This window comes from Micromonospora sp. NPDC005806, assembly GCF_042871425.1.
GTDB lineage: Bacteria > Actinomycetota > Actinomycetes > Mycobacteriales > Micromonosporaceae > Micromonospora.
This window is the reverse complement of record NZ_JBIAIL010000037.1, coordinates 1-54,114: the sequence shown is the minus strand read 5'-3', so window position 1 is coordinate 54,114 and position 54,114 is coordinate 1. Positions and strand designations below refer to the sequence as shown.

Here is a 54,114-nt window from a genome sequence, read left to right as displayed (position 1 = left end):
AGGAAGTAGCGGACCACGTCCAGCTTGGTCAGCCCGCGCTCCGGGAAGTACGGCTTGTCGGGGCTGGAGACGCGGACCAGCCGCTTCCCCACCTGGATCTCCTCGGCCGCCGTCGCCACGCCTCACACCGTACGACGGGGTGGGCCGGATCGCGGGGACGTCAGACGAGCAGGACGCCGGCGACGATCAGCGGCACCCCGACGAAGAGGAAGATGCCGACCCCGGTGAGCACCCGTCCGCCGCCGGCCCCCTCCCGTTCCGGCGGGAGCCCGAACACCGTGCGGGCGGGCATCGTCTCCAGCCGGCTCAGGGTCAGATCACCGGTCATGCCGATCAGCGCGCCGACGACCATGCAGGCCACGCCGAGCCGGTGCGGGAAGTCTCCGCCGTCGACCGCGACCCACAGCCCCACCACGACCGCGATCAGCACCACCGCGATGAGGAAGAGCACCAGCGCCTCCCGTAGACCCCTGACGACCGTCATCGGTGGCTCCATCCCGTCGTTCCGGACGGGACATTGTGCTCCGTCGACGGGTCGGGCCGCTGCCCCGTACGGGACAGCGGTCGGTCTGGCCGGTGACGGCCCGAACAGCGTCGCGGCCGAGGCGGCCGGGACCGGGCGCGACCAGCAGAGTCCGTCCGGTCCCGGCGGTGCCGTTGCTCAGCGTCCTTCCTGCTGAATCCGTGTCATGAGCATCTGCTTGCCCTGGTCACCGGCCTTGCGATTGTTCTCCTGGACCTTGCGGAACCAGTTGGCGAGTTCCGTGTCGCCGCGCTGGTCGGCGTCGGAGATGTACGTGTCCAGCCGGTAGATGTTCTCCAACGACATCTGCAGCATGTGGATCAGGTCGTAGTTCTTGTCCCGTACCGGGCTCATCTGTTCCTTGGTCATGGTCGTGGCCACGACATACCTCCCCGTGTCTCGGCTTCCGGTTGCCAGCGCTTACCCGGCTACGGCCGATTCACGCCCCCCCGGCCGAGGCCACCCGACGACGCACGGTTACCGCCCGCCGGGCTCGGGTACCGGAGGCCGCATGGCGGAGCTGGCGGCGCTGTGGATCGTGCGGCACGGCGAGAGCACAGCGAACGTCGCCGCGACCAGGGCGGAGGCGTCGGGGGCCGAGCTGGTCGGCCTCAACCACCGCGACGCGGACGTGCGGCTGTCGCCGACCGGAGAAGAGCAGGCCCGGGCGACTGGCCGCTGGCTGGCCGGGCTACCCGAGGCGCGCCGGCCGGACGTGGCCGTGACATCGCCGTACCTGCGGGCGGTGCAGACGGCCGAGCTGGCGCTGACCGGCAGCGGCATCCCGGTGAGTCGGGACGAGCGGCTGCGCGACCGGGAGTTGGGCGCCCTCGACGGGCTCACCGAGCACGGGGTGCGGCAGCGGTTTCCGGCGGAGGCGGAGCGTCGAACCCGCCTCGGCAAGTTCTACTACCGACCGCCGGGGGGTGAGTCCTGGCCCGACGTGGCACTGCGGCTGCGGGCGCTCCTCGGTGACCTGCGCCGGGACCACGAAGGCCAGCGAGTGCTGCTCTTCGGCCACGACGCCCTGGTCTTCGTGCTCCGCTATCTGGTGGAGGGGCTCACCGAGGCCGAACTGCTGGCATTGACCCGGACACACTCGATCGCCAACTGTTCGGTCACCGGCTGGTCGATCGACGCCGAAGGTCGGCTGGTCCCGGACATGTTCAACGACGTCACCCACCTTCAGCGCCGCGGCGGACCGCCGACCGGAAAGGACGAGGTCCGGGCCGAACCGCTCTGATGGGATCACCTCCGCGCCGTCGCGGGACTGGGCGGTGCCCGTGCCGTCCGGTGGCAAGGAAGAGATTCCCTACCCGTTGGCCACCGTCTGACGGTTGTTGTTCGTCCGTTCGGGTGTGTGTAACACCACACTCGCTCCCTACGCTGGTCCATCGAAGGCGAGCAACCTGCTCGTTTTCCGCCGGCCCGCTTCCCGCCAGGGAGTGGGGCTCGGCCGGATCGGCCCCCTGGGAGTCTGTGTGAAGAACCTTCGTCGCAAGACACTGGCCGCCGCGTCCGCCATGACGCTCGGCGCCGGCCTCGCCGTCACCGGCGGGCTGGCTCCGGCGGCGGCCGCCGGACCGGACACCTCGTATCTGGTCCTCGCCCCGCAGGGCGCCAACACCATCCAGGCCGCCGCCCGCGTGGCGGCCGCCAACGGCACCGTCGTGGCCAACTACAGCCAGATCGGCGTGCTCGTCGTCCGCTCGACCAACCCGAACTTCGCCACCCAGGTGGCGGGCGCGGGCGTCGAGTCGGTCGCGTCCACCGCCGGCCTGGGCACCGCCCTCGACGAGGGCGAGACCGTGGAGGTCTCCGCGGCCGACGTCGCCAACGCCACCGGCGACCCGACCAAGGAGCCGCTCTACGGGCAGCAGTGGGACATGAACATGATCCACGTCCCGCAGGCCCACGCCGTCAACAGCGGCAGCTCGAACGTCGTCGTCGGCGTGCTGGACAGCGGTATCTCCAGCACCCACCCGGACCTGGCGACCCAGATCGCCAAGGACAAGAGCACGTCCTGCCTGGGCGGTGTCGTCGACACCACCGAGGCGGCGTGGAACCCGACCACCAGCGACCACGGCACCCACGTGGCCGGCACCATCGCCGCCGCCGTCAACGGCGTCGGGGTGACCGGCATCGCGCCGGGCGTCAAGGTCGCCGCCGTCAAGGTGGTCAACGACGACGGGTTCATCTTCCCGGAGGCCGCAGTCTGCGGGTTCATGTGGGCCGCCGACCACGGGATGCAGCTGACGAACAACAGCTACTACATCGACCCGTGGGAGCTGAACTGCCGCAACGACGCACGCCAGCGTCCGGTGTGGCAGGCCGTGCAGCGGGCCATCCGCTACTCGCAGTCCAAGGGCGTGCTCAACGTGGCGTCCGCGGGCAACTCCAACTACGACCTCGCGCACAAGCTCACCGACACCGGCAGCCCGGACAACGGGACGCCGGAGGTGCGCGAGAACCTCACCAACGCCTGCCTCGACCTGCCGGCCGAGGCGCCGGGCGTGGTGACCGTCGGCGCGGTGGGCCCGACCGGTGCGAAGAGCTACTACTCCTCGTACGGCCAGGGCGTCATCGACGTGACGGCGCCGGGCGGGGACACCCGGTACCGGACGCAGGGCGTGCGCTCGACCATCACCGACGCCGTCCTGTCGACGACCTTCAACACCGCCACCAAGACCAACGGGTGGGGGTACAAGCAGGGCACCTCGATGTCCGGCCCGCACGCGACCGGCGTCGCGGCGCTGGCCTTGTCGGCGCACCCGGGGATGACCCCGGGCCAGCTGACGGCGTTCCTGGAGCGCACGTCGGTGGCGCAGTCCTGCCCGGAGGGTGTCTTCAACCAGGTACCGCTGATCTCGGCGACGAACCCGCACCTGTACGACGCGACCTGCTCTGGCGGCGCGCGTAACGGGTTCTACGGCGCCGGCATGGTCGATGCGTACAACGTGGTGAGGTGAAGTAGCGGTAGCACCATCTGTGGTGGGGCCCGGCGACCTGTCGCCGGGCCCCACCCGTTTTCCCAGCTCACCACCGGGGTAGTGGATCACCGTCGACAGCCACGTACGAGGAGGTGCCGGTGTCCACCGATGCGATCGTCCTGCTCAAAGAGGAGCTGGTGAACCAGATCCTCGAGGCGCTCACCGTGCACACGTACCTCGAGAACGAGGTGATCGCGATGCGTCCCGAGGCGCCGCGCAGCCCGAAGGACCCGAAGGCGATCAAGAGCGCCCGCGACGCGGCCACCGCCTGAGTCGACCCGTACCCGACCTGGGCCCGACCTCTCCGGTCGGGCCCGGACGGACCCGGTAGGATCGGCGCGGGCCGTGACTGGCGCGTGGGGATGGCGAACCATCGGGAAGCGGTCCCGTCATGAGGACGCACGCCGAGCGCCTGGGCCTTCCGCACGTCACCAGGAGGTCGCATGTCGCTGAACGCCGAATCCACCGCCTTCCGCAGCGCGCTGGAGGTCATCCGCGCCGTCGAGCCGCGGGTGGCGGACGCCATCGGGCAGGAGCTGGCCGACCAGCGCGAGTCGCTCAAGCTCATCGCCAGCGAGAACTACGCCTCCCCGGCCACCCTGCTGGCCATGGGCAACTGGTTCAGCGACAAGTACGCCGAGGGCACCGTCGGCCGCCGCTTCTACGCCGGCTGCCAGAACGTCGACACCGTCGAGGCGCTCGCCGCGGAGCACGCCCGGGAGCTGTTCGGCGCCGCTCACGCGTACGTGCAGCCACACTCCGGCATCGACGCCAACCTGGTCGCCTTCTGGGCGATCCTGGCCGACCGGGTGGAGTCCCCGGCCCTGAAGAAGGCCCAGGTACGCCAGGTCAACGAGCTCACCGAGGCGGACTGGTTCGCGCTGCGTCGCGAGCTGGGCAACCAGCGGATGCTCGGCATGTCGCTGGACGCCGGCGGCCACCTCACCCACGGCTTCCGCCCGAACATCTCCGGCAAGATGTTCGACCAGCGCAGCTACGGCACCGACCCGGCCACCGGCCTGATCGACTACGACAAGGTGGCCGAGGCGGCCCGCGAGTTCAAGCCGCTGATCCTGGTCGCCGGCTACTCGGCGTACCCGCGGAAGGTCAACTTCCGGATCATGCGGGAGATCGCCGACTCGGTCGGCGCCACCTTCATGGTCGACATGGCGCACTTCGCCGGCCTGGTCGCGGGCAAGGTCTTCACCGGCGACTTCGACCCGGTGCCGCACGCGCACATCGTCACCACCACCACCCACAAGTCGCTGCGCGGCCCGCGCGGCGGCCTGGTGCTCTGCGGCCCCGAGCTGGCCGACCAGGTCGACCGGGGCTGCCCGATGGTGCTCGGTGGCCCGCTGCCGCACGTGATGGCGGCCAAGGCGGTGGCCCTCGCGGAGGCCCGTCGCCCCGACTTCGCCGACTACGCGCAGCGCATCGTCACCAATGCCCAGGCGCTCGCCGACGGGCTGGTGCGCCGGGGCGCGCAGCTGGTCACCGGCGGCACCGACAACCACCTGGTGCTGATCGACGTCTCCGGGTACGGCCTGACCGGCCGGCAGGCCGAGCAGGCGCTGCTCGATTCCGGCATCGTGACCAACCGCAACGCCGTCCCGCAGGACCCGAACGGCGCCTGGTACACCTCGGGCATCCGGATCGGCACCCCGGCGCTCACCAGCCGGGGCCTCGGCACCGCCGAGATGGACGCCACCGCCGAGCTGATCCACACCGTGCTCAGCCAGACGAAGCCCGGCGCGAACCCGGACGGCACCCCGTCCAAGGCCAAGTACGTCCTCGACCCGGCGCTGGCCGACAAGGTGAGCAAGCAGGCCAGCGAGCTGCTGACCGGCTTCCCCCTCTACCCCGCCGTCGACCTCGGCTGACCGCCGCTGATCAGGGAGGTGTGGTGGGTCGCGCCACACCCCCTGATCGGTCGGGTCAGCCCCGCACCTGCGGGTTGGCGCAGCAGCGGAGCGGCTCGCCGCGCAGATACCGGCCCACCTCTCCGGCGACGATGCGGGCGGCGTTCGCGGCGGTCTCCTTGCTGGCCCCCGCCAGGTGCGGGGTCAGCACGATGTTCGGCGTGGTGAGCAGTCGGGAACCGGCCGGGATCGGCTCCTCCGGAAAGACGTCAAAGGCCGCGCCGAACAGGTGCCCCGCGTCGAGGGCGTCGCACACGGCGTCGTAGTCGAGCAGCGCGCCCCGGGCGCAGTTGACGATGACCGAACCGGCTGGCATCGCGGCCAGTTGCGCGGCACCGATCATCCCGGTGGTCTCGGGGGTGAGGCGGGCGTGCAGGGAGACGACCCGGGACCGCGACAGCAGGTCGTCCAGGGGGGTCAACTCGGCGATCCCGGCGACCTGGTCGGCGGTGACGTACGGGTCGTGCACCAGGATCCGCGCGCCGAACGCGTGGAGGATGCGGGCGACCCGGCTACCGATGGCGCCGAACCCGATCAGCCCGACCGTGCTGCCGCCCAGCTCCGGCCCGACGCTGTCGTAGCGGTAGTAGTCGCCACGCCAGACCCCGTTCAGGAGATCCTGGTGGGTCGGCGCGATCCGGCGGACGGCCGCGAGGATCATGGCGATGGTGTGTTCCGCCGTGGCGGCCGCGTTGCGGCCCGGCGCGGAGCAGACGGCCACGCCCCGCTCGGTCGCCGCGTCGAGGTTCACGTTCACCGGGCCGCCGCGGCTGACGCAGACCAGCTCGAGATCCGGTGCGGCCTCGAGCACCTTCCGCGTGATCGGTGCCATCTGCGTCACGCAGACCCGCACCCCGCGCAGCGCCTCGATCAACTCGTCCTCGGTGCCGGACGCCTCGTGCACCTCCGCCACCGGTCCGAACGGCTCGACCGGCCAGGGCAGCGTCAGCTCGCTGATGTCGAGACCGTCGGGGACCTCGGCGCGCACGGCGTCGACGAGCAGACGGTTGAGGACGAAATGGTCGCCAGCGGCGAGCAGGCGGACGCTCATCAGAGGATCTCCCAGGGGTTGTCGCGGGTTCGGCGGACGGGACCGGGCCTCAGCCCATCGGCCGGGCGATCGGGGCGTTGAACTCGAGGACGGCGACGCGGTCGTCGTCCAGCCGGATCTCGGTGAGGGCGCAGTTGCGGACGAACGGGAACAGCCGGCGATACTCCCGGAGCGGCACCCCGAGCAGCTGGCACAGGGCCAGCCGGATGGCGGTCGTGTGCGCGACCACGAGAACCCGGCCGTCGGGGTGCTGGGCGCCGATGTCGCGCAGGCACGCGGTGAACCGATGCGCGGCGTGGGCCGGGTCCTCCCCGCCGGGCAGGTGGTCCGCGACCGGATCGGCGTGGAAGGCGTCCAACGCCTGCGGGAACTGCTCCCGCATCTCCGCGCGGGTCAGCCCCTCGCCGTCACCGAAGTCGAGCTCCCGCAGGCGTTCGTCGACCCGCAGCGGGGTGCCGGCCGCCTCGGCGCAGGGCGCGGCGGTGAGCTGGGCGCGGCTCAGGGTGGAGGTCCAGACAGCGGAGAGCCCGGCCGTCGCAGCCCAGGCCGCCAGTTGCCCGGCCTGCTCGTGCCCGCGGGCGGTGAGCGAGATGTCGCTGACACCGGCGTACCGATTCTCCGCGTGCCAGACGGTCTCCCCGTGGCGGACGAGGACGAGGGTGGTCATTGGGCTGTCCTTTCCCGTGCGTGTGCGGCCGCAGCCGGTGCCAGCCAGCCCCGTTGCTCGAGCACCTCGACCAGCTGCAGATATCCCGGCGCGAACCGGCTGGGCGAGCCCGCGCGCGGCTCGACGATCGCCCGTACCCGCACCATGGCCGCCGCCATCTCGACCGGGTCCCCGTCGACCGCCGCGGCGAGGATCGCCATGCCGAGCGCGGGCTCGGCGTTCTCCGGCAGCACCACCGGCCGACCGAGGATGTCCGCGCGCAGCTGGTTCCAGTACCCGCTGCGGGTGGCGCCGCCGGTCAGCACCAGCTCGCCGTCCAACGGGGCACCGAGCAGGTGCAGGTAGTCGAAGCAGAGCCGCTCGAGGTACCCGACGCCCTGCAGCACCGCCGCAAACCGATCGCCCTCCCCGGCCGGCTCGCCGAGCAGGAAACCGCGCGCCTCGGGGGCGACGAACGGGAAGCGTTCGCCGGTGGCGACCAGCGGATAGCAGAGGGCGGTGGCGGGCTCGTGGGACGCCGCCGCGCGGTTGAGGGCGTCGAGATCGGCGTCCGGGAAGTCCCGCGAGACCGCTCCCGCCCCGGTGCTGGACGCGCCACCGGGCAGCCAGGTGTCGTTCGGGCCGCGGTGCGAGTAGACCGCTCCGGCCGGGTCGTGAACCGGCTCGCGGGCGACTCCCTTGAGCACCAGGGTGGTGCCGAGCACGGAGTTCCAACTGCCGACCCGCAGCGCGCCGGACCCGAGCTGCGCCGCACACCCGTCGGTCATGCCGGCGATCACGGGGGTGCCGACGGGGACGCCGGTCTGCTCGGCGGCGTCGGCGCAGACCGTGCCGAGGCGGGTGCCGGATCGGACCAGCGGCGGCAGCAGCTCACCGGGCACGCCGAGCGCGTCGAGGACGGCGACCGGCCAGTCGCCGTCGACGAGGTGGGCGCCGGTCTTGAGCGCGTTGCTCAGGTCGGTCGGCACCTCGTGCCCGACCAGGCGGCGGTTGATCACGTCGCTCTGGTGCGCCAGCCGGTGCGCGTCCGCCACGCCGGGGTGGTGCCGCAGCAGCCACAGCAGTTTCGGCAGCGCCCAGGCGGGCTGCATGCGCTGATAGCCCAGCGCCGCCCAGGTGGCCGCGCCGACCTCGTTCACCCGCTCGGCCTCGGCGGCCGCGCGGGTGTCGTCGTACATGACGCCCGGGGTCACCGGCTCGCCGGTCCGGTCCATCAGGAGCACCGTGCCGGAGGTGGCGTCGACGGCGACTCCCCGGACGCTGGCCGGTGGCACGTCAACCATCGCCGCGCGCGCCGCGGCCGACACCGCGGCCCACCACTGTCGCGGATCCTGCTCGTGCCGGTTGCCGTCGCGGCTGCTGGTCAGCGGCGCGCTGCCCATGCCGACGGCGGCACCCCGGCCGGTGACTGCCAGGGCCCGCACGCTCTGCGTGCCGAGATCGAGTCCGATCCAGACGCCGTCGTCCGCCGGCTGCCTCACCGGTCCCCCTCTCCGCGCAGGGCCGCCAGTCGCGGCCACGTCGTCGCCGCGTGCCGGCGCAGGCGGACGAACTCTTCGAGCAGTTCGGCGTAGCGCCGCGTCCGCACCGGGTCCGGTGCGAACGAGTCCCGGACCAGCACGTGCGCGGCGACCGCCTCCTCCACCGTGGCCGCGGCCCCGGTGGCGAGCTTGCCGACGACGAACGCGCCGCGGGCGCCGACCTCGGCGTCGGCGGTGCGCCGCACGGGTACGCCGACCACGTCGGCGATGAGCTGCGCCCAGACCCCGTTCGCCGCGCCGCCGCCGCAGATCCCCAGCTCCGTCGGCGTGACCTGCGAGGCGGCCAGGCAGTCGCGGATGACCAGGGTGAGCGCCTCGACAATGGCACGGGCGATGTGCTCCCGCCCGTGTTCGACGGAGAGACCGAACAGCATCCCCCTCGCCTGCGGGTCGACGAACGGCACCCGTTCGCCGGCCGGGGACAGGTAGGGCAGGAACATCAGGCCGTCGGCGCCCACCGGCGCCTGGCCCGCCAGGTCGATCAGGTCTCCGGGGTGGTCCAGGCCGAGCAGCCCGCACGCCCAGGTCAACACCTCGGTGCCGGTCAGCGTGGGCATGGCCCGCAGGTGCCGGCCCGGCACACCGAGGGCGACGGTCGCCCCGAGCGGTTCGGCGCCGAGCGACACCTCGTCGGTCACCACCTCGGTGCAGAGCGTGGTGCCGAGGATGCTGCACGCCTGGCCGGGGCGGACCGCGCCCGCGCCGATCGCGGTGGCCGCGATGTCGTAGGGGGCGACCACGACCGGGGTGCCCGCGGGAACGCCGAGGTCGGCGGCGGCGTCGGCCTGCAGCGGGGCGACCCGCCGCGCGCCGCGCGCCACCGGTGGCAGCAGCCGCTCCGCCCACGCCAGGTCGAACAGGTCGAGCAGGCGAGGGTCGTACCGGCCGGTGCGCAGCTCCACGAACGGCGCCGAGGCGTCCGACTCCTCCATCACGACCGCGCCGGTGAGCTGGGCGAAGAGCCAGCCACCGCAGGTCAGGACAGCCGCCGAGCGCGCCAACCGGTCCGGGTCGTGGGTATGCAGCCAGCTGAGGATCGCGTTGGGCAGGCCGGGGAAGGTGACCGAGCCATTGCGGCGGAACGCCTCGGAGAGGAGGCCGGCCTCGGCCCAGCCGCGCACCACCGACGCGGCCCGGCCGTCGTTCCACAGCACCGCCGGACCGGTCGGCGCGCCAGCCGCGTCGATCAGCCAACAGCCATCGCCCTGCGCGGTGAGCGCGAGGAAGTCGATCTCACCGGGCAACCGGGCGCGGACGGCACGGATCGCGCGGAACACCGCATCCCGGACCTGACCCATGTCCTGCTCGACCCAGCCGGACCTCGGCCGCTGGACGAGCGCCGGCTCCCGGACCACGACCGCCTCCCGGCCGTTCTCGTCGTAACCGACCGCCTTGATCATCGTCGTGCCGGCGTCGACGCAGATGGCTGTCACGATCCTCCCTCCGACGGACCCGCGCTCAGCCCCGGCCGTGCGACGCCCGGGACCGGCGCGCCACCGAATCCAGCGCCACGGCGAGCAGCAGGACGGCACCGGTGACCATGAACCGGAACGAGGAGTCCAGGTTCAGCAGGGTCAGGCCACTGGAAATCGACTGGATCACCACGATGCCGAGCAGCGCGGCGAAGGCGCTGCCCCGGCCGCCGAAGAGGCTGGTGCCGCCGATGACGGCGGCCGCGATGGCGTTCAGGTTGACGTCGCCACCGCCGCTGCTCTGGTTGGCCGCGGCGAGCCGGGCGGCGGCCAGGACGCCACCGACGGCGGCCAGCGTGGTGCAGAGCATGAAGACGGAGGTGTAGACGGCCTTGACGTTGATGCCGGCGCGCCGGGCCGCCTCGACGTTGCCGCCGATCGCGTACACCGCCTTGCCGTACTTCGTCCGGCGAAGCGCGTAGTGCGCGGCCAGGACGAGGGCGAGGAAGAGCACGAACATCCAGCCGACGCCCCGGGTCTGCTGCAGGTAGGAGACGACCACGCCGAGCCCGACGGCGAGCGCGAGGCTGCGGACGGCGAGGTACTGCACCGACGCGGCGGACAGCTGCGCCCGTCGCCGGTTGCGGGCGTGCAGGTAGCCGCTCGCGAACCAGCCCACGGCGCCCAGCCCGACGAGGGTGTACGACAGCCACGCCGGCAGGAAGGCCAACTGCGCGAACGTCACCAGACCGGAGTCGAAGGGCAGGTTGATCGAGCCCTTGGCGCCGAGCACCCACAGTTGGAGCCCGAGGAAACCAAGCAGGCCGCCCAGGGTGATGACGAAGCTGGGGACGCCCAACCGGTTGAACAGTTGCCCGTAGACCCAACCCAGCGCGGCTCCCATGACGACGGCTGCGCCGACCGCGACCCAGGCGGGCAGCCCGCGGTCGACGAAGAGCACCGCCATGACCGCGGCGGACAAGCCACTGATCGAGCCGACCGACAGGTCGATCTGGCCGACCAGGAGCATGAACGCGACACCGAGCGCGATCACGCCGACCGGTACGCACTCCAGGGTGAGGTTCACCAGGTTGGCGCTGGACAGGAAGATCGGGTTGAGCGACTGCAGCACGGTCCAGATGACGACGAGCCCGGCCACCACGGGCAGCACCCCGAGGTCACCGCTGCGCACCCGGTCGATGAAGGCGGCCACGGCCCCAGCCACGCCGACCTGGTGCCGCAGCCGCTCGTCGTGCAGGTCGGACGGGCCGGACGGGGCCGCCGCGGCGGTATGAACGTCGGTCACGGCTGGCTCCTCCCTTCGAGGGTGGTGATCGGCTGGGCGCGCCGCGCGCTACGTCGAGCGACGACGTTGTCGGTGGCGCCGGTGATCGCGGCGATGATGTCCTCGGGTGAGACCTCGTCCACCGCGAAGACCCCGTTGTTGCGGCCCAGCCGCAGCACGGCCACGGTGTCGGCGACGGCCTTCACGTCCGCCATGTTGTGGCTGATCATGATCACGCCGTGGCCGCGTTCGCGGAGCCGCTCGATGAGGTTGAGCACCTCGGCCGTCTGTGCCACGCCGAGGGCGGCGGTGGGCTCGTCCAGGATCACGATCTTGGGGTCGCCCAGCAGTGACCGGGCGATGGCGACCGTCTGGCGCTGCCCGCCGGAGAGCGAGGCGACGGGGATCCGGACCGTCGGGATCTTGGCGGAGAGCTGCCGCAGCAGCTCCCACGAGCGGACCTCCATGGCCACGTCGTCGAGGCGCAGGCCGCGCAGCTCGTGTCCGAGAAAGAGGTTCTCGATCACGTTGAGGTTCTCGCACAGCGCGAGATCCTGGAAGACCGTGGCGATGCCGAGCTGGTGGGCGGCGGCCGGGTTCGGGATGCTGACCTCGTCGCCCTCGAACCTGATGGTCCCGGCGTCCGGGGCGTGCACACCGGAGAGGATCTTCACGAGGGTGGACTTGCCGGCGCCGTTGTCGCCGACGATCGCCACCACCTGGCCGGCGGCCACGTCGAGGTCGATGTCGGTCAGTGCGGCGACGGCGCCGAAGGTCTTGCTGATACCGCGGAGCGACAGGACGGTGTCGGCCACGGGTTCCGGAAGTTGGCTGGTCGGCGTAGGCGACATGGCGGTCCTTCGGGGCTGGTGGGACGGTGGCTCCGCGGGGCGGGGCGGTGACGCGGGAGGTCCGCCCCTCGTCACCCCGTGGTGACGAGGGGCGGACCGGCCTACTTGATGCCGAGCTTGTCGCAGGCGGCCTTGTACTCCGCGGTGCAGACGTCCGCCGCCTTCAGCGCGCCGTCCGGACCGAACATCACCTCGGCGACGTTCTGCTGCGTCACGACCGTCGGGGTGAACAGCTTCGACGGCGTGTCGAAGAGAGTGGTCTCGCCCGCCGGCGCGTTGCCCTGGACGAACTTGTACGCGATCTCCGCAGCCGCCTCGGCCACGATCTTGATGGGCTTCGAGATCGTGTTGTACTGGTCACCGGCGATGATCCGCTGGATCGCCGCCGCCTCCGCGTCATTGCCGGTCACCGGCGGGACCTTCGCGCCGGCGGCCTTGAACGCGGCGATCGCGCCACCTCCGGTGCCGTCGTTGGCGGCCACCACGCCGGCGACCTGGCCCGGGAACTGGGTGATCTGTCCGCTCACCCACTCCTGCGCCTTGCTCGGCTGCCAGCCCGGGGTGTCGTACTCGGCGAGCAGCTTGAACCCGCTCGGGTCGACGGCGGAGTGGATGCCCTTCTTGATCAGCCCGGCGGCGGCGTCGGTGGGCGAGCCGTTGACCTCGAGGATCCCGCCCTGCGCGTTGGACTGCTTGAGGTGGTCCACCAGGGACTGGGCGATCAGCGAGCCGATCTTCTCGTTGTCGAAGGAGACGTAGTAGTCGGCCTTCGCGCCCGGAATGGGCCGGTCGTAGGCGATGACGGCGACCTTCTGGGCCTGCGCCGACTTCACGATCGTGGCGGCGGCGGCCGAGTCGACCGGGTCGAGCACGATCGCCTTGACGCCCTGGGCGAGGACCGAGTTGGCCTGCTGCTGCTGCTTCGACGCGTCAGCTCCGGCGTTCTGGTAGAGCACCTCGCACTTCGGGCAGAGCTCCTTCATCTTGGCCTTGAACAGCGGAGCGTCGTACTGCTCGTAGCGGGTGGAGGCGATGTCCGGCATCAGGAACGCGATCTTCGCGTTCTCCGCGCCCTTGCCGGAACCACCGCCGGCGTCGTCGGTGGAGGCACAGGCGGCGAGGGACGGGGCGGCGAGCAGCGTCGCGGCGACGGCGACGAGTGCCCGCAGGGGGATTCTCTTCATGACGCACTCCTCAGGTGTTCCGGCCGCACCCGGGTCGATCGGGGGTGGTGGGTGCGGCCGGCGTCGGCTGCCGTCCCGAACGGTCCGACAAGACCGTCGGGCAGTCCGTGACGACGAGGGTCGCTCGTGTTACGAACCAAACACCAGGGACCATTGTGATGTCAAGAGTCTGAAATAAAACACAACTCGCCTGTGACGCACGCCAGCCAAAACAGGCCTCAGTACAGCGCAACCGGGCGTTTCCCGGCCCCCGACCGCGTGTTATCTTCTCAGCAACATCACATGATGATGTGAGCAGAGCGTCGCCCGAAGCGGCGGATCCGGACGCGGTAGGTTGCGGCATGCGCGCGCCGGAGCGGACCGGACCCCGCACCTCCGGACCCGGCCGCTCAGCACCCACGACAGGAGGCAGCCCGGTGGCCAACGATGTCGCCAGCGTGAACACGGTGCCCGAGGCGGCCCCGCCCAGCCCACGCGAGCGGCGCGAGCAGATTCGTCGGCGGGTCATCGACGAGGGCTTCGTCAAGATCGAAGACCTCGCCGAGGCGCAGGGCGTGAGCCTGATGACCATCCATCGCGATCTCGACGTGCTGCAGAGCGAGGGCTGGCTACGCAAGGTGCGCGGCGGCGCCACCGCACAACCCTCGGCCGTCCACCACGGCGACGTACGCCACCGGGTGCAGGCGATGGCCGCCGAGAAGCGGGACCTCGCCCTCGCGGCGGTGGAACTCGTCACGCCGGGCGCCGCCATCATGATCGATGAGAGCACCACCGGGTTGGCGGTCGCGGAACTGCTGCCGGCCCGCGGCCCGCTGACCGTCATCAGCAACTTCCTGGCCGTGCTGAAGCTGCTCGCCGGTGAGCCGGGAGTCGACCTCATCGGTCTCGGCGGCGCCTACTACCCGGCGTACGACGCGTTCCTCGGCATGCAGACCACCGACGCCATCCGGTCCCTGCGGGCCGACGTCCTGTTCATGTCGACGACTGCGGTCACCGACGGACACTGCTACCACCAGTCACAGGAGACGGTGGCCGTCAAACGGGCGCTCATGGAGGCCGCCAACCGGCGCGTCCTGCTCATCGACCACAGCAAGTTCACCAAGAACGGGCTGCACCAGCTCGCGCCGCTCACCGCCTTCGACCTGGTCATCGTGGATGCGGGCGCGGACGAGTCCCAGCTCGCCCCACTCCGGGCGCAGGGCGTTCCCCTCAGGATCGCCGGTCGAGCCGCCTGACCCGGACCGGCCGAGGGGGAGCGACGCGCGCCCGCGGGTCAGCGCAGCGGCCGCTTGAGGTGGTAGCGGTGCACCTCGGTGCTGCCCTGGACGTTGTTCACGTCCTCGGCGGCGGAGACCAGCTCCCAGCCCTCCCGGCCGACCCGGTTGAGGTGCGCGATCGCCGTGTCGCCGTACGCGGTCACGTCGGTGCGCGACCCGTCCGGGGCGTACCAGACGAACGAGACGTGGAAATTGCGGCCCTGCCCCTGATAGCGGCGGACCAGCAACGCGTACTCCCAGGCAACCATCCGTCCATTATCAACGGGCGGCGGGCGGCCCCGGAACGCGGCGGGCGGAACGCCGACAGTGCGGTGTCACGCCGGGGCGGGCAGGGCGGCCAACTCGGCCCGGGTGGGCGGGTCGGCGCCCCGTCGGGCGCAGGTCAGCGCGGCCACCCGCGCGGCGTTGTCGAGCACGGTGGCGAGCGTCTCCGGGCCGGCGGCCCGCAGCGCGGCGCGCCGGTCGGCGCCGAGCAGTCGGTGTTCCTGCAGCGCGGCCAGCAGTCCCGCGGTGAACGCGTCACCGGCGCCCACGGTGTCCACCACCGTCACCGGTCGGGCGGTCACCCGCCACGCCACCTGCCGGGTGACCGCCAGCGCTCCTTCGGCGCCGAGGGTGACCACGACGAGGCCGGCGCCCAGCTCCAGCCACCGCCGCGCCACCCGGTCCGGCGGCTGTCCCGGGTGCAGCCAGTCCAGGTCCTCGCGGCTGACCTTGACCAGGTCCGAGACGGCGACCAGGTCCTCGACCCGGTGCCGGGCCCGAACCCGGTCACCGGTGAGCGACGGGCGGCAGTTCGGGTCGAAGCTGATCGTCGTGGTGGCCCGGCGGTCGTGGACCAGCGCCACCACGTCGCCGGCGCCCGGGTCGAGGACGGTGGCGAGCGATCCGGTGTGCAGGCAGTCGCTTCCGGCGCCCACCCCGGTGAGGGTGCCGGCCGGGAAGGCCGGCCAGTCGATCGCGAAGTCGTACCGGGCCTGCCCGTCCGCGCCCACCCGGGTCCGGGCCACGCTGGTATGCGGCAGATCCGACACCGAGGCCGGATCCAGCCGTACGCCGCTGCCGGCCAGGTGGGCACGGACCAGCCGCCCGTACGCGTCGTCGCCGAGCTGGGAGAGCAGCGTGGTGGGCTGGCCGAGGCGGGCGAGCGCGACCGCGACGTTCGCCGGGCTACCGCCCGGGTACGCGGTCGCCCCACCCGCCGCCTCCTCGATCAGGTCGACCAGGCTCTCGCCGACAACGGTGATCACCTCAGCCCGCCTGCCGGCCCGGGGTCTGCTCGAGCGTGGTCGCGCCGGTCATGATGGCCACCGCCTCGGGCATGGTGTGCGACGTGGCCGTCACCACCCCCGCGCACCGGCCCAACCGCTGGATGTGGATCCGGTCGGCCACCTCGAACACGTGCGGCATGTTGTGGCTGATCAGGATGACCGGCAGGCCGCGGGAGCGGAGCTCCTCGATCATCCGGAGCACCTGGTTGGACTCCCGCACGCCGAGCGCCGCGGTGGGCTCGTCGAGCACGATAACCTTGCTGCCGAAGGCGGCGGCCCGGGCCACCGAGACCGCTTGGCGCTGGCCTCCGGAGAGCGTCTCGACCGGCTGCGCCACGTTCTGCAGCGTGCCGATCCCGAGGTCCTCGAGGGCCTGCTCGGCGTCGCGGCGCATCCCCTTCTGGTCGAGCATCCGGAACACCGAGCCGAGGATCCCGCGCCGGCGCTTCTCCCGGCCGAGGAAGAGGTTGCTCGCGATGTCCAGCGCCGGCGCCACGGCCAGGGTCTGGTAGACGGTCTCGATGCCGGCGTCCCGGGCGTCCTGGGGGCGCTTGAAGTGCACCGGCTTCCCCTCCAGGAACAGCCCGCCGGCGTCCGGGATCAGCGCCCCGGTCAGACACTTGATCAGGGTGGACTTCCCGGCACCGTTGTCCCCGATGACGGCGAGCACCTCGCCCGGGTACAGGTCCAGGTCCACCCCGTCCAGGCCGACGACCTTGCCGAAGGTCTTCACCAACCCGCGGGCGGAGAGCACCGGCGTACGCTGGCCGTCCGCGGTCGCGCCGGGACTGTCGAGTGGGGTGGGTGCGGTGGCGGCGGTCATGACCTCACCTTTCTGATCCACTGGTCCACGGCGACGGCGAGAATCACCAGCACGCCGACGGCGAGTACGCGGTACTGGTCGTCCACGCCGGCCAGCGAGAGGCCACTGCGGAAGAACCCGACGATCAGCGCGCCGAGCAGCGTGCCGAGCACGGCACCGCGGCCGCCGAAGAGGCTGGCGCCGCCGATGACGACGGCGGTGATGCTCTCCAGGTTGGCGTCGGTGATGGCGTTCGGGCTGGCCGCGCCGGCTCGTCCGATGAGGATCCACGCGGTGAGCCCGTAGATCGCCCCGGCGATGACGTAGACGCTCACCAGCACCCGGTCGACCCGGATGCCGGCGAGCCGGGCGGCCTCCTTGTCGTCCCCGACCGCGTAGACGTGCCGGCCCCAGGCGGTCTTGGCGAGCGCGAAGCCGACGGCGAGGTAGAGCAGGAGCACCACGATCACGCCGACGGTGATCCGGAACCGGCCCACCGGGAAGGACTCGCCGGTCCAGCTCAGCAGGGCGGGCAGGTTGGTGGCCTGCACGCTGCGCCCCTCGGAGTAGAGGAGCCCCACGGCGGTGAAGACGCTGAGCGTGCCGAGGGTGACGATGAAGGGCGGCAGCTTGAGCCGGGTCACCAGCCCGCCGTTGAGTGCGCCGGCGGCGGCGCCGACCGCGACGGCCAGCAGGACGGCGAGGACGGCCGGCAGCCCGTTCTCGGCGGCCAGCTTGGCCGCCAGCATCATCGCCAGGATGGTGACGGCGCCGACCGACAGGTCGATGCCCGCGGTCAGGATGATCAGCGTCTGCCCGACGGCGAGCGCGCCGATGACGGCCACCTGCTGCAGCACGAGCGACAGCGAGTTGGGCGAGGCGAAGCGCGGGTTGAGGGTGGAGAAGACGACGAACGAGATGAGCAGGACCAGGAACGGGCTGATCGCGGGGTGCGCGTGCAGCAGGTGCTGCAGCCGTTGCAGCGGCGAGTGCTGGCGCTGCGCGAACTCCTGCGCTGCGGTGGTCGGTGGCGTGGCGGTGGTCATCATGGGCTCCTGCCGGTGGCGGCGGTGGCGGACGAACCGCCGGGTCGGGGGGCACGGGATGCGCCGACCCCTCGACCCGGCGGTGGTGGCTCAGCCCCAGCAGCGCTGGGCGCCGTCGGCGCTGGTGATGCTCTCGACTCCGCTGGCGGTCTTGTCGGTGACCAGCGCGACGCCGGTGTCGAAGAAGTCCAGGCCGTCGCTGACCTTCGGCTTCTCCCCGCCGCTCGCGATCTTCTTGATCGCCTGCACGCCCAGCTCGGCCATCTTCAGCGGGTACTGCTGCGAGGTGGCGCCGATGACGCCGTCCTTGACCTGCTTCACGCCGTCGCAGCCGCCGTCGACCGAGACGATCAGGACGCCCTGGGTCTTGCCGGCCGCCTGGAGCGCCTTGTGCGCGCCGACCGCGGCCGGCTCGTTGATGGTGTAGACCACGTTGATGCCGGGGTTCTTGGTGAGGCAGTTCTCCATCGCCGTCCGGCCGCCGTCCTCGGCGCCGTTGGTCGGCTCGTTGCAGGCGATCGTGTAGCTGCCACCGGAGTAGCTGCCGGTCTTCGCCTCGTCGCCGTTCTTCTTCTTGTCGGCGGTGTCGATGCCCATGCCGGTCAGGAAGCCCTGGTCCCGGTTGTAGTCAACGGAGACCACCTTGTCGTTGAACAGGTCCAGCAGCGCGATGGTCGCCGGCTTGCCGGCGAGCTGGTTCGCCGTCCACTTGCCGATCAGCTCACCGGCTTTGAAGTTGTCGGTGGCGAAGGTGATGTCGACGGTGTTCGCCGGGTCCGGCGGGGTGTCCAGGGCGATGACGTACAGCCCGGCGTCCCGCGCCTTCTTGATCGCGGGGTTGACGCCGGGGCCGGTCGGCGTGATGAGGATGCCGGCGTCGCCGCGGGCGATGGCATTCTCGATCGCCTGCACCTGGCCGGCCTCGTCGCCGTCCTCCTTGCCGGCGGCCACGGTCAGCTTGATGCCCTCGGCGTCGGCGGCCTTCTTGGCGCCGTTCTGCATGGCGACGAAGAACGGGTTGGTGGAGTTCTTGGTGATCAGGGAGACGGCGATGGTCTTGCCGCCGGAACCGCCGTCGCTGGAGCTGTCGCCGCAGCCGCTGACCACGATGGACGTCGCCGCTGCGGCGGCGACCAGCAGGGCGGCGCGGCGGCGGCCGATGCGCTGGATCATGTGTACTCCCTCGGGGGGACCACGGCGGGCCGTGGCGGAGGATGACAACGATGTCAGCGCAGTTTCCGCGCCGTGTATGACCGATGTCAATGCAATGTCCAAGGGTTTTCACGACCAGCACGCAACCCACCGGTCACTCTTGACATCGATGTCAGACACCGGGACGATGCCCGTTACGTACCGGCCGGAGGCGCCCGGCCAGCGCGACGGCCGATCACCGGCGGCCGGCGGCGGGGACCGCCGACGGTCACCGCACCAGCCCCCGTCCGGTAGGAGCGACCATGGACAGTGCCGCCTCCGCCCCACCGACCGCCGCCCGGGCCCGGCCCACGCTCCGGGACGTCGCGCAGCTCGCCGGCGTGAGTCCGAAGACGGTGTCCCGCGTGGTCAACGGCGAGGCCGGCGTCTCCGCGCCGAAGACGGCCGCGGTGCGGCGGGCGATCGCCCAGCTGGACTACCGGCCGAACTTCACCGCGAGCAGCCTGCGGCGGTCCAGCGGTCGCAGCGCGGCCATCGCCGCCGTCCTGGAGGACCTGGCCAACCCGTTCTCCGCCGCCCTGCACCGGGCGCTCGAGGACGCCGCCCGGGAGCGAGGGGTGCTCATCTTCGCCGGCAGCGTCGACGAGAACCCGGACCGGGAACGGGAGCTCATCCACGCCTTCACCAGGCGCCAGGCCGACGCCCTGGTCGTCGCCCCGGCCAGCGACGACCAGCGCTACCTCGCCGGGGAGGTCAGCGCCGGCACCCCGGTGGTGTTCGTCGACCGGCCACCGGTCGGCCTGCCGGTCGACGCCGTCCTCGCCGACAACCGCCAGGGCGCCGCGTCCGCCGTCCACCACCTCGTCGCGCACGGGCACCGGGCCGTCGCGTACCTGGGTGACCTGCAGACGATAGCCACCGCCCGGCAGCGCTTCCAGGGCTTCCGCGAAGGCCTGGCCGACCACGGCCTCCGGCCGGTCGCCGCCGTGCACGACCTGCACACCGAAGCCGAGACGGCGGAGGCGGTCCGTCGGCTGTTCGCTGCGGACACCCCACCCACCGCGCTCTTCACCTCGCAGAACCTGGTCACCATCGGCGTCATCCGGGCCCTGCAAGAGCTCCGCCGGCAGGATCAGGTCGCGCTGGTGGGCTTCGACGACTTTCCCCTCGCCGACCTCCTCCAGCCGGCGGTCACGGTGATCGCGCAGGACCCGGCCGAGATGGGCCGCCTCGCCGCGTCACTGATCTTCCGCCGGCTGGACGGCGAGCAGTGGCCGCCCCGCACCCACCTGGTGGCGACCCGGCTGATCCCCCGGGGTTCGGGCGAGCTCAGGGGGCCGTACCCGGGATGACCAGCGCGCCCGCGCCGGCCATGCGTCCGGTGATCAGCGCGGCGAGCCGGTCCCGGCCCAGGTCGATCGTGGCGAGCTGGTCGGCGAGCGGCCCCACGGTCCGAGCCCGCACCCGCTGGTCCGCCAGGACGTAGCCGACCCGGGCAGCTCTGCCGGCTCCGCGTCAGCCTACGATCAGGGTGCGCAGCTGCCGGGCCGCGGCCGGGTCAGCGCAGCCGGACAGGGTGAGCGCGTCGCGCAGCTCGGCCGCGAGCAGGGCCAGCGCCGCCTCGGCGCCGGCCCGTCCGCCAGCGGCCAGGGCCCAGAGCATCGGCCGGCCGATCAGCACGCCGGCGGCGCCGAGGGCGAGCGCGCGCAGCACGTCGGTGCCGCTCCGTACGCCGCTGTCCAGCAGCACCGCGCAGCGCTCTCCCACCGCCGCGACCACCTCGGGCAGCACGGTGGCGGTCGCCGGGGCGCCGTCCAGCTGCCGTCCACCGTGGTTGGAGACCACCACGGCGTCCACCCCGGTCTCCGCCGCGCGGACTGCGTCGCGCGGGTCGAGGATGCCCTTGACCAGCAGCGGCAACGGCGTACGCTCGCGCAGCCAGGCCAGGTCCGCCCAGCTCAGCGCCGGGGCGAAGACCGCGCCGGTGTGTGCCGCGACCGCGGACACCCCGGGGATACCCTGGTGGGCCAGGTCGTTCCGGCCACCCGGCAGGTTCGCCGCGGTGACGTGTGGGGGCAGCGTGAAGCCGTTGCGCACGTCGCGCAGCCGCCGGCCGAGGACCGGCACGTCGACGGTGACCATCAGCGCGGTGCAGCCGGCCGTGTGCGCCCGGTCCAGCAGATCGGCGACCATGCCCCGGTCGCGCAGCCAGTAGAGCTGGAACCAGATCGGGCCGCCAACCCCGGCGACCTCCTCGATCGGCGTGCTGCCCAGGGTGCTCGCCACGTAGGGCACGCCGGCTGCGCGGGCGGCGGCCGCGAGGGCAACCTCGCCGTCCGGGTGCAGCAGTTTCTGATACGCCATCGGCGCGACCGCCACCGGCATGGCGTAGCTGCCGCCGGGCAGGGCCGCCTCGGTGCGCGGGGCGTCCACGCCGGTCAGCACCCGGGGCAGCACCGCCACCCGGTCCAGGGCGGCACGGTTGGCGGCGAGGGTGATCTCCCTGCCGCTGCCGCCGTTGACGTACTCCCACACCTCCCGTGGCAGCACCGCCCGGGCCAGCTCGGCGAAGTCGGCCAGGCTGGCGGGCGGCCGGAATCCCGCTGCGGCGTCACCGTCGGGCGGCGCCGACCCTTCCGCGCCGACGGGAGCGTCCGACATGGACGCCGGGCTCGCCGCCGGGTCGATGGCGTGACCGGTCGGGACCGGCGTCGGAACGGTCGGCCGGGCGTCCAGCGCCGGCCCGTCGGTCACCGCCGGCTCAGTCAACTGGGTGGGGACGCCGGCGTCACGCATCCGCGCAGCATACCGCTCCTCCCGTCGTGCAGCGGGTCTACGAGCCGGTGCCGGAGTCGTGACCTGCCATCGCGCGGCCGGGTGCTCCCGGCCGCGCCCCGGGTCAGCGGTAGTGCAGCAGCACCACCCCGTTGCCGAACCGCCGGCTCTCCGCCAGCTCCAGGTCGAGGCGGGTGCCGGCGGGGAACAGCCGCTTGCCGCCGCCGACCACGACCGGGTGGAGGTAGATCTGCCACTCGTCGACCAGACCCAGGCGGCGGAAGGCGGCGGCCAGGTCGGCGCCGCCGACCACCAGGTCGCCGCCGGGCTGCTCCTTGAGCGCCCGAACCTCCTCGGGGACGACCTCCCGGACCACGGTGGCGTTCCAGTCGGCGCGGTCCAGGGTGCGCGAGTAGACAACCTTCGGCATGTCCCGCCAGATCCCGGCGAACTCCCGGGTCGGCGCGCTGGCCCCCGGGTCCTGGTCGGCCGTCGGCCAGTAGGCGGCCATCAGCTCGTAGGTGCGGCGGCCGTCCAGGAAGGCGCCCTTGGTCCGCAGCTCGTCGTTGAAGTGCTGGTGGAGCTCGTCGTCGACGCGGTGCCAGTCCAGCTCCCCGCCCGGGCCCTCGATGAAGCCGTCCAAGGAGATCGACATCCACACGATGACCTTGCGCATGAGCGTCCTTTCCGTTGGCGGGCCGGACCGCCAGTCTGGCAGGCTGCCGGCGTGCACGGGGACCAGGTGATCGCGCTGCTGGACCAGTTCGCCGCGGCCGGGCTGCGGGTCTGGGTGGCCGGCGGCTGGGCGGTGGACGCCGTGGTGGGCCGGCGGACCCGGCCGCACGGCGACCTCGACCTGGCCTTCGACGCGACCCAGCAGGTGCCACTGCTCGCGCTGCTCGACCGGCTCGGCTTCGTGACCACCGTGGACTGGCTGCCGGTCCGCGCCGAGCTCACCGCCCCCGACGGGCGGAAGGTCGACCTGCACCCGGTGGCCTTCCGGCCGGACGGCAGCGGCGTCCAGGCCGGGCTCGACGGGGCGTCGTTCCGCTACGCCCCGGACGGCTTCGCCGCCGGGAGCATCGCCGGCCGGCCGGTGCCCTGCCTGTCGGTGGCCCAGCAGCTGCGCTTTCGCGAGGGGTATCCGCCCCGGGCGGTGGACCACCACGACATCGCCCTGCTCCGGCAGGTCAGCCCCGTCGACTGACCGTCACCCGGCCGGCCGCTCCACCCCGAGCCGGTCCAGGTGGCGGTCGACCCCGGCGGTCATCCGGGCGAACTCGGCCGCCAGGTCCACGCCGTACCGGTCGGCGAGGACCAGCACCGACCAGAGGCAGTCGGCCAACTCGTGGCCGAGTCGCTCGCGGGCGTCCGGCAGCTCCCGCCGCCCCTCCACGGCCAGCACCAGCTTGGCCAGGTCACCGACGTCGCCGACGAAGCCGAGCGTCAGGTCCTCGGTGCGCCACGGGGTCCGGCCCGCCGCCTCGTGGTGCCGGTCGTAGCGGTCGGCGACGACCCGCGCCCGGGCCTGCAACTCGGCGAGATCCATGCCGGCAATCTAGTCGGTAGGTCGGCGTATGGTCGGCCCATGGCGACCTGGGACGACGTACGCCGGATCGCGCTCGCGCTGCCCGAGACGAGCGAGCGGGGCAGCCACGACGACCTGCCCGCGTGGCGGGTGCGCGACAAGCTCTTCGTCTGGGACCGGCCGCTGCGCCCGGCCGACCGGGCGGCCCTGGGCGACGCCGCCCCGGACGGCCCGGTCCTCGGCGCGCGCGTACCCGACCTGGGCGCGAAGGAGGCGCTGCTGGCCGACGACCCGGCGGTCTACTTCACCACCCCGCACTTCGACGGTTATCCGGCGGTGCTGGTCCACCTCGACCGGATCGACGTCGCCGAACTGACCGAGCTGATCACCGAGGCGTGGTACGCCCGCGCCCCGAAGCGGCTCGCCGCCGCGCACCGGGCGGAGACGCGGTGAGTCCTCCCCCACGCCGGGCCGCGCCGGACGCGATCGTCTTCGACATGGACGGCACCCTGATCGAGTCGCACACGGTGGTGCCCGCGGCCTACCGCGCGGCCGTCGTGGACGGCGGCGGGCCGGTGCGCTCCGACGATGAGATCATCGCCGGCTATCCGCTCGGCCCGCCGTCCGCGCTGCTCACCCACCTGCTCCGGCGTCCGGCCAGCGCAGCGGACCTGGCCAGTTACCACGCCCACCTGGCCGCGCTCGCGGGGCAGGTCACCGCCTATCCGGGTGTGGGCGACATGGTGGCCGAGGTCGCGGCCCGGATGCCGGTCGGCCTGTTCACCGGTGCCAGCCACCGCGCGGCCGAGATCCTGCTAGACCGGGCCGGCCTGCTGGGGCACTTCCGCGTCGTCCTCGGCGGCGACGAGGTGGCCCGTCCCAAGCCGGCCCCGGACGGCGTCGAGCTGGCCTGCCGGCTGCTGGGGGTGGTACCCGGCCGGGCCGCGTACGTCGGTGACTCGCCGCTCGACCTGCGGGCCGCCCGCAGCAGCGGCGCGGTGGCGGTGGCCGCCGGCTGGGGTCACCAGTACGACCCGGCCGAGCCGGCGGACCTGGCCGCCGCCGCCCCCGAGGATCTGCTGTCCCTGCTCGGCTGACCGGTGGCCGGTCACCCCGGCTCACCCAGAGCGACGCGGACGGCCTCCTCGGGGGTGTCGACGTGCACCGGGCCCGGCACCGGGGAGCCGTGGGCGTCGACGATCCGCCAGCCGCCGAGCACCACCACCGGGATACCACCGCGCCGCATCGCCAGGGCCACCTCACTGAGGGTGCCCCAGGAGCCGCCCACGGCGATCACCGCGTCCGCGCTCCACACCAGGATCGCGTTGCGGGCCTGCCCCATGTTGGTGACCAGGTGTGCGGACAGCTCGGCGGGACCGGGATCGGTGCCGTCGTCGGGGCGTACCCCGATCACCAGGCCGCCGCGGGAGCGGGCGCCTACGGCCACGGCGGCCATCACCCCGCCACCGGCGCCGCAGAGGACGGTGACGCCTCGCCCCGCCAGCAGCTCCCCCACCCGCCGAGCGTGCGCCACCTCGGCCGGCGTCGCCTGCCCCGGCCCGCACACCGCCACCTGCATCCGCCCCACCCCTCGTCCGGGCCGTCAACCTCACTGTCAGGCGGGGGTGAGCACGGCCTCCCTGAGCAGGCGGCGGGCCAGGACCAGGCGGTCCGCGTCGTCGTCCAGGCCGGGCAGGTCGCCGACCCGGGTGACGTCGCCGGTGAGCACGGCCCGCAGCGCCGGCTCGCAGGTGCCGGGCAGGGTGATGGTGCGGTCGAACAAGCGCAGCGCCACCTTCCCGTCTCCGGTGGGGGTGAGCTGCCAGCGCAGGGCGGCACGGACCGCGACCTGGCTGTCCGGGTCCAGCGCGGCCAGCGCGGCGGCCTGGGCGAGGGGCCGGATCGGTGCCGGCCGGGCGGCCGGCCAGGCCCGCTCCCGAAGCCGGGCGGCCACCGCGGCCGGGTCGGCGCCCAGCAGCCAGTCGCGCAGCGCCTCCACCGTCTCGGTCAGCTCCGGCTCGATGGCGTCCGGGTCGGCGACGTCGACGCCGAACGGCAGCCCGACGCGCAGCCGGGGCTCCTCAGCGGCGAGCGCCAGCAACTCCTCGACCAGGGCGTACCGGGTCAGCGCGCGGATGCCCACGGTCAGGTGCAGCGAGCTGGACTCCTGCGCCTGCGCGCTGTGCAGCCAGCCGCGCGGCAGGTAGAGCGCGTCGCCGGGTTCGAGCACCACGTCCAGCGCGGGCCGCCCCTCGGCGGTGGCGGAGACCTCGTCCGCGCGCCCACCCCAGGTCTGCTTCTCCAACGGGTCGGGCAGCACCGGCGGGTGGATCCGCCAGTGCTTACGGCCGTCGACCTGGAGCACGAAGACGTCGTGGGTGTCGTAGTGGGTGGCGAAGCCCTGACTCCCGGCCGGAGTCAGGTAGGCGTTGACCTGCAACGGCTGGGCCAGGGCGGCGCCCAGGTCCCGGGCGAAGTCGACCAGCGCCGGCCAGGTCCGGTGCAGGCCCTGCAGGACCAGGGTCGCGCCGTCGGCGTACAGCTGGAGGATCTTCTCGTCGAGGACCTGGTCGCCGATCTCGGCGCCCGCGCCGCCACCGCCCGTGTAGCCCGCCGCCGGCACCAGCTGGCCGTCCTTCGCGACGCGCAGGAACGGGGTACGCAGGCCGCGCCGGCTGAGCAGCTCGTCGGCGTCGGTGGGACTGAGCAGGTCGGTGAAGCCGGCCGGGTTGGGCAGCTCGGCGGCGCGGGACAGCAGCGGGCTGCGCCCCCAGTGGTCGGCGGCGAACTTGGCCGGGTCCACCGCCACGCAGCGGGCCAGGACGTCGGTCACGGAAGACGGAACCGCCGGGCGGCCGCGGCCGCCCGGCGGGTCGAGGTGCGTCATGGTCATCCGTCAGCCGGCGCTGCCGTCGGCGCCGCCGTCGCGCTGGCCGGGGGTCGCGCCACCGTCGGCCGGGCCCTCGGCACCGCCGTCGGCGCCACCGTCCTGCATGCCCGGGGTCGCGCCGCCGTCGGCGGGACCCTCCGCGCCACGGTCGGCACCGAGGTCCGCGCCGCGCTCCGCGCCCCGGTCCGCGCCGCCGTCGGCGCCACCGTCCTGCTGGCCCGGGTTCGCGCCACCGTCGGCCAGGCCCTCCGGGCCGCCGCCGGTGGTCTGCATGTCGTCGTCGTTGAGTGGCATGGGTGCTCCCTCGGGTGTGCCGCCCCGTCGTCCGCCGGGGTCCGTCGTGGAGCGGGTGGTACCCCACGTGCGATCTTCTCTAACCACACGGTAGACGCCGGGGCCCGGCGGGAGGGACGGTTCGCCGGGCCCCGGCGGACGTCACCCGGCCCGCGTGCCGGGCGGGCGCCGACGGTCGGTGTCAGCATGACGGTGAGGGCCGGTCGGACAGGAGGTGGCCATGGGGCAGCGGCCAGCGATGATCCTGGTCGGCACCTCCGGGTGGCAGTACCGCGACTGGCGGAAGCGCTTCTACCCGGCGAAGCTGCCGCAGCGGCTCTAGCTGGAGCACTTCGCGGCGCGGTTCGCAAGCGGCTGAGGGAGCCGGCCGAGCCGGTTGCCCGCTTCCTCGGCCGGGCCACCGGGCTGGGCGACCGGCTCGGGCCGGTGCTGGTGCAGCTCCCGCCGAACCTGCGCGCCGACCCCGACGCGCTGGACGCGACGCTGCGGCTCTTCCCGGGTGACCCGGACGCCAATGGCCCGCCCCACCGGCGAGGTGGAGCGGGCCGGAACGCCACCGGTCAGGGAATCATCTGAACCAGGTCCTTCGGCATCGTGGACTTGACGCCCTCCCACTCGCCCTGGTTGACGTGCCGGCGCAGGGTGTCCAGCACCACCTGTACCACCTGCTCCGTGCCGCCCTGCACGTCGTACGGGAAGCCCTGCCGGACCTCGTAGAGGAAGTCGTCGCGGTTCAGCTTGATCGGCACGTTCTCCGGCTGCCAGCCGTCGAAGTAGACGCCCCGCAGCAGCACCGGCAACTGCTGAGCGAACTCGACGCTCTGCGCCACCGGCATCCGGTCCCGCAGCAGGTGCAGCACGGTACGCAACGCCGCGTAGGACTGGTTGCGCTGCTCCTTCGGCCAGCCGTACGCCGACTCGATCTCCTTGAGCATCACGTTCGTCTTGTCCAGCGAGGACTCGAACGCGGAAATCATCTGCTCAGCCATCTGCCCACCCCCGTGCGTCGGTTTCCCAGCGTCGGTCGTCGGTGCGGCGCGGCGGCCCGCTGGGCCCCCGCCAGAGCCGGGTCGGGCTGAACCGACCGGGCCGCTCGCTGCGCCGGGGAGAGTCGGACTGCCCGACCACGTGCAGCACCCCGCCGCGGCGTCGATCCGCTACGACCCGCACCGTCATGGCCCACCTCCTGTCGGCCTCGCGGTCGCGTCGGTCGACGGACCGCACACACGGTCCATGCTGCGGGTCGACTGGGTGAGGGCACCTCACCCCGTCTGGGTGAACCCGTCCTCAGTGCCGGCCGACCCACTGCCACGCCAGTCCGGTCAGCAGCAGGACCGCCAGCAGGACGGTGAGGCAGCCCCATAGCCGCAGCTCCCCGACGAACATCAGGCGCGTGAGGTCGCTGGACTGCCGCGGCCCGCCCATGATCCGAGCCCACTCGTCCTCGTGGTCGTCCACCGGTCAGTCCTTCGCGCCGAGGAAGTCTCGCAGCCGCTGGCCGTTGCGCTGCGCGTAGTCGCGGTAGCAATTGTTCATGAGCACGTGCGTCTGCGCCGCCTCGCCGGCCAGCTCGCGCAGCTTGGGCGCCCAATCCCGCAACTCCCGGTCGGAGTAGTCGTAGCCGAACTTCTCGTGGATGTCCTTGCTCGTCCACTTGTCGCTGTGCCCGTGGAAGCGGACCACCGTGAGGTCCGCGGTGGCCGCCAGCACCGGCGGTACGGAGGACTTGTAGCCCTGCGGCATGTCGACGCAGACGAACGGCAGCTCGTGCTTGCGCAGGAAACCCAGCGTCTCCTCGGCGTTGTCGCCGTCGAACCAGGAGGCGTGGCGGAGCTCGAAGGCCGCGCGCAGCGGGGCGCACCGCTTCGCCACCTCGAGCAGGTACTGCTTGTTGCTCCGCTTGATGGTGAACCAGGGCGGGAACTGGAACAGGATCGCGCCCAGCTTGTCCGCGTCGACCAGCGGGTCCAGAGCGGACAGGAACCGGCTCCAGACCTCCTCGTACGCCTGCGGCGGCAGGTCGTCCGGGTAGAGGCTCTTCTTCTCCGTCTCCGGGCGCAGGTCCTTGTAGAGCGCCCCGACCCGGGTCGGGTGTCCGGTCAGCAGGCTGAACGCCTTGACGTTGAAGGTGAAACCAGGTGGAGTGCGATCCGCCCACAGCCGCGCTGTCAGCTCGGCGGGCGGCGAGTAGTAGGTGGCGTCCACCTCGACCAGCGGGAACTGCCGGGCGTAGTAGGCCAGGCGCTTTTCCGGGGTGTCCGCGGTCTGCGGGTACCAGCCGGAGTCGAGCAGGGTCCGGTCGGTCCACGAGGCGGTGCCCACCCTGATCTCACCCATGTGACGAGTCCACCGCGGACGGGACCGACCGGCAACCCGGGCGACGCTCAGGCCGCCCGTCGCTCCCGGGTCTGCTTGCAGGCCACGCACGACGTGGCGGACGGGAAGATCTCCAGCCGCTCCACCGGGATCGGCGCGGAGCAGCCCTCGCAGAAGCCGTATGTGCCCTCTTCGAGGCGGGTGAGCGCGTGCTCGAACTGGGCACGCCGGTCCAGGACGGTGCGCAGCAGGGACTGCGCGGTGTCCCGCTCGGCGGTCTTGGTGCCGCTGTCGGCCTGGTCGTCGCCGGCGGTGTCCCCGATCTCGACCAGCCGCAGCACCTGGCTCTGCTGCACGGCCTGCTCGTACTCCGCGGTCAGCTCGTCGTACCGCGACTGCAGGGACTGCCGGATCCGGTCGACCTCCGCCTGGGAGCGGCCCGTGGCTACCGTGTCGTGGACGAGCATCGCTGCCTGCCTTTCCTGGGGCCTCATGCCGGTCCGGGGCGCGAACGCCCCGGACGTGGTCCGATGGAATGCCCGGGTGAGATCACCCGTGCTCTGTGAGCCGGGCGATTACCCACCCCGTCTGCGGACCAAACCGGAGACTTCCGCGTTCTTTCCCGCCGTTCGTGCCCGCCTGTACCGTCCGGTCCGTGCCGGTGCGTCCCGACCAGCGGCCGAACGCCCGGAAACCGACCGCGCGGGCGCGGGGCGGTCAGGCGGCCTCGACCAGGGCCGGGTGGCGCGGGTCGTCGACGCGCACCACCACGTCCGCGAAGGAGGACGGGGCGACCTCCTCGGCGTACCGGGCGAACGCCGGCAGCGTCCAGCGCAGGTCCGGGTCGGTGCGCCGGCCCAGGGCCGCCGGCGAGAGCACGAGGTGCACGGTGACGTCGAACGGTAGGCCGCCGCCGAGCAGCAGCGGGCCGCTGACCAGCACAACCCCACCGGGCGGCAGCTCGACGTACCCGACGCGGCTGGCCCGGTCGGTGGCGGCGTCCCAGAGCGACGGTAGCAATCGACCCGAACCGTCGGAGCCGGCCGGTTCGAGCACCTCCCGGCGCAGCCCGGCCTCGTCGATCCAGCCCTCGTAGTAGGCGTCCGGGTTGGTCCGGCCGTGTTCCAGGCGGACCGAGGCGGGGCGGAGGAAGTCCACCGCGCGGATATGCAGCACCGGGCGGCCGGCGGCGCGCAGCGGGTCGACCAGGGCCTCGGCCAGGGCGTCCGGCCCTGCCGCCGGCGGCCCGTCGACGGCGACCCGCAGCCGGCCCGGCACGGCGGTACGGGCGAGCCGGTCGGCTAGTTCGGTGACGAGTAGCTCGGGGGTGATCGGACGGACGCGCATCCGACCATCCTGCCCGGCGGCCGGTGGGAGCCACCACGCGATCGGCCGGGCGGTCGGGGCTCCGTCCGGACAGGCGTGGGCGCGGTGGCCGGATCCGGCGTCAGCCGGTGCGGTCGATGGTCACGCGGGCGTCGTCGGCGAGCCGGTAGCCCACGCCGTAGACGGTGGTGACCAGCGGGACGTCCACCCCGACCTTGCCGCGCAGCCGGCGGACGTGCACATCGACGGTGCGGACGCCGGCGTGCTCGTACCCCCAGACCGCGTTGAGCAGTTGCAGCCGGGTGAACACCCGGCGGGGGTGGGCGACCAGGTGCAGCAGCAGGTCGAACTCGAGCCGGGTGAGCGGCAGCGGCTCGCCGTCGCGGAGCACCGACCGGGAGGCGGCCAGGATGTGCAGGCTGGGGATGGTCGGCGCGAGCGGCCGGCCCGGGGACCGCCCGGCCGGCACCGGGTCGGGGCGACGCTCGGCCGGGCCGGGGCTGCTGGAGATCACCGCGTCGCCGCGTTCCAGCAGCTCGCGCGCGGCCTCCAGCAGCCGGCGGGCGGGCGGGGTCAGCGACTCCTCGCAGGCGAGCGGGATGTTGAGGGTCACCGTGAGCACGGGTGCGGCCGTGTTCGCGGGGCGTCGCTGGCCGCCGGGGGGCCGACCGGGGACCGCGGGCTGGGACGTATGCCATCCGGCGCGCGACGAGGCGGGGCTGACCGACATGGTCCTCCTTGGCTGGTCCGGGTATCTCCCCACGGCCCGGGACGCCGCTTCATCGATGCTTCCCGGCGCCTGTGCGAGGGTCAAGGGGCGGCTACGTTGCATGAATGTGACAATTGACGAACACATCGGAGCCGAATGCTCGCTCTGCGTACGAGGCCAGATGATTACAGCAGAGTGGCGAGATGACCCGTTACGGGGGGTCCCCGCCCGGTTCACAGTGGCCGGTGTGGGCCCTGCGGGCACCGGAAACACGAGCGCGGCGCACCTGGCGACCAGGTACGCCGCGCCAGCGCCGGCGCCCGCTCAGCGCTCGCGGTCGACCACGATCCTCGCCTCGTCGGCGAGCCGGTAGCCCACGCCGTAGACGGTGGTCACCAGCGGCGTGCCGATGCCGAGCTTGGCTCGCAACCGGCGCACGTGGACGTCCACGGTGCGCGCCACCGCGTGTTCGTAGCCCCAGACGTTGGCGAGCAACTGGAGCCGGGTGAACACCTGCCGGGGGTGCTCGGCGAGAAAGAGCAGCAGGTCGTACTCGATCCGGGTCAGCGGAATCTCCCGGCCGCCCTGGCGGACCACCCGGACGCCGGTGCGGATCCGTACCGTGTCGGGTTCGTCGGCCGCCCCGGCTGGCGCGGGCGGCGCGGCGGCGCGCCGCAGGTCGATCACCGCCCGGGCCACCTCGTGCTCCTCGGGCCGGAGCACCCCCTCCCCGGAGGCGGCGAGTTCGTCGAGCAGGTCGACCAGCCGGGCCAGGCCGGGCGTCAGTGGGCCGACGCCGAGGTCGAGGGTGATGGTCAGGGTCGGTGCGGTGCGCGGTCGGCCCGGTCCGGCCCGGTCGGGGCGGCCGGGCCGGTGCGGACGCGGGGCGATGGCGACGACGGACATGGGGCCTCCTGAGCTGGCGGTCGCGGCCGCCACGCCGGATGCGGCATGGCGGTCAGCGGTACGCCCGGCCGGCGGTGACCGGGGGCGCGGCGGACGAGGGTCGGAGCGGCGGGGTGGGGCCGAGGGCGGGCAGCCCGGCGATGCGCCAGGCGGCGAACCCGCCGACCACGTCGGTGGCCCGGTGCAGGCCGACGTCCTGGAGCGCGGCGGCGGCCAGCGAGGAGGTGTAACCCTCCTGGCAGAGGATCACCACCGGCACGTCGTAGTCGACGGCCTGTGGCAGCCGGGTGGCACAGCGCGGGTCGAACCGCCACTCCAGGACGTTGCGTTCGACGGCGAGCGCGCCCGGGACGGTGCCGTGCGCCGCGCGCTGCCCGGCGGGGCGGATGTCGACCAGCAGCGCCCCGCCCCGGTACGCGAGGTGGGCATGCTCCGGGTCGAGCCGGCGCAGCCGGGCGCGGGCGGCGGCGAGGATCTCATCGACGCCCCTGGAGCCGGGCGGCGGGACCGGACAGCTCTCGGTACGGGTGTGGGTGGGCGGCATCGTCGCGTCCTTCCGTGCGGTGCGGGTCAGGGGTGGGACTGCGGGGCGCGGGCCGGCCGGGTCACCAGGCGACCCCGGCCTCGGCCACCTCGGCGACCAGGAGTTGTCCGGCGACGAGGCGGTAGCGGGTCATCCGGCTCAGCCCCGGCCGGTAGACGTGCACGCTGACCGCCGGCTGGTCGTCCCGGTTGGTGACGACGTGCACGTGGCGCGCGCCGAAGCGCCGTCCGGCGCCGGCGGCGAGCCGGTGCGGGCGCAGCCGGCCGCCGCTGACCGCCTCCTCGGTGAGGGTGCCGGCGACGACCAGGAAAGCTCCGGCGGAGCCGCCGTGGTCGTGCAGATCGGTGCCCTGCCCGGGCAGCCAGCTAAGGGCCCACACCTCGTGCTCGGCGTCGGCGGCGAGGCGCGCGTACCACCGCTCGGCGCGGTCGAAGCGCAGCGGGACCGGCCACCCGGCCGGGTCGGCCCAGCGGGCGGCGGCGGCGAGCAGGTCGGACGGGTCGGTGCGGGTCATCGGCGGGTCGTCCTCCCGGGTACGGAGCGGCGCATGTCCCGTCACCCTAGCCGATAAACCCTATAGACTTAGTAGGTTATATCGGATGGTGGGACGATGCCCCGGGGTTCGCGTCCGGTCAGCGCAGGACGGGCGGGTCCACCCGGTAGCCGGGGACCGAGGGCCAGCGGACCGTCAACACCACCGACTCCCGCTCCGCGTACCAGGAGTGGTCCACGCCCCGACCCCACACCACGTAGTCGCCCGGTTCGCGCAACACCACCGTGCGGTCCGCCAGTTCGACCCGGAACGCGCCGCTGATCAGCACCAGCAGGGCGGTACGCCGCTCGCCGGTCGCCCACCGGGAGCGGATCTCCCCCGCCGGATGCACCCCCCACTTCACCTCGACCTCGGTGCTGTGCCGGACGTCCCCGGGCGGCTTGAAGTGGCCGAGCAGCCAGCCGGCGTCGGTCGCCCCGTCCACCGCGGCCCTGCCCACGTACACCCGATCGCGCATCCGTCCCCTCTCGTGCCGGCTGCGCAAGCTACGTCGACGCCGGCCTGCCGGTCAACACGACCAACGACAAGGGCCACCCTGGCCCAGGGACGCGGATCCCGGATCCGATTCCGTCCGGGTCGACCGCTCGGTATCCAGGATCTGACCCCGACAGCCACCGGGCCCGCGGGCGGGCGGTATACAGAGGCGGTGGAGGATCCCGTACCCGAGCAGATGCGCGCGGCGGCCGGTGCGTTGCTGACGGCGCTCGACGAGCCGTCCCGGCAGCGGGCCCGGCACGACTTCGACGACGAGGCGGCCCGGCGGTGGCTGGAGTACCGGCCACTGCCCCGGCCCGGGGTCAGCCTCGCCGACCTGGACGTCACCGCCCGCAAGGCCGCCCACCGACTGCTCGCCACCGCACTCAGCCCCGCCGCGTACGCCCAGGCGATGGCCGTGGTCGCGCTGGAGGAGGTGCTCGACCGGGCGGAGGGGTGGCGGCGCGGCCGGCACAGCGGCGACTACTGGGTGGCCGTCTTCGGCGACCCGGCCCGCGACGACCGGTGGGCCTGGCGGTTCGAGGGGCACCACCTCTCGGTCAGCATGACCGTGGTCGCCGACCAGGTTTCCCCCGCCCCGCTCTTCCTCGGTGCCAACCCGGCGACCGTCCGGTACGCCGGCCGCCCGGTCTCCCGGCCGCTCGGCCCGGAGGAGGACCTGGCCCGGGAGCTCCTCGACGCGCTCGGCCCCGCCGGGCGGGCCGCGGCCGTCGTGGCCGACGAGGCGCCGGGCGACATCATCAGCGCCACCCGGCCCACCGCTCCCGGCCGGATCGACCCGCTCGGGATGTCCCGGGGCCGGCTCAGCCCGACCGGCCGCGCCCTGCTCGACCAACTGGTCGCGCTCTACCTGGACCGGCTACCGCCCGAGCTGGCCGCCCGCGAAGCCGGCCGCCTGGACGGCGGGGAGCTGCACTTCGCCTGGGCCGGCGCGACCCGTCCCGGGCAGCGGCACTACTACCGGATCCAGGGCGACGACCTGCTGATCGAATACGACAACACCACCGAGGACGGCAACCACGCGCATACCGTGCTGCGCCGTCCGGCCAGCGACTTCGGCGCCGACGTCCTCGCCGCCCACCACGCCACCGCCCACTGACCGGCCGCTCCGCCGAACTGCGGAGGGTGGTCGCGAGAACGGGTGGGGGCACGGCACATACCGTCAGGCCGGCGGGCGCATGATCTCCACGGTGGAGGCCGGGATGTCGCCGAGCGCCTCGAAGCCGCTCGGCTCGGCGGCCCGGCGCCGTTCGAACTGGCGCATCAGCCGGGCGCCCAGCCACACCCCGACCGAGCCCACCGCCAGTGCGAGCAGCTCGGTGGCCAGCTCGGCGCCGGTCGCCCCGCGCTGCGGCGCGTGGGCCCGCATCAGGCAGGTCAGCAGGAACAGCGCCGCCATGGCGGCGTTGACGAGGTTGAACGTGACGGCGGTGTGGCGGGTCCGCCCGGCGCGGACATCCCACAGGTCGACCATCCCGGCGACGGTGGTGAGTGCGGCGGCGACCAGGGCGGCGACGGCCGTCCAGTAGCCCACCTCGCCGAGGAAGGCGGGACCGCCGGCGACGTCGGCCAGGTCGAAGACGGCGGCGCTGACGAAGAGTCCGAACGGGAACGTCACCAGCATCGGTTGGATGGGGTGGCCCTGCACCCGCAGTCGGCTCTCCATCGGTTTCTCCCCAGGTCGGATCGGCTCACCAATCCAGGGTGCTACCCGAGGCCCACCTGGGTGAAACGAGTGTCGCTCAGTTGTCCCGGGGCCGGGAGACCGTGAGCAACAGCCGCTCGGCCACCTCGCGCAGCGGTATGTCCAACGAGGAGGCGGCGCTGCGGAGCACGTCCAGGGCCTCCGGCGCCGGACAGCCGCGCTGGGTCATGATCACACCGACGGCCTGGCCGACGACTCCCTCCTCCAGCAGCGCCGAGTCGAGCTGGCCGGCCTGGGCGGCCTGCCGCTCCCGGTCCCGGACCGCGGCCAGCAGAAGCCCGGCGTGCTCGGCGAGGAGCATCGCGGTGAGCTGGTGGCGGGTGGTGAGCGCATCGGCGGACTCGGCGTACAGGTTGATCGCGCCGATCACCTGCTCGTCCACGTCGACCGGCGCCGAGATCACCCCGTGCACCCCGAGCCCGCGGGCTCGACCGGTCCAGCCGGGCCAGCGCGACTCCTGGTCGAGGTCCTGGGCGATGATCATCTCGCGCCGCCGGATGGCGGCCAGCGCTGGCATGTCCGGCCCGTGCCGGAGGTCGTCCAGCTCGGCCCGGGCCGGGTCGGAGGCGGCGACACCGGCCGGCTCACCGGCGCGCAGCGCGGTGAAGCCGCAGCAGTCCACCTCGGGTACGGCGTCCCGGGCGACGCAGACCAGCCGCTTCAGCGCCTCGTCGAAGTCGGTGACCGCGATCAGGCCGGCGGTCAGCTCGCGCAGCAGCGCGGCGATCTCCAGCACTCCGAGCGTGTCGATCATGGATTCCCGCGTGTCGAGGTTCACCGGGCCACGGCCTCCGCCACCCCCGCGTACGGCCACGCGGTGTCCCCGTCCGGCGCCATTGCCTGTCGCATCCGCTCTTCTCTCCCTGACTCGAAGCCCCGGCCTACTACCCTCGCAAACCAGGTTCGAAACCGCGCAAAGGGGTCCCTTCCGGCGCGATACGCGCCGGAAGGGACCCCTCGCGGCGGGTCAGCGGGACCCGGAGATGAGCCGCCGCCCCACCGAGGCGATCAGCCGGTCCAGCTCCGAGCCGAACGGGTTGTCGTGCACCAGGTACGTCCAGGTGGCGCTCGGCCGGACCAGCTTCGCGGCGTCCGGCTCCCAGCCGTCGGTGAACTCGGTCTCCTCGAAGGTGGCGATGGTGCGCGCCTCGATCTCGGGGACCAGCGCGTTGAACGCCGGCACGGCGCTGCGGTGGAACTCGTCCAGCGGGTCGAGGCGGCCCAGCGCCCGCAGGTGCACGCCCTCGCGGACCTCGGACAGCTCGGCCAGGTGCTCGGCCCAGAGCCGGTCCAGGTGGTAGAGGGCGATCGTCCGGGCCACCTCGGCGAGCAGGTCCTCGTCCATCTCGCCGGCCTTCTCCGGCACCCGCTCCAGCAGCATCAGCGCCGCGATGTCGCTGGTCAGCAGCCGCTCCCGCCGCTCGGCGAGCGCCTTGCGCTGCTGCTCGATCACCACGCTGTACCGCCAGGTGTTGCGGTGGATCTCGTGGTTGACGCCCTCGGCGACCCGCTGGGCGTGCTCGACCGCGTAGTCGACCTGGGGGTCGGTGACCAGGCCGTCGGCGTTCATCCGCGGCGACGCCGGGACGGTGTCGCCGGCGTGCCGGACGACCAGGTCGTCCTCCAGGCTGACCAGGAAGACCGAGCCACCCGGATCGCCCTGCCGGCCCGCCCGGCCGCGGAGCTGATCGTCGACCCGGCGGCTGTCGTGCCGGCCGCTGCCGATCACGAAGAGGCCACCGAGGTCGGCCACCCGCTCCCGGTCGGCCTGGTCGCTGCCACCGAGGCGGATGTCGACGCCCCGGCCGGCCATCTGCGTGGAGACCGTCACCGCGCCGTACGCGCCGGCTTCGGCGATGATCGTGGCCTCCTCGTCGTCGTTCTTGGCGTTGAGGACCACGCAGGGCACCCCGGCGGCGCGCAGCCCGGCGGCGAGGCCCTCGGACTCCTTCACGTCCAGGGTGCCGACCAGCACCGGGCGGCCGGCCTCGTGGCAGCGCTTGATCTCGTCGATCAGCGCCTCCTCCTTCTCGGCCCGGGTGGCGTAGATCCGGTCCGGCTCGTCCTCCCGGATGCACGGGGTGTTCGGCGGGATCACCGCCACCTCGAGGCCGAAGAACTCGCGGAGCTGGTCGCCGACGAGCACCGCGGTCGCGGTCATCCCGCAGACCGTCGGGTAGAGCGCGATGAACGCCTGCACGGCGATGGTGCCCAGCACCTCGCCCTCGGCGGTGGCGTCCAGGCCCTCCTTCGCCTCGACCGCGGCCTGGAGCCCGTCCGGCCAGCGCCGGCGCTGGGCGACCCGGCCGCGCATCTCGTCGATCAGCTCGACCGAGCCGTCCCGGACGATGTAGTCCACGTCCCGGTGCAGCAGGGCGTGCGCGTGCAGCGCCACGTTCACCGCGGAGAGCTGCCCGACGTGCTCCTCGTCGTACAGGTCGATGCCGCCGAGCTTGGCCTCGACGGTGGCCAGGCCGACGGAGGTGAAGGCGACGCTGCGACCGTCCTCGGCGACGGTGTAGTGCTTGCCCTTGCGCAGGCCCCGGACCAGCGCGGCGGCGGCGTGCACCGGGTCCTGTTCACCGGGGACCGCGCCGGCGAGGACCATCGGCACCCGGGCCTCGTCGATGAGGATCGAGTCGGCCTCGTCGACGATCGCGGTCTTCAGCGGCGGCTGGACCCGGTCGGCGAGGTCGGTGACGAGCTGGTCGCGAAGGAAGTCGAAGCCGGCCTCGCTGACCGACACGTAGGTGACGTCGCAGGCGTACGCGGCGCGCCGCTCGTCGGGGGTGGAGGCCTCGTTGACCCAGCCGACGGTGAGCCCGAGCAGGGTGTAGACCGGCCCCATCCACTCGGCGTCGCGGCGGGCCAGGTAGTCGTTGACGGTGAGCACGTGGACCGGGCCGTTGCCCCGCCGGACGTGGCCGTACGCGGCGACGGTCGCGGTGAGCGTCTTGCCCTCGCCGGTGGCCATCTCGGCGACCTTGCCGGAGAGCAGCGCCATCGCGCCGAGCAGCTGGACGTCGTACGGCCGTTGGTCGAGGCCGCGGCGGGCCGCCTCACGGCCGATCGCGCAGATCTCCTCGTACCCCTCGGCCTGCCCGGCGGCCTCGGTCAGCTCGGCGTCGGAGAGCTTCTCCAGCTCCGCCTCGCGGGCCTCGATGGCCGGCAGCAGCTTCTCCAGCGGGGCCAGGTCGACCGTCGTCCCCGGGCGCTCGAGGAACCGCCGGAACCTGCTCTTCAACCGTTGCGACACACCCATGAGCGGCAACGGTACGCGAATCGGAGCCGATTGTGACGCCCGCCCGGCGCCGCGTCTACCCGGTGTCCGGTCAGCTGCCCGTTTCGGCAGCTCAGTGGGGGTCTGACGGGGTGGCCTCGCCCGGGGGCGGCCGGGGCCCGGTCGCCCCCGGCCACCGCCGTGGGATCAGCCGGTGAACACCACCTGGAGCTCCTGCCGGCGACGCTCGGCCAGGTCGGTCAGCAGCGTCGGCGCCTCCTCCAGCGGCACCACCGCCGAGACCAGGTGTTTGCGGATCAGGTCGCCGTACTGCCGCAGCAGTTCGATGGTCTCGGCGGAGAGCCGCTCGCGGTCCCAGGTGGGAGCGAGCCCACGGGGCACTCGGCCGATCTGGGCGCAACGCAGCGACAGCCCGTTGTGGTGGAACTCCTCACCGAGCCGGACCTCGTCCGCGCCGGCTTGGTAAAAGGCGAGGTCGATCACGGTGCCCTGGGGGCGCAGCAGGCGCAGCGCGAGGTGCAGCGCCCAGGCCTGGCCCCGGCACTGGAACACCACGTCGGCCCCCCGGTCCCCCGCGGAGTGATTCCACCGGGTCTTGAGCACCACCGCCGGGTCGTCCACCCCGGGGTCGAGGGTCTCCAAGCCGAGCGCCTCGGCGACCTGCCGCCGCTGCGGGGTCGGGTCGAGCACCACGACCGAGGCCGCTCCGTGCCGCCGAGCGAAGAGCGCGGTGAGCAGGGCGACCACGCCGCTGCCGACCACCGCCACCCGGCGGCCGCGTACACCGTCGCCGAGCGAGCGTACGTCGGTGCCGCACAGGTCGGCGGCGGCGTGCAGCAGCCCGTTGGCGCAGATCGGGCCCATGTGCGCGACGTAGACGCCGAGCAGCGGGTCGAGGTCCTCGGGCAGCGGGACGAAACGCTCGGCGATCGGGTCGGCGACGTACCCGGTGCGGTGGCCGTAGGTCATCGCGCCCACCGCGCCCACCGGGACTGCCGGGGTGCGGCTCTCCACCACCCGGCCGACCTGCATGTAGCCGAGCCGGGTGACCGGGTACGGCGTGCTCGCCGTGCCGGGCTGGAACAGGCCGAGATCCGCGTTCCAGGTGACGTTGAGGTAGGGGTTGGTGCCCTTGACGTAGCTCAGCTCGGTGCCGGCGGAGACACCGCTGTAGCGGGTCTGCACCCGGAACGTACCCTCGCGCAACTCGGCCGCGTCCTGCTCGACCAGCTCGACCGCGCCCGGTCCGTTGACCACCACCACCCGGTCACGCATCGGCGGTCGCCTCCGAGCGGCTCACTTCGGCCGGGAGGGCGTCGGCGACCGGCGGGCTGACCCGGGCGGCCGGCCCGGTGGGCAGCGCCACGCTGCGCCCGGTGCGCGCCGACTCGGCCAGCGCGAGGGCGAACCGGTGGGTGCGCAGCGCCTCGGCGTACGGGACCCGGACGTCGTCGCCGATCCCCCGGACCGCGTCGACGAAGGCCCGGTCGACGGCCACCCGGGCGCCGTCCGGGTCGGCGGGCAGGTGCCGCTCGCCGTCGCCGTCGCAGATCCGCAGGCCATCCTCGGCCAGCGACATGGCCAGCCCGTCGGCCAGGATCTCCACCCCGGCCCGGTGCTTCCAGCCCAGTACGCAGGCCGCGGCCAGGGTGCCGACCGCGCCGCTGGTGAAGCGCACGGTGGCCGCGGTGACCGAGTCGATGTCGGCGCCCTCGACCGGCGGTGGGGTCCCGTCGCCGTACGCAGTCACCTCGGTCGCCTCGCCGACCAGCACCCGGATCAGGTCGAGCACGTGCGCGGCCTGCTCGACCACCGGACCGCCGGAGCGCTCGCACCGGGCCCACCAGGACACCGGCGGGACCTTGTCCAGCCAGGCCCCGTTGACCATCCGGACCGGGCGGTCCCCCAGCAGTTCCCGGGCCTCGTCCACGACGTGCAGGTAGCGCCAGTGGTGACCGACCCCGGTGAGCAGCCCATGCCGCTCCACCAGCTCGGCGATCCGCTCCGCGGTCTCCAGGTCCACCGCCACCGGCTTCTCCACGAACATCGGCACCCCGGCGGCGATCACCGCCTCCTCGACCGGTCCGTGCGCGAACGGCGGTACGCAGACGTAGACGGCGTCCGGGCCGGCGGCGAGCAGTTCGTCCACGTCGGCGAAGGCGCGGCCGCCGTGCGCCCCGGCGAGCGCCTCCGCCGCGTCCCGGGCGACATCGGTCACCCCGAGCAGCTCCACATCCTCGAAGCCCGTCAGCACCCGGGCATGGCGTTGCGCCACCCCGCCGGCCCCTACCAGTCCCACCCGGCACGTGCGCATCCTTCGACCCTCTCGCCGCCGATTCACGAAAACTGCTGTCAGCTCTCCCCGAGTGGGCGTGCAATCAAACGTTCACCGGCGGGGAACCGGCCCGTGCGCCGGGCGTGATCAAGCTGGTAGGCATGATCCGGTTAGCGCGGGGTGCGTACCGGGAAAGCTAACCCGCGTTTCCACCATGACCTGGGGGTGTGCCAGTGCGGGATACAGCAGCGATCGTCTCACCGGTGGTGGAGGCATGGGCCACGTACCGCACGACCTCGGCCGACGACTGGCCGCTGCGGCGGCTGCTGCGGGCCAAGGGCGACAGCCGGGTCAGCGTGGTGCTACCGGCCCGCAACGAGGAGGCCACCGTCGGCGCGATCGTGTCGACGATCCGTGAGCACCTGATGGACCGAGTCCCGCTGGTGGACGAACTGATCGTGGTGGACTCCCGGTCCACCGACCGGACCGCCCAGGTGGCCCGCGCCGCCGGCGCCGAGGTGGTCAGCCAGGACGCGATGACCCGCGGGTTACCCCGGCTCACCGGCAAGGGCGACGCGCTCTGGGCCGGGCTGGCGGCGGTCGAGGGCGACGTGGTGGCCTTCGTCGACGCCGACCTGCGCGAGTTCCGCCCGCACTTCGTCACCGGACTGCTCGGGCCGCTGCTCACCGACCCGTCGGTCGACTTCGTCAAGGGCTTCTACCACCGGCCGCTGGTGGGGGCCACCAGTGTGGAGGCGGACGGCGGTGGCCGGGTGACCGAGCTGATGGCCCGGCCGCTGCTCAACCTCTTCTGGCCGGAACTGGCCGGCTTCGTGCAGCCGCTCGCCGGCGAGTACGCGGGCCGGCGCGAGGTGCTGGAACAGGTGCCGTTCGTCTCCGGGTACGGCGTCGAGACCGCCATGCTCATCGACCTGCTGGAGCTGGTCGGGCTGGACGCGCTGGCCCAGGTGGACCTCGGTGAGCGCAAACACCGGCACCAGGACACCGCCGCGCTGGGCCGGATGTCCGCGCAGATCATGCTCACCGCCTGGTCGCGGTTGCAACGGCGGGGTTGGGCGGCCCCGGGCAGCGCGCCGACCGCGCTGCTGACCCAGTTTCGGCGGGGCGGCTCGGAAGCGCTACCCAACCTGGACCGGGAGATCGTGGTCAGCGACGTGTCGATCGAGGAACGCCCGCCGCTGGCGCAACTGCGCCACCGGGTGCCCCGACGGCGGGTCGCGGCGTGAGACCACGGGGCAGCGGTGGCGACGGCCGGTCCACCCGACCGGCGGACGACGACCGGTCCGCAGGACCGGTCGCTGGTACGCGGAGGGCCGACGGGGGCGCCGCCGACGGAAGGAACAGCGCACGATGAGTCTCACCGTCCTGATGAACGCCGGCCCCTGGTTGTCCGTCCCGCCGCCCGGCTACGGCGGCATCGAGAACGTGGTCGCCACCCTCGTGCCGGAGCTGCGCAAGCTTGGCGTACGGGTGGTGCTCGCCTCGGTGGAGACCAGCACGCTGCCCGTCGACGAGAAGATCTCGGTCTTCCCGGACGGGCAGTTCCATGCGCTGCAGCGCCCGTACAACCAGGTCTGCGGGATCTCCCAGGCCCACCTCAACGGCGTGGTGCGCGCGCTGCACGCCCGCGCCGACATCGACCTGGTGCACGACCACGTGGAGGCGGTCGGGCTGGCCACCATGGCCGCGATGGGACCGGACGCGCCGCCGGTGCTGCACACCCTGCACTGGGACCTGGCCAAGCACCCCGAGCTGTACGGCAACCTCGACGGCGGCGAGCGGGTCCGGGTCAACGGGGTCTCCGCGGCGCAGCTCGCCCGGGCGCCCCGGGCCCTCCAGGAGCACTCGGTGGGGCACGTGCACCTCTCCACCCCGCTCGCGGTCGGCGCGGACCGCCGGCCGGCCGGGGAGAAGGGCGACTACCTGATCGTGCTGGGCCGGATCAACCCGGGCAAGGGGCAGGACCTGGGCGCCCGACTGGCGCAGCAGGTCGGCTTCCCGCTGGTGCTCGCCGGCCCCGTGGGGCCGTACCACCGGCCGGAGGACCTGGCCGCGGCGGGCGACGAGGCCCGGCAGAACCCGGACGTCCGATTCTTCTACGACCAGGTCGCGCCGTGGGTCGACGGCGACCTGGTCCGCTGGGTCGGCACGGTCGCCGGCCAGGAGCGGGACGACCTGCTCGCCGGGGCCCGGGCCGCGCTGTTCCCGCTGCGCTGGGAGGAGCCGGGCGGCACGGCGGTGGTCGAGTCGCTCTCCCTGGGCACGCCGGTGGTGGCCACCGCCCGCGGCTGCCTGCCCGAGTTGATCGAGCACGGTCGCACCGGGCTGCTCACCACCGTGGAGGAGGAGTTGGGCGAGCTCGTCCTGACCGCCGGCCTGCTGGAGCCGGACGAGTGCCGGCGGGAGGCCGCCGCCCGGTTCACCCCCGCGGCGATGGCGGAAAAGTACGTCGGCCTGTACGAGCGGGTCCGCCAGCCGGCCGCCCGGCCGCTGCAGGCCGCCTGAGCCGTACCGTCGTCCGGCCCGGCCGTGTCCGCGTGGCCGGGCGGGCCGCGGGTTTGCCGGCACGGGGCCCGGGAAAGCGCCGCTGGTTCCTGCCAGTGAGGAGGCCGGCATGACGAACGCGATGGCGCACTCCCGTGGGCGACGCAACCCGGCCGACGGCCGCGCACCGGTACGCCGCGCCGCGGCGACCGTCGGCGTGATCTTCCTGGTCATCGGGGTGCTGGGTTTCATTCCGGGCATCACCACCCACTACGGCGACCTGTACTGGGCCGGGCACGACTCGGACGCCAAGCTGCTCGGCCTGTTCCAGGTCTCGGTGCTGCACAACATCGTGCACCTGCTCTTCGGGGTGGCGGGCCTGGTGCTGGCCCGGACGATCTCCGGGGCGCGGACCTTCCTGGTCGGTGGCGGCGCGATCTACCTCGTGTTCTGGCTCTACGGCGTGGTGGTCGACCACGCCAGTGCGGCGAACTTCGTCCCGTTCAACGACGCCGACAACTGGCTGCACCTCCTGCTGGGGGTCGGCATGATCGCCCTCGGGCTGCTCACCACGCGTGGCCTGAATCGCCGCTGAACAGGCTCGGCGGGGCGGCGGGTCCGGTTTCGCCCGCCCCGGTCCCGGGTATTTCTCGGGTTCTCCCGACGAGACTCTGAATCGAGGGCCTGGATGTCGACCCGGATCAGGTGTGAGGTCCGTGACGAGTCGCCGGTCACCGTGGTGCGGCTCGCCGGCGAACTCGACCTGGCGAGCATGCGGTCGGTGCACACCGTGCTGGACGGGTGCCTGGCCGCCCAGCCCGACGCGCTGGTGGTCGACCTGGAGGAGCTCGACCTGGCGGACCCCCTGGCGCTCTCCGTCTTCGCGGCCGCCGCCCGGCGGGCCGCCGACTGGCCGGCCGTGCCGATGGTCCTCTGCGCCCCGCCGCCGGACACGGCCGCCTGGCTCGCCGAGTCCACGGCCTGCCGGGTGGTGCCGGTCCGCCGGGACCAAGCAGAGGCGACCGCCCTCGCCGGTGCCGCCGTGGCCCCTCGGCTGCGGGCCCGGCTGGACCCGGTCGCCGGGGCCTGCCGGCGGGCCCGGGAGCTGGTCACGGACGCGTGCACCCTGTGGAACATCCCGGAGCTGGCCGGCCCGGCCGCGCTGGTGCTCAGCGAGCTGGTCGGCAACGTGGTCCGGCACGCGGGCACCCCGATGCACGTGACGGTGACCCTGCGCAGGCCGTATCTGCGGGTGGCCGTGATGGACGGCAGCCCGGCCGACGCGCGTGCCGCGACCGGCCGCGACCCACGGGCCGAGGGCGGACGCGGGCTGCTGCTGGTGCGCGAGCTGACCCAGCGCTGGGGCAGCGCGCCGGCCGGCACCGGCAAGGTGGTGTGGGCGATGCTACCGGCGAACTGACCGAAATTTCCGCTCTCGCCTGGTTACATGGGCAGAGGGCCGGGTAGGCGTGCCCGTCCTTTCTGTCGTCACCACGGGGTGAGAGCATGGCCAAGCGGGTACTCACGGAGGCGCGGGACCGGGGGCCGGCGATCCTCGCGCCGGCCCGGTTCGGGGGCTATCCCGGCCCGGTCCGGCAGGCGGTCAAGGGCGACACGCTGTGGCGACTGCTGCGCACCACCGACGCCAAGCTGATCGGCCTGCTCTACCTGGTGACGTCGTTCGGCTTCTTCCTGATCGGCGGGGTGCTGGCCCTGCTCCTGCGGGCCGAACTGGCCCAACCGGGCATGCAGTTTCTCTCCCCCGAGCAGTACAACCAGTTGTTCACCATGCACGGCACGATCATGCTGCTGCTCTTCGCCACCCCGCTGGTGTTCGCCTTCGGCAACTACATCGTCCCGCTCCAGATCGGCGCCCCGGACGTCTCGTTCCCCCGGCTGAACGCCTTGGCGTACTGGTTGTACCTCTTCGGCGGCTCCATCGTGGTGGCCAGCTTCTTCGTCCCGGGCGGGGCGGCCGACTTCGGGTGGTTCGCCTACACCCCGCTGAGCACGGCCCAGCACAGCCCGGGCGTCGGCGGCAACATGTGGATCGTCGGCCTGGTCATCTCCGGCCTCGGCACCATCCTCGGCGCCGTCAACATGATCACGACCATCATCACCCTGCGTGCACCCGGCATGACGATGTTCCGGATGCCGATCTTCACCTGGAACGTGCTGCTCACCAGCGTCCTGGTGATCTTCATCTTCCCGCTGCTGGCCGCGACGTTGCTTGCGCTCGGTGCCGACCGGCTCCTGCACGCGCACGTCTACGATCCGACCACCGGCGGGCCGATGCTGTGGCAGCACCTGTTCTGGTTCTTCGGGCATCCCGAGGTGTACGTCGTGGCGATTCCGTTCTTCGGCATCGTCACGGAGATCATCCCGGTCTTCTCCCGCAAGCCGATCTTCGGCTACACCGGTCTGGTGCTCGCCACGATCGCGATCACGGTCCTGTCGATGACCGTCTGGGCGCACCACATGTTCGTCACCGGCCAGGTGCTGCTGCCCTTCTTCAGCATCATGAGCTACCTGATCGCGGTGCCGACCGGGGTCAAGTTCTTCAACTGGATCGGCACCATGTGGAAGGGGCAGATCACCTTCGAGACGCCGATGCTCTTCGCGGTCGGCTTCCTGGTGACCTTCCTGTTCGGCGGCCTGACCGGGGTGCTGCTGGCCAGCCCGCCAGCGGATTTCCACGTCTCCGACACCTACTTCGTGGTGGCGCACTTCCACTACGTGCTCTTCGGCACCATCGTCTTCGCCGCGTTCGGCGGGGCCTACTTCTGGTTTCCAAAAATGACCGGCCGGATGCTCGACGAGCGCCTCGGCAAGGCGCACTTCTGGACCATGTTCGTGGGCTTCCACATGACGTTCCTGGTGCAGCACTGGCTGGGCAACGAGGGCATGCCCCGGCGCTACGCCGACTACCTGCCCACCGACGGCTTCACCACGCTGAACACCGTCTCCACCATCGGGTCGTTCATCCTCGGCGTGTCCACGCTGTTCTTCATTTACAACGTCTGGAAGTCCTGGCGGTACGGCACGATGGTCACCGTGGACGACCCCTGGGGGTACGGCAACTCCCTGGAGTGGGCCACCACCTGCCCGCCGCCGCTGCGCAACTTCGACCGGATGCCCCGGATCCGCTCCGAGCGGCCGGCCTTCGACCTCAAGTACGGGCCGCTCGTCGCCAACCTCGGCCGCGACCTGCCGCAGCGGACCACCAAGCCGCCGCAGCACTTCGCCGAGGAGCTGCGCCACGTGCCGCTCGTCCCGGAGTCGCCGGCCGCCGAGGGCGCGCACGGCGCCCGCGAGGCCGTCGAGTACACGCCGGCGCCGCAGTCCGGCGCCCGACCGGTCGACGTGCCGGAGCCGGAGGAGGTGCTCCGGCCCAGCTTCGAGGAGGCCGACGAACCGGAGGAGACCCAGCTGGGTCCGCAGCGCACCCACCCGGAGAACCCCCGCTGGGAGCACCCCCGCGGGCCCGGGGACACCACGGAGCACTGACCGGGGCCACCGCGAGAGGGCCGGCGCCGTCAGGCGCCGGCCCTCCCGCGTCGGGTACGGGTCAGTCGGCCGGCGGCAGGCCGGCCGCGACCAGCGAGCGGCGGACCGCGGGCTGCACCCGGGTCAGCCGCAGCGGCACCCCGGTCCGGGCGGCCGCGTCCCGGCCGGCCATCAACGCGGCAATCCCGCCGGCATCGAAGCCGCCCGCTCCCACCAGGTCGACGACCACCTCACGGGGCTGCCCGGTCACCGCCTCCAGCATCGCCCTGCGGAGCTGGTCGGCACCGTCCCGGTCGACCTCTCCCCCGACCTCGACGACGATTCGGTCACCGTTCTGCTTGACCGAGATCCTCGACTTGGCCGGCTCGGTCTCCGCCACGCCGTTCTGCCAGGGCGGCGGCGCGTCGGCCAGCATCGCCTGCCGCAGCCAGGTCAGGGCGCGCGAGAGCAGCCTGGACACGTGCATCTGGGAGATGCCGAACCGGGCCGCGATCTCCGCCTGGGTCTGGTTGCCGTAGAAGCGCATGGCCAGGATGCGCCGCTCCCGCCAGGGCAGCCGATGCAGCAGGCCGGCGACGGTCACCCGATCGTCGACCGACTCCAGGGCGTTGTCCGACTCGCCCACCAGGTCGCCGAACTCGGCAGAGCTCTCCCCGCCGACCGGCGCATTGAGCGAGGCCGGGCTGTAGCCGGCGGCCGACTCGAGCGCGGCGAGGATCTCCTCCTCGGGCGTCTCCAGCCGCTCGGCCAGTTCGGCCACCGTGGGCGCCCGGGACAGCTCGCTGGTCAGTGCGGCCGTCGCCTGCCCGACCTCCAAAATCAGGTCGCGCAGCCGGCGCGGCACGTGCACGCCCCACGTGCGGTCCCGGAAGTGCCGTTTGATCTCGCCGACGATGGTGATCGCCGCGTACGCGGTGAAGGAGCCCCGTTCCGGGTCGTACCGGTCGACGGCATTGACCAGGCCGAGGCGGGCCACCTGCTCCAGGTCCTCCAGCGGTTCCCCGCGACCCCGGTACCGGCGGGCCAGCCGGCCGGCGAAGGGCAGCGCGAAGCGGACCAGGTCGTCCCGCGCCTCCTGCCGCCGCTCGGGCGGCAGCCCTTCGATCCGTGCCGCGTACGCCAGGGCCGCCGCGTCGAGGTCCTCCAGGCCCCGCTCGGTAGGTGGTGGTGTGGGTGTGGTGGTCTGTCCGAACATCCGCGCCTCCCTCAGGAAGGTCCCCCGCCCGGATCGGGATGACCGGTCGTGCGCGTGGTCGGGCCACGCGCCGGGCCGGAAGTGGGTTACGTGACGGAACGCCAGGAACGGGCGACGGCTCGCCACACGGCCTCGTGGACCGTCGCAGCGAGCGGTGTTCCCGCTCCGTAGGTACTCAATCACGGACCGTAGGATCGCGAGGATGTTTCGCCAGTGTTGGTGGCCGGAAGGTCAGGAGACCAGCAGCCCCTGGGCGGCGCCGGCCTCGCGGAGTTCCGCGAGCGCCTCGGCCATCCCCAGCGGCGGCGGGACCGGCAGGTCGTACGGCTGGTTACGCAACACCTCCGTGGCACGCCGGGTCGGTACGGTGCTGACGGGATAGCCCCGCGCCGAACCCCGGTCCAACGCCCGTCGCCGCCGCCCGAAGGCCGCGACGGCGAGCCACTGCGGCAGGCCCGCCAGGGCGGGTGACCGGACCCCGGGCGGCTCCGGCAGCACGTCCACCGAGCTGAACGGCTCGCTGCCGGCGAGCCACCACTCCACCCCGGCCACCCGGCGCCGGGTCGCGTTCTCGCACCAGTAGGGCACCAGCCCGGCCCGGATCACCTGCCACGGGTCGAGCAGCCGGCCGCACTCGACCACCAGGCGGTTGCCGGTCTTGCCGGCCCGGCGCAGCCAGTACCGGTACAGGTCGGCGGTGGCGGCGCTGAGCGCGTCGGGCTGCGGGGCGAGCACCCGGTGCAGCGGATGTCCGTGCCGACCGGTCCAGGTCCGGAGGCCTTGCGCGAAACCGGACTCCACGCCGTGCTCCGCGAAGGCCTGCGGCGAGGAGACGTCCGGCGGCTCCCAGTGCGCCCCGTCGCCGCCGGCCGAGCGGAGCACCTGCCGCAACGCGTGCGCGTCAGGGTGGAAGTCGACCGGGTCGAGGCCGCTGGCCGGGGAGCCGACCTGGAAGCTGTGCCCACGACCCTCGTCCAGCACCGGCCAGGTCCGGGCGTCGTCCAGCAGCAGCACCGGAGCGCCGGGTTCCAGGCGGTCGGCCAGGAACCGCGCGTACGCCCCGGGCAGGGACCGCCAGCGCACCGCGAGCGCCACCGTGGCGCCGGCCGACGCGCCCCGGCTGGCCGGGCAGTGGACCTGGCGGACGTGCACGTCCGGGTTGCCGGCGAGCAGGCGGCCGGCGAGGGCGGCGCCGTGGTCGAGCGCGGCCCGCGGCCGGTCCACCGCACCGCACGACCAGTGCACGGCCATCTCGAATGCGGCGGGCAGCCAGGGCACGCCCAGGGCCACCGCGAGGTGCGCCGCGGCGCCGTGCGGCGCGCCAAGCACCGCCCCGGGCCAGCGGCGCGCCGGGTAGTGGTCGGCGATCCAGCCCGCCACCCGCTCGGCGTCCACCTCGGCGACCTGGGCCGGGGTCAGCGCGAGCCGGCCGGCGGCCCGGGCCGCGGCGGCCCGGCGCACCGGCTCGGGCGCGCCGGTGAAGCGGGACAGCGGGGCGCTCTGGCCGAGGTCGCCGCAGTCGTCGCCGCGCAGCGCCCGCACGGTCGCCGCGAGCAGGACCCGGGCGGCGCTCCCCGCCGCCACGATCCGCCCGCCGGCCAGGGCGGCACCACCGGCCGCCAGCCCCACGGGCCCCTTGCGTACCGATCCCACCGTGCTTCGTTCGCTCACCACGCGGCCCGGCTTCCCGTCCCTATGGGGTCTAAACGGGGCATCCCCCCACGGGTCGGACCAATCCTCGGGTGTCCGTCGGCAGGGCGTTGACCACGCACCGCACCCAGGCGCGCCGACTCACCCTGCCCCGCCGTCCAGGGACGCAACGGGAGCGCTGGGCCGGCCGGTCACGCGCGGGGCACCGGCCCCAGGACCGACGAGCGGTACGCCTCGGTGAGGCGTACCGCTCGACACGAAGACTCGCCGCCGGAGCCGACGCACCGGCCACGACCGAAGGAGTACGGACCGCGCCGTCCGCGCTAGACCCGGTCTTCGGCCACCACGGGGGCGATCGCCGCTCCCGGGTAGCCGAACGCCCGGGGGACCCGCCAGGCGCGCAGTCGCTCGACGACCAGGTCCGCCACCGTACGGTCAGCCATTGCCCCGACCGGGGGTGCCCGCGTCGACATAGCGCAGCACCGCGCCGACCCCGTCGGTCAGCTCCGGCGCCTCCTCGGGCGCGAGCACGGTGAGCTCGGCGTCGGTGCCGATCAGCGCGCGCAGCAGCGCGGCGTCGGCCCGGACCCGCTGGGGATCGGCCACCGACATGGCCGCCAGCTGTTGTGGATCGGTGGCGATCTCGGTCGGCTCGGGACCGACCCACAGCTCCCCGTCGGCGGACGGGTCGTCCACGATCAGCATGGTGTCGACCTGGTTGCGTTGCAGGGCGGAGACCACGGCGTCCAGGCCCGCCCCGACGTCCTCCTGCACGCCGAACCGGTCCAGCGCGGTGCTGATCCGCTGGTCGGCGACCTCGGCGATGGTCTGCACGGTGAGGTCGTCCATCAGCATCGGGTCGGCGCCCCGGCTGCGGGAGCCGGCGTCCGTCCGCACCAGCACGTCCTGCCAGCGCTCGGGGAGCTGGGCGGCGATCATCCCGGTGGCCCGGATGTCGCCGGCCACCACCACCACGTCCGCGCCGACCTTGTCGGCCAGCTCGGCGGTGGCCGCCGCGGCGTCGCCTGCGTTGTGGTGCCAGGCCTCCATCGCGGCACGCTGGTAGCGGGACTGGGACCACCCGCCGGGCTTGACCTGGCGTAGCTGGTAGCTCTCCCGTCCGACGATATGCGCCTTCCGGGGCACCCCGCCGGCGCTGACCGCGATGGCGTCCGCCCCGATCCGATCGGCCAGCACCCGCACCCAGGCGATCTGCTCGCCCCGCTGGGCGACCAGCGGCATGGTGTGCGGCAGGGCGGACCAGGTGGCCAGGTCGCGCAGTGGTGGCGCGGAGAGGTACTCGGTCAACACCACCCGCCCGCGGGTGGCGAAGACGGCGATCCCGTAGTCCCCGGGCATCGGGGTGTGCCGGCGGACCACCTCCTCGACCGCCTCGACGGTCACCTGGTCGGCGCCCTGCTCCAGCAGGCGCCCCTTGAGGGCACGCCAGCGCAGGTCGACCGCGGGACGCGAGTCGTGGGTGTCCCGGGAGGCGTCCATGTACACCGAGCACCACGGCCCGGGACGGTCGTAGAGCGGGCGCAGGAACGACAGCTGCATGCTCGACCCCTTTCCAGCTCGGCCGCACGCATACCCGCGCCACCCGGGATGTCACCTGGCCGGTCGGGGCGTGACCACCGTTCATTCACGTCGTTCAACCCGGGAAGCCGATACCATCGGTGAACGGAACGGGACTCTGGGTGGTGAACATGGACACGGAGCTGCACAGCCCGCGCGTCGTCCACCCGACGGAACGCATCGTCACCGGCCGGCTGGTCCGGCTCATGGAGGGGTACGGCCGCGAGGTGCGGGTCGGGCAGCTCATGCTGGTCGCGGTGCTCACCGGGGCGGGCGTGGTGGGGCTGCTGTTACGGCTGGTGCGGGCGCTGCTCAACAGTGGTGGCGGAGGCCCCCGGCGCAGCTTCAAGGAGCTGAAGAAGGGGCCGGAGTTCCTGGTCACCCCGGTGCGGGTGCGAGACGCGGCGGACCGGCTGCTGGAGGTGGAGCTGCACGGCCACCTGCCGCAGAGCGCGCTGCACCGCGGCGACCACGTGCAGCTCACGCTGCGCCCGCAGCGCGATGCGGACCTGCCACCCCGGATCGAGCGGATCGTCAACCTGACCACGACGCAGCTGCTGACGCCGCGCACCGCCACGGTCTGGTCCCATCTGGGTCCGCCGCTGCTGCTCCAGGCGGCGCTCGGCGTGCTGCTGATGCTGGGCGTCGCCGCCTGCTCGGCCCTCACCTGAGGTTTCCGGCCCGGCCGGGGCACCGCGGCGCCATGCCCCCGGCTTCACGTGGGGCAGCCCCTGCCGGCCGGCTTCCGCACCAACGTGCCGCGTCGGCCGATCAGCCGACCGGGGTGAGGGGGCGCTCCGCGCGGGCCGGCTCGCCGAGCAGGCCGCGCCGGCGCGCCCAGCGCTCGAAGAGCACCGTGGCGAAGGGCGGGACCGCGCAGACCAACGCGATCGCGGTGTGCGTCAGGGACCAACGGCGCTGCCGGGCCACCACGAGCACGAGGACCCCGTACGCCACGAAGAGCGCGCCGTGGATCGGGCCGAAGACGTGCACGCCGATCTCGTTGCGCGGCGGGCCGTACTTGACCACCATGCCGGCCAGCAGGGCCGCCCACGAGCAGGCCTCGGCGACCGCCGCCGCCACGAACAGCCGGATCCACTTCTCGCGCATCAACACTCCCTCGCTCGCCGGCCATGTTAGCCAGCCCGCCCCGCCGGACCGGCCGACCGACCGCCGGACGCGACGGGGATCACCGAGGCCGTCCGTGGGTAGGTAAAGGGTCATTCGGGTCTTCCCTGCCCCGCCGCCACGTGCGAGGTTAGGGGAACCAACGGTGACAGGGCGGTGACCATGGGCGAGGACGTCGGCGCGCGGACCTTCAGCCGGGAGGACCGGGCCCGCTACCGGGACAAGGTGCGGCGCTGCCTGGACGTCTTCGCCGAGATGCTGCGCGAGTCGCGCTTCGACGTGGAACGGCCGATGACCGGGCTGGAGATCGAGCTCAACCTGGTCGACGACGACGCGCAGCCGACCATGCGCAACGCGGACGTGCTCGACGCGGTGGCCGACCCCAGCTTCCAGACCGAGCTGGGCCAGTTCAACGTGGAGATCAACGTGACGCCGCGCCGGCTCGCCGGCACCGGCACCGCGCAGTTCGAGGAGCACGTCCGGGACAGCCTGAACGCGGCCGAGCAGAAGGCGCGGACGGTGGGCGCGCACATGGTGATGATCGGCATCCTGCCGACCCTGCGCCCCGAGCACCTGACCGCCGACACCCTCTCGGCCAACCCCCGCTACGCGCTGCTCAACGAGCAGATCTTCGCCGCCCGGGGCGAGGACCTGCGGATCGCGATCAACGGGGTGGAACGGCTCGCCGTCACCGCCGACACCATCACCCCCGAGGCCGCCTGCACCAGCACCCAGTTCCACCTCCAGGTCAGCCCGGCCCAGTTCGCCGACTACTGGAACGCCGCCCAGGCGATCGCCGGCGTGCAGGTCGCCCTGGGCGCGAACTCACCGCTCTTCTTCGGTCGCGAGCTGTGGCGGGAGACCCGCGTCCCGCTGTTCCAGCAGGCCACCGACACCCGCTCGGAGGAGATCAAGGCTCAGGGCGTACGCCCGCGGGTCTGGTTCGGGGAACGCTGGATCACCAGCGTCTTCGACCTGTTCGAGGAGAACGTGCGCTACTTCCCGGCGCTGCTGCCGGTCTGCGAACCGGAGGACCCGGCCGAGGCGCTGGCCAGCGGCGGTGTGCCCAAGCTCGCCGAGCTGCGGCTGCACAACGGCACCGTCTACCGGTGGAACCGTCCGGTGTACGACGTCCTGAAGGGGCGCCCGCACCTGCGGGTGGAGAACCGCGTGCTGCCGGCCGGCCCGACCGTGCTCGACACCGTCGCCAACGGCGCGTTCTACTTCGGCCTGGTCCGCGCCCTCGCCGAGTCGGACCGGCCGTTGTGGTCGCAGATGTCGTTCAGCGCCGCCGAGGAGAACTTCACCGTCTGCGCCCGGCACGGCATCGACGCCCAGGTGTTCTGGCCCGGGCTGGGCTACCTGCCGGTGACCGAGCTGGTGCTGCGCCGGCTGCTGCCGCTGGCCCACCACGGGCTGGACCGGTGGGGCCTGGACCCGGGCGAGCGGGACCGGCTGCTCGGCATCATCGAGCAGCGCTGCCTGACCGGCCGTAACGGCGCGACCTGGCAGGTGGAGACGCTGCACCGGCTGGAGTCCGCGGACCACCTGGACCGGCCGGAGGCGCTGCGCGAGGTGGTCCGCCACTACGTCGACCTGATGCACAGCAACCGCCCGGTCCACGCCTGGCCGCTGCCCTGACGGCTCAGAGCGGGTTCGGGTCGTCGCGCAGTCGGCTGTAGAGGTGACCGTCGCGCCACGCGCCGGCCCGGAACTCGCAGGCCCGGACGACGCCCTCCAGTTGGAAGCCGGCCTTCTCCAGCGACCGTTGCTCGGCGACGTTCTCCGGATGGGTGCCGGCCTGGATCCGCTGGGCGGGGGTGTGCGCGAACAGGTAGTCGCAGAGCAGCGCCTGGGCCCGCCAACCGATGCCCCGACCGCGCCACTCGGGCAGCTACCTCTTCTCCATGGCGGCACCCTAGTGCTCGGACCGGGAACGTTTACCGGGTTGGCGGCGGCGGGGCCGGAACCGGTTGGATGAGACGGACATCTGACCGGGTTTGGGGGCGTGGTGGCGGAGCTG

General features: G+C 73.1%; 60 protein-coding genes and 1 riboswitch (1 of these 61 only partly in view). Of the genes, 18 read left to right on the top strand and 42 right to left on the bottom strand.

The features are described from left to right. The 3 genes from ACFYOS_RS28940 to ACFYOS_RS28930 all read right to left on the bottom strand — a co-directional run. Positions 1–119 carry the beginning of a DNA polymerase domain-containing protein gene (locus ACFYOS_RS28940; RefSeq protein ID WP_387148302.1) on the bottom strand. It extends 853 nt beyond the left edge of the window, so 119 of the gene's 972 nt are visible here — the first part of the coding sequence; it begins with the start codon at positions 117–119; its stop codon lies off the left edge, out of view. 41 nt (positions 120–160) lie between these two features. Beyond that, positions 161–484 carry a hypothetical protein gene (locus tag ACFYOS_RS28935; protein WP_387148300.1) on the bottom strand — a complete coding sequence of 108 codons (324 nt, stop codon included), beginning with the start codon at positions 482–484 and terminating at the stop codon, positions 161–163. A 177-nt stretch (positions 485–661) separates the two neighbouring features. Continuing rightward, positions 662–904, bottom strand: a complete 243-nt coding sequence (locus ACFYOS_RS28930) for a hypothetical protein (protein WP_387148298.1) — start codon at positions 902–904, stop codon at positions 662–664. A gap of 130 nt (positions 905–1,034) precedes the next feature. On the opposite strand from ACFYOS_RS28930, the gene ACFYOS_RS28925 reads away from it, so the two are divergent. The 4 genes from ACFYOS_RS28925 to ACFYOS_RS28910 all read left to right on the top strand — a co-directional run bounded on the left by ACFYOS_RS28925 (position 1,035) and on the right by ACFYOS_RS28910 (position 5,393). Continuing rightward, positions 1,035–1,766, top strand: coding sequence for a histidine phosphatase family protein (locus ACFYOS_RS28925; protein WP_387148296.1), 732 nt, complete (start codon positions 1,035–1,037; stop codon positions 1,764–1,766). Between the two features lie 238 nt (positions 1,767–2,004). Beyond that, on the top strand, positions 2,005–3,492 hold the full coding sequence (locus tag ACFYOS_RS28920) for a S8 family serine peptidase (protein WP_387148295.1): 1,488 nt from the start codon (positions 2,005–2,007) through the stop codon (positions 3,490–3,492). A gap of 119 nt (positions 3,493–3,611) precedes the next feature. Continuing rightward, positions 3,612–3,785: a hypothetical protein gene (locus tag ACFYOS_RS28915; RefSeq protein WP_387148293.1), complete on the top strand. Its 174-nt coding sequence runs from the start codon at positions 3,612–3,614 to the stop codon at positions 3,783–3,785. Positions 3,786–3,848: 63 nt separating this feature from the next. Continuing rightward, positions 3,849–3,938: riboswitch (ZMP/ZTP riboswitch) on the top strand. 18 nt (positions 3,939–3,956) lie between these two features. After that, positions 3,957–5,393, top strand: a complete 1,437-nt coding sequence (locus ACFYOS_RS28910; RefSeq protein ID WP_387148291.1) for a glycine hydroxymethyltransferase — start codon at positions 3,957–3,959, stop codon at positions 5,391–5,393. 55 nt (positions 5,394–5,448) lie between these two features. On the opposite strand, the gene ACFYOS_RS28905 is transcribed toward ACFYOS_RS28910, so the two are convergent. The 7 genes from ACFYOS_RS28905 to ACFYOS_RS28875 form a co-directional block, all read right to left on the bottom strand. Beyond that, entirely contained in the window at positions 5,449–6,483 is a 1,035-nt protein-coding gene (locus ACFYOS_RS28905) for a 2-hydroxyacid dehydrogenase (protein WP_387148289.1), read from the bottom strand. 49 nt (positions 6,484–6,532) lie between these two features. Continuing rightward, on the bottom strand, positions 6,533–7,150 hold the full coding sequence (locus tag ACFYOS_RS28900; protein WP_387148287.1) for a histidine phosphatase family protein: 618 nt from the start codon (positions 7,148–7,150) through the stop codon (positions 6,533–6,535). Beyond that, complete coding sequence (locus tag ACFYOS_RS28895) at positions 7,147–8,631, bottom strand: FGGY-family carbohydrate kinase (RefSeq protein ID WP_387148285.1); 1,485 nt, start codon at positions 8,629–8,631, stop codon at positions 7,147–7,149. The genes ACFYOS_RS28900 and ACFYOS_RS28895 overlap by 4 nt, the downstream gene beginning before the upstream one ends. Then, positions 8,628–10,124 carry an FGGY family carbohydrate kinase gene (locus ACFYOS_RS28890; RefSeq protein WP_387148283.1) on the bottom strand — a complete coding sequence of 499 codons (1,497 nt, stop codon included), beginning with the start codon at positions 10,122–10,124 and terminating at the stop codon, positions 8,628–8,630. Before ACFYOS_RS28890 ends, ACFYOS_RS28895 begins: the two co-directional genes overlap by 4 nt. Positions 10,125–10,149: 25 nt before the next feature. Next, positions 10,150–11,409, bottom strand: a complete 1,260-nt coding sequence (locus ACFYOS_RS28885; protein WP_387148281.1) for a sugar ABC transporter permease — start codon at positions 11,407–11,409, stop codon at positions 10,150–10,152. Further along, a complete protein-coding gene (locus ACFYOS_RS28880) occupies positions 11,406–12,203 on the bottom strand; it encodes an ATP-binding cassette domain-containing protein (RefSeq protein ID WP_387148279.1) in 798 nt (265 codons plus the stop codon). The genes ACFYOS_RS28885 and ACFYOS_RS28880 overlap by 4 nt, the downstream gene beginning before the upstream one ends. Positions 12,204–12,340: 137 nt before the next feature. Then, positions 12,341–13,423 carry a substrate-binding domain-containing protein gene (locus tag ACFYOS_RS28875; protein WP_387148277.1) on the bottom strand — a complete coding sequence of 361 codons (1,083 nt, stop codon included), beginning with the start codon at positions 13,421–13,423 and terminating at the stop codon, positions 12,341–12,343. Positions 13,424–13,839: 416 nt separating this feature from the next. On the opposite strand from ACFYOS_RS28875, the gene ACFYOS_RS28870 reads away from it, so the two are divergent. Then, complete coding sequence (locus ACFYOS_RS28870; RefSeq protein WP_387148275.1) at positions 13,840–14,658, top strand: DeoR/GlpR family DNA-binding transcription regulator; 819 nt, start codon at positions 13,840–13,842, stop codon at positions 14,656–14,658. A 38-nt stretch (positions 14,659–14,696) separates the two neighbouring features. On the opposite strand, the gene ACFYOS_RS28865 is transcribed toward ACFYOS_RS28870, so the two are convergent. From ACFYOS_RS28865 to ACFYOS_RS28845, 5 genes are all read right to left on the bottom strand, one after another. Beyond that, positions 14,697–14,948 (bottom strand): hypothetical protein, encoded by a 252-nt coding sequence (locus ACFYOS_RS28865; protein WP_091658185.1) that lies wholly within the window; start codon positions 14,946–14,948, stop codon positions 14,697–14,699. Positions 14,949–15,014: 66 nt separating this feature from the next. Further along, on the bottom strand, positions 15,015–15,950 hold the full coding sequence (locus ACFYOS_RS28860) for a carbohydrate kinase (protein ID WP_387148272.1): 936 nt from the start codon (positions 15,948–15,950) through the stop codon (positions 15,015–15,017). A 1-nt stretch (position 15,951) separates the two neighbouring features. Further along, entirely contained in the window at positions 15,952–16,794 is an 843-nt protein-coding gene (locus ACFYOS_RS28855; protein WP_387148270.1) for an ATP-binding cassette domain-containing protein, read from the bottom strand. Then, positions 16,791–17,819: an ABC transporter permease gene (locus tag ACFYOS_RS28850; RefSeq protein WP_387148268.1), complete on the bottom strand. Its 1,029-nt coding sequence runs from the start codon at positions 17,817–17,819 to the stop codon at positions 16,791–16,793. The genes ACFYOS_RS28855 and ACFYOS_RS28850 overlap by 4 nt, the downstream gene beginning before the upstream one ends. A gap of 90 nt (positions 17,820–17,909) precedes the next feature. Beyond that, positions 17,910–18,992, bottom strand: a complete 1,083-nt coding sequence (locus ACFYOS_RS28845) for a substrate-binding domain-containing protein (protein WP_387148266.1) — start codon at positions 18,990–18,992, stop codon at positions 17,910–17,912. Between the two features lie 281 nt (positions 18,993–19,273). On the opposite strand from ACFYOS_RS28845, the gene ACFYOS_RS28840 reads away from it, so the two are divergent. Further along, positions 19,274–20,323, top strand: coding sequence for a LacI family DNA-binding transcriptional regulator (locus ACFYOS_RS28840; protein WP_387148264.1), 1,050 nt, complete (start codon positions 19,274–19,276; stop codon positions 20,321–20,323). Here ACFYOS_RS28840 and ACFYOS_RS28835 read toward each other — a convergent pair. The 3 genes from ACFYOS_RS28835 to ACFYOS_RS28825 form a co-directional block, all read right to left on the bottom strand. Next, entirely contained in the window at positions 20,301–20,435 is a 135-nt protein-coding gene (locus ACFYOS_RS28835; protein WP_387148262.1) for a hypothetical protein, read from the bottom strand. The genes ACFYOS_RS28840 and ACFYOS_RS28835 overlap by 23 nt on opposite strands. 51 nt (positions 20,436–20,486) lie before the next feature. Beyond that, positions 20,487–21,632, bottom strand: coding sequence for an alpha-hydroxy acid oxidase (locus tag ACFYOS_RS28830; protein WP_387148349.1), 1,146 nt, complete (start codon positions 21,630–21,632; stop codon positions 20,487–20,489). Positions 21,633–21,870: 238 nt separating this feature from the next. Then, positions 21,871–22,422 (bottom strand): dihydrofolate reductase family protein, encoded by a 552-nt coding sequence (locus ACFYOS_RS28825; protein ID WP_387148260.1) that lies wholly within the window; start codon positions 22,420–22,422, stop codon positions 21,871–21,873. A 51-nt stretch (positions 22,423–22,473) separates the two neighbouring features. Between ACFYOS_RS28825 and ACFYOS_RS28820 the strand changes: the two genes are divergently transcribed. Continuing rightward, positions 22,474–22,953 carry a nucleotidyltransferase domain-containing protein gene (locus ACFYOS_RS28820; protein ID WP_387148258.1) on the top strand — a complete coding sequence of 160 codons (480 nt, stop codon included), beginning with the start codon at positions 22,474–22,476 and terminating at the stop codon, positions 22,951–22,953. A gap of 3 nt (positions 22,954–22,956) precedes the next feature. On the opposite strand, the gene ACFYOS_RS28815 is transcribed toward ACFYOS_RS28820, so the two are convergent. Beyond that, entirely contained in the window at positions 22,957–23,295 is a 339-nt protein-coding gene (locus ACFYOS_RS28815) for a nucleotide pyrophosphohydrolase (RefSeq protein WP_387148256.1), read from the bottom strand. A gap of 39 nt (positions 23,296–23,334) precedes the next feature. Between ACFYOS_RS28815 and ACFYOS_RS28810 the strand changes: the two genes are divergently transcribed. Together ACFYOS_RS28810 and ACFYOS_RS28805 are read left to right on the top strand one after the other, a co-directional pair. After that, complete coding sequence (locus ACFYOS_RS28810) at positions 23,335–23,727, top strand: MmcQ/YjbR family DNA-binding protein (RefSeq protein ID WP_387148254.1); 393 nt, start codon at positions 23,335–23,337, stop codon at positions 23,725–23,727. Beyond that, positions 23,724–24,371: an HAD family hydrolase gene (locus tag ACFYOS_RS28805; RefSeq protein WP_387148252.1), complete on the top strand. Its 648-nt coding sequence runs from the start codon at positions 23,724–23,726 to the stop codon at positions 24,369–24,371. The genes ACFYOS_RS28810 and ACFYOS_RS28805 overlap by 4 nt, the downstream gene beginning before the upstream one ends. 11 nt (positions 24,372–24,382) lie before the next feature. Here the strand turns inward: ACFYOS_RS28805 and ACFYOS_RS28800 are convergent, their stop codons facing one another. From ACFYOS_RS28800 to ACFYOS_RS28790, 3 genes are read right to left on the bottom strand one after another with little or no spacing between them, the layout of a single operon-like run. Then, positions 24,383–24,853 (bottom strand): dethiobiotin synthetase, encoded by a 471-nt coding sequence (locus ACFYOS_RS28800; RefSeq protein WP_387148250.1) that lies wholly within the window; start codon positions 24,851–24,853, stop codon positions 24,383–24,385. Between the two features lie 36 nt (positions 24,854–24,889). Beyond that, positions 24,890–26,161: a cupin domain-containing protein gene (locus tag ACFYOS_RS28795; protein WP_387148347.1), complete on the bottom strand. Its 1,272-nt coding sequence runs from the start codon at positions 26,159–26,161 to the stop codon at positions 24,890–24,892. A gap of 9 nt (positions 26,162–26,170) precedes the next feature. Then, a complete protein-coding gene (locus ACFYOS_RS28790) occupies positions 26,171–26,458 on the bottom strand; it encodes a hypothetical protein (protein ID WP_387148248.1) in 288 nt (95 codons plus the stop codon). A gap of 276 nt (positions 26,459–26,734) precedes the next feature. Between ACFYOS_RS28790 and ACFYOS_RS28785 the strand changes: the two genes are divergently transcribed. Continuing rightward, positions 26,735–27,034: a DUF72 domain-containing protein gene (locus ACFYOS_RS28785; protein WP_387148345.1), complete on the top strand. Its 300-nt coding sequence runs from the start codon at positions 26,735–26,737 to the stop codon at positions 27,032–27,034. On the opposite strand, the gene ACFYOS_RS28780 is transcribed toward ACFYOS_RS28785, so the two are convergent. The 10 genes from ACFYOS_RS28780 to ACFYOS_RS28735 form a co-directional block, all read right to left on the bottom strand. Next, entirely contained in the window at positions 27,019–27,447 is a 429-nt protein-coding gene (locus tag ACFYOS_RS28780; RefSeq protein ID WP_387148246.1) for a DUF2267 domain-containing protein, read from the bottom strand. The two genes, ACFYOS_RS28785 and ACFYOS_RS28780, sit on opposite strands and share 16 nt — an antisense overlap. Positions 27,448–27,745: 298 nt before the next feature. Next, positions 27,746–27,916 carry a hypothetical protein gene (locus tag ACFYOS_RS28775; protein WP_387148244.1) on the bottom strand — a complete coding sequence of 57 codons (171 nt, stop codon included), beginning with the start codon at positions 27,914–27,916 and terminating at the stop codon, positions 27,746–27,748. Between the two features lie 3 nt (positions 27,917–27,919). Next, positions 27,920–28,795 carry a DUF72 domain-containing protein gene (locus ACFYOS_RS28770; RefSeq protein ID WP_387148242.1) on the bottom strand — a complete coding sequence of 292 codons (876 nt, stop codon included), beginning with the start codon at positions 28,793–28,795 and terminating at the stop codon, positions 27,920–27,922. 47 nt (positions 28,796–28,842) lie between these two features. Then, the gene (locus tag ACFYOS_RS28765; protein WP_387148240.1) at positions 28,843–29,241 is read right to left on the bottom strand and encodes a TraR/DksA family transcriptional regulator; all 399 of its coding nucleotides are present in this window, start codon (positions 29,239–29,241) and stop codon (positions 28,843–28,845) included. Positions 29,242–29,491: 250 nt separating this feature from the next. Beyond that, complete coding sequence (locus tag ACFYOS_RS28760) at positions 29,492–30,121, bottom strand: uridine kinase (protein WP_387148238.1); 630 nt, start codon at positions 30,119–30,121, stop codon at positions 29,492–29,494. A 100-nt stretch (positions 30,122–30,221) separates the two neighbouring features. Further along, positions 30,222–30,830: a winged helix-turn-helix domain-containing protein gene (locus tag ACFYOS_RS28755; RefSeq protein WP_387148236.1), complete on the bottom strand. Its 609-nt coding sequence runs from the start codon at positions 30,828–30,830 to the stop codon at positions 30,222–30,224. 303 nt (positions 30,831–31,133) lie between these two features. After that, positions 31,134–31,715 (bottom strand): winged helix-turn-helix domain-containing protein, encoded by a 582-nt coding sequence (locus ACFYOS_RS28750; RefSeq protein WP_387148234.1) that lies wholly within the window; start codon positions 31,713–31,715, stop codon positions 31,134–31,136. 52 nt (positions 31,716–31,767) lie between these two features. Beyond that, the gene (locus ACFYOS_RS28745; RefSeq protein ID WP_387148232.1) at positions 31,768–32,259 is read right to left on the bottom strand and encodes a rhodanese-like domain-containing protein; all 492 of its coding nucleotides are present in this window, start codon (positions 32,257–32,259) and stop codon (positions 31,768–31,770) included. 61 nt (positions 32,260–32,320) lie between these two features. Continuing rightward, positions 32,321–32,773: a cysteine dioxygenase gene (locus ACFYOS_RS28740; protein WP_387148343.1), complete on the bottom strand. Its 453-nt coding sequence runs from the start codon at positions 32,771–32,773 to the stop codon at positions 32,321–32,323. A 118-nt stretch (positions 32,774–32,891) separates the two neighbouring features. Then, a complete protein-coding gene (locus ACFYOS_RS28735; protein WP_387148230.1) occupies positions 32,892–33,269 on the bottom strand; it encodes a signal peptidase I in 378 nt (125 codons plus the stop codon). A gap of 213 nt (positions 33,270–33,482) precedes the next feature. Between ACFYOS_RS28735 and ACFYOS_RS28730 the strand changes: the two genes are divergently transcribed. Continuing rightward, on the top strand, positions 33,483–34,406 hold the full coding sequence (locus tag ACFYOS_RS28730) for a DUF3500 domain-containing protein (protein ID WP_387148341.1): 924 nt from the start codon (positions 33,483–33,485) through the stop codon (positions 34,404–34,406). Between the two features lie 63 nt (positions 34,407–34,469). On the opposite strand, the gene ACFYOS_RS28725 is transcribed toward ACFYOS_RS28730, so the two are convergent. From ACFYOS_RS28725 to ACFYOS_RS28705, 5 genes are all read right to left on the bottom strand, one after another. Continuing rightward, positions 34,470–34,973, bottom strand: a complete 504-nt coding sequence (locus tag ACFYOS_RS28725) for a DUF2231 domain-containing protein (RefSeq protein WP_387148229.1) — start codon at positions 34,971–34,973, stop codon at positions 34,470–34,472. A 76-nt stretch (positions 34,974–35,049) separates the two neighbouring features. After that, on the bottom strand, positions 35,050–35,790 hold the full coding sequence (locus ACFYOS_RS28720; RefSeq protein WP_387148227.1) for a GAF and ANTAR domain-containing protein: 741 nt from the start codon (positions 35,788–35,790) through the stop codon (positions 35,050–35,052). Between the two features lie 189 nt (positions 35,791–35,979). Beyond that, positions 35,980–38,274 carry an accessory Sec system translocase SecA2 gene (gene secA2, locus ACFYOS_RS28715; RefSeq protein ID WP_387148225.1) on the bottom strand — a complete coding sequence of 765 codons (2,295 nt, stop codon included), beginning with the start codon at positions 38,272–38,274 and terminating at the stop codon, positions 35,980–35,982. Positions 38,275–38,439: 165 nt separating this feature from the next. Continuing rightward, positions 38,440–39,528, bottom strand: a complete 1,089-nt coding sequence (locus ACFYOS_RS28710) for a zinc-binding alcohol dehydrogenase (protein ID WP_387148223.1) — start codon at positions 39,526–39,528, stop codon at positions 38,440–38,442. Then, the gene (locus ACFYOS_RS28705) at positions 39,521–40,567 is read right to left on the bottom strand and encodes a Gfo/Idh/MocA family protein (protein WP_387148221.1); all 1,047 of its coding nucleotides are present in this window, start codon (positions 40,565–40,567) and stop codon (positions 39,521–39,523) included. Before ACFYOS_RS28705 ends, ACFYOS_RS28710 begins: the two co-directional genes overlap by 8 nt. Before the next feature lie 227 nt (positions 40,568–40,794). Between ACFYOS_RS28705 and ACFYOS_RS28700 the strand changes: the two genes are divergently transcribed. From ACFYOS_RS28700 to ctaD, 5 genes are all read left to right on the top strand, one after another. Beyond that, positions 40,795–41,775 (top strand): glucosyl-3-phosphoglycerate synthase, encoded by a 981-nt coding sequence (locus ACFYOS_RS28700; protein ID WP_387148339.1) that lies wholly within the window; start codon positions 40,795–40,797, stop codon positions 41,773–41,775. 124 nt (positions 41,776–41,899) lie between these two features. Beyond that, entirely contained in the window at positions 41,900–43,054 is a 1,155-nt protein-coding gene (locus ACFYOS_RS28695; protein ID WP_387148219.1) for a glycosyltransferase, read from the top strand. 109 nt (positions 43,055–43,163) lie between these two features. Then, positions 43,164–43,628, top strand: coding sequence for a DUF4383 domain-containing protein (locus ACFYOS_RS28690; RefSeq protein WP_387148217.1), 465 nt, complete (start codon positions 43,164–43,166; stop codon positions 43,626–43,628). A gap of 93 nt (positions 43,629–43,721) precedes the next feature. Beyond that, positions 43,722–44,453, top strand: a complete 732-nt coding sequence (locus ACFYOS_RS28685; protein ID WP_387148215.1) for an ATP-binding protein — start codon at positions 43,722–43,724, stop codon at positions 44,451–44,453. Between the two features lie 86 nt (positions 44,454–44,539). Continuing rightward, positions 44,540–46,540, top strand: a complete 2,001-nt coding sequence (gene ctaD / locus ACFYOS_RS28680; protein ID WP_387148213.1) for a cytochrome c oxidase subunit I — start codon at positions 44,540–44,542, stop codon at positions 46,538–46,540. Positions 46,541–46,601: 61 nt separating this feature from the next. On the opposite strand, the gene ACFYOS_RS28675 is transcribed toward ctaD, so the two are convergent. The 3 genes from ACFYOS_RS28675 to ACFYOS_RS28665 all read right to left on the bottom strand — a co-directional run bounded on the left by ACFYOS_RS28675 (position 46,602) and on the right by ACFYOS_RS28665 (position 50,945). Beyond that, on the bottom strand, positions 46,602–47,735 hold the full coding sequence (locus ACFYOS_RS28675; protein WP_387148211.1) for a SigB/SigF/SigG family RNA polymerase sigma factor: 1,134 nt from the start codon (positions 47,733–47,735) through the stop codon (positions 46,602–46,604). Positions 47,736–47,966: 231 nt separating this feature from the next. Beyond that, positions 47,967–49,358, bottom strand: coding sequence for a hypothetical protein (locus ACFYOS_RS28670; RefSeq protein WP_387148337.1), 1,392 nt, complete (start codon positions 49,356–49,358; stop codon positions 47,967–47,969). 462 nt (positions 49,359–49,820) lie between these two features. Next, a complete protein-coding gene (locus ACFYOS_RS28665) occupies positions 49,821–50,945 on the bottom strand; it encodes a Vms1/Ankzf1 family peptidyl-tRNA hydrolase (RefSeq protein WP_387148209.1) in 1,125 nt (374 codons plus the stop codon). Between the two features lie 149 nt (positions 50,946–51,094). Between ACFYOS_RS28665 and ACFYOS_RS28660 the strand changes: the two genes are divergently transcribed. Beyond that, positions 51,095–51,634, top strand: a complete 540-nt coding sequence (locus tag ACFYOS_RS28660) for a hypothetical protein (protein WP_387148207.1) — start codon at positions 51,095–51,097, stop codon at positions 51,632–51,634. Between the two features lie 100 nt (positions 51,635–51,734). On the opposite strand, the gene ACFYOS_RS28655 is transcribed toward ACFYOS_RS28660, so the two are convergent. Next, the gene (locus ACFYOS_RS28655; RefSeq protein ID WP_387148205.1) at positions 51,735–52,073 is read right to left on the bottom strand and encodes a DUF3817 domain-containing protein; all 339 of its coding nucleotides are present in this window, start codon (positions 52,071–52,073) and stop codon (positions 51,735–51,737) included. 180 nt (positions 52,074–52,253) lie between these two features. On the opposite strand from ACFYOS_RS28655, the gene ACFYOS_RS28650 reads away from it, so the two are divergent. Next, complete coding sequence (locus ACFYOS_RS28650; protein ID WP_387148335.1) at positions 52,254–53,732, top strand: glutamate--cysteine ligase; 1,479 nt, start codon at positions 52,254–52,256, stop codon at positions 53,730–53,732. Between the two features lie 4 nt (positions 53,733–53,736). On the opposite strand, the gene ACFYOS_RS28645 is transcribed toward ACFYOS_RS28650, so the two are convergent. Then, positions 53,737–53,985 carry a GNAT family N-acetyltransferase gene (locus tag ACFYOS_RS28645; protein WP_387148334.1) on the bottom strand — a complete coding sequence of 83 codons (249 nt, stop codon included), beginning with the start codon at positions 53,983–53,985 and terminating at the stop codon, positions 53,737–53,739. Between the last annotated feature and the right edge of the window lie 129 nt (positions 53,986–54,114).

Excerpts from the sequence above, each read along its gene's own strand:
- ACFYOS_RS28770 (WP_387148242.1), bottom strand. The coding sequence starts at position 28,795 with ATGGGTGAGATCAGGGTGGGCACCGCCTCGTGGACCGACCGGACCCTG.
- ACFYOS_RS28725 (WP_387148229.1), bottom strand. The coding sequence starts at position 34,973 with ATGGAGAGCCGACTGCGGGTGCAGGGCCACCCCATCCAACCGATGCTG.
- ACFYOS_RS28650 (WP_387148335.1), top strand. The coding sequence starts at position 52,254 with ATGGGCGAGGACGTCGGCGCGCGGACCTTCAGCCGGGAGGACCGGGCC.
- ACFYOS_RS28810 (WP_387148254.1), top strand. The coding sequence starts at position 23,335 with ATGGCGACCTGGGACGACGTACGCCGGATCGCGCTCGCGCTGCCCGAG.
- ACFYOS_RS28730 (WP_387148341.1), top strand. The coding sequence starts at position 33,483 with ATGCGCGCGGCGGCCGGTGCGTTGCTGACGGCGCTCGACGAGCCGTCC.
- ACFYOS_RS28935 (WP_387148300.1), bottom strand. The coding sequence starts at position 484 with ATGACGGTCGTCAGGGGTCTACGGGAGGCGCTGGTGCTCTTCCTCATC.
- ACFYOS_RS28825 (WP_387148260.1), bottom strand. The coding sequence starts at position 22,422 with ATGCGCAAGGTCATCGTGTGGATGTCGATCTCCTTGGACGGCTTCATC.
- ACFYOS_RS28690 (WP_387148217.1), top strand. The coding sequence starts at position 43,164 with ATGACGAACGCGATGGCGCACTCCCGTGGGCGACGCAACCCGGCCGAC.
- ACFYOS_RS28665 (WP_387148209.1), bottom strand. The coding sequence starts at position 50,945 with ATGCAGCTGTCGTTCCTGCGCCCGCTCTACGACCGTCCCGGGCCGTGG.
- ACFYOS_RS28750 (WP_387148234.1), bottom strand. The coding sequence starts at position 31,715 with ATGTCCGTCGTCGCCATCGCCCCGCGTCCGCACCGGCCCGGCCGCCCC.
- ACFYOS_RS28900 (WP_387148287.1), bottom strand. The coding sequence starts at position 7,150 with ATGACCACCCTCGTCCTCGTCCGCCACGGGGAGACCGTCTGGCACGCG.
- ACFYOS_RS28655 (WP_387148205.1), bottom strand. The coding sequence starts at position 52,073 with ATGCGCGAGAAGTGGATCCGGCTGTTCGTGGCGGCGGCGGTCGCCGAG.
- ACFYOS_RS28795 (WP_387148347.1), bottom strand. The coding sequence starts at position 26,161 with ATGACGCACCTCGACCCGCCGGGCGGCCGCGGCCGCCCGGCGGTTCCG.
- ACFYOS_RS28685 (WP_387148215.1), top strand. The coding sequence starts at position 43,722 with ATGTCGACCCGGATCAGGTGTGAGGTCCGTGACGAGTCGCCGGTCACC.
- ACFYOS_RS28855 (WP_387148270.1), bottom strand. The coding sequence starts at position 16,794 with ATGACCGCCGCCACCGCACCCACCCCACTCGACAGTCCCGGCGCGACC.
- ACFYOS_RS28790 (WP_387148248.1), bottom strand. The coding sequence starts at position 26,458 with ATGCCACTCAACGACGACGACATGCAGACCACCGGCGGCGGCCCGGAG.
- ACFYOS_RS28660 (WP_387148207.1), top strand. The coding sequence starts at position 51,095 with ATGGACACGGAGCTGCACAGCCCGCGCGTCGTCCACCCGACGGAACGC.
- ACFYOS_RS28840 (WP_387148264.1), top strand. The coding sequence starts at position 19,274 with ATGGACAGTGCCGCCTCCGCCCCACCGACCGCCGCCCGGGCCCGGCCC.
- ACFYOS_RS28755 (WP_387148236.1), bottom strand. The coding sequence starts at position 30,830 with ATGTCGGTCAGCCCCGCCTCGTCGCGCGCCGGATGGCATACGTCCCAG.
- ACFYOS_RS28830 (WP_387148349.1), bottom strand. The coding sequence starts at position 21,632 with ATGTCGGACGCTCCCGTCGGCGCGGAAGGGTCGGCGCCGCCCGACGGT.
- ACFYOS_RS28815 (WP_387148256.1), bottom strand. The coding sequence starts at position 23,295 with ATGGATCTCGCCGAGTTGCAGGCCCGGGCGCGGGTCGTCGCCGACCGC.
- secA2 (WP_387148225.1), bottom strand. The coding sequence starts at position 38,274 with ATGGGTGTGTCGCAACGGTTGAAGAGCAGGTTCCGGCGGTTCCTCGAG.
- ACFYOS_RS28695 (WP_387148219.1), top strand. The coding sequence starts at position 41,900 with ATGAGTCTCACCGTCCTGATGAACGCCGGCCCCTGGTTGTCCGTCCCG.
- ACFYOS_RS28705 (WP_387148221.1), bottom strand. The coding sequence starts at position 40,567 with ATGCGCACGTGCCGGGTGGGACTGGTAGGGGCCGGCGGGGTGGCGCAA.
- ACFYOS_RS28875 (WP_387148277.1), bottom strand. The coding sequence starts at position 13,423 with ATGAAGAGAATCCCCCTGCGGGCACTCGTCGCCGTCGCCGCGACGCTG.
- ACFYOS_RS28925 (WP_387148296.1), top strand. The coding sequence starts at position 1,035 with ATGGCGGAGCTGGCGGCGCTGTGGATCGTGCGGCACGGCGAGAGCACA.
- ACFYOS_RS28765 (WP_387148240.1), bottom strand. The coding sequence starts at position 29,241 with ATGCTCGTCCACGACACGGTAGCCACGGGCCGCTCCCAGGCGGAGGTC.
- ACFYOS_RS28745 (WP_387148232.1), bottom strand. The coding sequence starts at position 32,259 with ATGCCGCCCACCCACACCCGTACCGAGAGCTGTCCGGTCCCGCCGCCC.
- ACFYOS_RS28850 (WP_387148268.1), bottom strand. The coding sequence starts at position 17,819 with ATGACCACCGCCACGCCACCGACCACCGCAGCGCAGGAGTTCGCGCAG.
- ACFYOS_RS28800 (WP_387148250.1), bottom strand. The coding sequence starts at position 24,853 with ATGCAGGTGGCGGTGTGCGGGCCGGGGCAGGCGACGCCGGCCGAGGTG.
- ACFYOS_RS28710 (WP_387148223.1), bottom strand. The coding sequence starts at position 39,528 with ATGCGTGACCGGGTGGTGGTGGTCAACGGACCGGGCGCGGTCGAGCTG.
- ctaD (WP_387148213.1), top strand. The coding sequence starts at position 44,540 with ATGGCCAAGCGGGTACTCACGGAGGCGCGGGACCGGGGGCCGGCGATC.
- ACFYOS_RS28780 (WP_387148246.1), bottom strand. The coding sequence starts at position 27,447 with ATGGCTGAGCAGATGATTTCCGCGTTCGAGTCCTCGCTGGACAAGACG.
- ACFYOS_RS28735 (WP_387148230.1), bottom strand. The coding sequence starts at position 33,269 with ATGCGCGATCGGGTGTACGTGGGCAGGGCCGCGGTGGACGGGGCGACC.
- ACFYOS_RS28910 (WP_387148291.1), top strand. The coding sequence starts at position 3,957 with ATGTCGCTGAACGCCGAATCCACCGCCTTCCGCAGCGCGCTGGAGGTC.
- ACFYOS_RS28760 (WP_387148238.1), bottom strand. The coding sequence starts at position 30,121 with ATGCGCGTCCGTCCGATCACCCCCGAGCTACTCGTCACCGAACTAGCC.
- ACFYOS_RS28740 (WP_387148343.1), bottom strand. The coding sequence starts at position 32,773 with ATGACCCGCACCGACCCGTCCGACCTGCTCGCCGCCGCCGCCCGCTGG.
- ACFYOS_RS28865 (WP_091658185.1), bottom strand. The coding sequence starts at position 14,948 with ATGGTTGCCTGGGAGTACGCGTTGCTGGTCCGCCGCTATCAGGGGCAG.
- ACFYOS_RS28845 (WP_387148266.1), bottom strand. The coding sequence starts at position 18,992 with ATGATCCAGCGCATCGGCCGCCGCCGCGCCGCCCTGCTGGTCGCCGCC.
- ACFYOS_RS28905 (WP_387148289.1), bottom strand. The coding sequence starts at position 6,483 with ATGAGCGTCCGCCTGCTCGCCGCTGGCGACCATTTCGTCCTCAACCGT.
- ACFYOS_RS28675 (WP_387148211.1), bottom strand. The coding sequence starts at position 47,735 with ATGTTCGGACAGACCACCACACCCACACCACCACCTACCGAGCGGGGC.